Below are 54,185 nucleotides of genomic sequence, written 5' to 3'. Positions count from 1 at the left end.
ATTAAAATACAACCTTCCTTGCACTAGCGGGGATCTTGGTGCGATGCTTTCAGAAAGGTTTCTGATTTGCGCCGAATTAAGCGATGTTCCGTCTGCATTCAATGCGAATATCAACATTGATGCAACTTGTTTTGTAGATCCATCTGCGGCTAAATCAGGCACAGCAATTGCTGTTGATCCAAGCCCTAAAAGTTCTTTTGTTGCTTGTTCAAATTCACTTGATTGAACTAAACTAAACTGATTTTCTAAAAATTTGGCAATCACACCAGAAATACGATCGAAATAAGCTTCGGGTTGCTCTAAATCTGTACCACCCTGCGAAGGTTCATCAATCCAAACTGAATCGATCCCTGGAATAGTTTGAATGATTAACGCTTGCTGAATCGGTTGATTACCTAAAGTTCCAACATCGATCGAACTTGCATCAATTCTACACAATGGGTAATTTGTTGGATCGGTTGTATCGACGTTTTTAGGAATTATTAAATCGTTGTTTGTCTCGAAAATGGCAACATCGCCAACAGACAAACCAAATCGAGTTCCCCGCAGAATTATAAAATCTGAATCAAAAACATTCTCTAAAACAAACCTGACGCTAACTTGAGCTTTAGTCCCTTTCGATCTAGAAAAGCCTAGCGACTCCACCAATTGAGATGCCAAAAACGGTAGAGATTGCTCTTGATTTTTATAAACGTCTTGAAGTGTTAACGCTTGATATTCAGCAATCACTCTTAAAATACTTGATGAACTAAAATCAGTCAATCGACCTTTACTTAAAACAGAAACGTCATTTTGAAACTGCGCTAAGTATTCATCGGTTGTTAATTTTAAATCATCAGGAAGTTCAAACATATTTCTAAAGTAACTTTACTCGAATATCAAAATCTAAATTACCAGAGTTGTAGGTATTCATCACATCAACTACATACTCAAATCGTGGGTCTTCACACCATCGTTTTAGATCGCTCTTTAGTCCGATCGCTTCTAATTCCGCTAAAATATTATCTGGCATAAACGGGGAAAGAGTATTCCCGTATTCCGGGATCATTTCGCGTTCGTTTAGTTGAATCGAGACAAACAACCTCGCACGAGAAACAGCAACATCGTAGAGTGTTTGATCAAGTTTTAGATCGCCCGTTGCGGTTGATTCTAAAGGGAACATTAAGCTACTCATTAGGCAAATATCCTAAAGTTACTTTAGCGCGTTCGAACCGTACACTCATTGATAAATCAAATTCAGGAGTCACTGAAATCATTACAGCGTTAAACGCTGGTTTTTCTCCGATCTTGATTGCCAGTTCGGGAGGCGTGAGTTTGGCAGTCGGTTTGCATAAAGTTCGAAGTTTATCGATCGTTGTTTGTGTGTCTTTTCCGTTTAAGAAAACGATAAGTGATTGCACTGGGTAATCTGATTTTTGCCAGTATCTTAGATTTGTGACTCTTCCCGGAATATCAGCATTACTATATGTTGCGTTAATCGATCCAATCGTGACGTTTGGATCGATGTATTGAAGATTTATTCTTTCTTTTGTCGATAAGTTTAAAATGTATAGATCCATTCTTGAACGGATAACGGTACAAAAAAGCGAGTAATAGAAAAATTAGCACAAAGGTCATAGCACAACTTAGGTAGATTTTCTCAAAGTTTAGCAAAAACTTCAAGCGTTAGTAAAATGCACCAAGATAAATTTAAGGTCTTAATTTTGGCTCTACAAGACACACCACTAGCCAAACGATAAAAGACACACACAAGTAATTGAAATGAGTTGTAACGGTATTGTCGCTTGTCTGGTGTGTCTTTTGACAGCGAACGCGATCGGGCGTATGATTCGATCGTCATGCTTCATTACACAAAAAGCCCCTGTAAGTTCCGAACCTTACAGGGGTTTTCTTTGGTATGTTTAATTAATCGTCTTCATCACGTTCGATTTTTTCGTTTTGCTGCGGTTCAATTCCCGATCTTATCAACGGCTTCATCACAAGATTCCAGAAGGTTGCGAACACAATTAAACCAATAACTACACGTAACCACAACCGATCGTTAATAAATTTAATCATGTCATTTGCATCTCCCGATAACGTTGAATCGACTCTTTCAAAATATCAATCGTTCTAATCTGATGATCGATAAATTTTTCGTAGACTTTTGCCCGCTCTTTATAAAATCCGTTTTCAGGATTCTTCTCAGCTAGCATCAAAAACGTGTTTAACATGTTCTGAAACAGTAACAACCGATCGTAACATTCTTGCAATTTTTTATCTAAACGTGACATTTGACTACCTTTGATTGCTTGTTTGTTAGAGAGAACGTAATGCGATGTTGAGCGATTTTTCGTATTGATAGTTTCGATCGGTTCTCAACATCATTTCAACATAAAACGGATCGTGTGGGTTCTTTTCTGCAAGACTTCGAAACTTTTCAAAAAGTTCCTCAAACGCTTTTAATCTCGCGTCTGAATCGGTCAAACGTGTTGCTGTTGTGGGTGTCATGGTTCTAAAGTTACTTTAGAGAAACGGTGAATATCGAATTGTTGACATCGAGAGCATAACGTATCCGTCAGGGATACCGTAACCTGTCTGAATATGCGTTACAAGTCGTTTGATAAACTTGCCTGAGTATTGTTCGGTTTTTGGATCGTAATCTCGCAGGATGAGAATATCACCAACCGCAAAATCACGATCGTTCTTTCTGAACTCTGCCATCTTAACGCCATATTCAACGGCTTGAAACGCTTCGGGATGCGTCTTGAGTTCGTGTGTCTTTTGGGTTGCTGGTTTGTTCATGTTATTTGCTTGGGCAGTAATCGGACTTTGCAGCTTCGTAAATGGCGATGTTACCAGCTTCGAAGGTGCGATAGAACAAACGATCGTTAGAAAGATCGGCTGTCAAAGCAGCATCACGCAAATTGCCTTCCGATGCTGATTCGTAATCGGAATCGCAGAAAAGATCCATTTTTTCGATAATGCGCCGATCGGTTAGAATTGCACCCGTAGCAGAAAATAGAGCGTTTCGATCAGGCAACCAAGTAGGGTTCGTCTTGTCAAAGTTTGCAACCGCTTTTTCGATCGCCCGTCTTTCAACTGCGGTCAGTTTTGGTTGCTCTGTCTCTACCGCTTGTGTTGATTCAGAACGATTAGCCGCAACAAACGGATTGAGCATTAATATTGCAGCAATACCACCTAAAACAACCTTTTGACGACGTGAGAGAGATTTGATGTAGCTTTTGACTTCAGCGAATTTCATGATGTGTTTGCTTCCCTTTCGACTCCTTTAATATAACTATCTAGTTCAGAAGTGTCAAGTGAACAAATGTAAAGATTCTGTGGGTCTTTGTCTAAAGTAACTTTAGATCTCGCTTGCCAGTTGGAAATCTACGAGAGTTGAGAGACGATCGATTACCATATCAGCGATAGTAGCCTCGTCTTGGTTGGAATTTGCAACGATGTTGATTGCACCTTGAGCGATCGTGATTGATTTGTTTGTTCCGGGTGTGCCTGCGAATTTAGGGAGACTTACAAAGTTCATTAACTGCTGTATATCCTTAAATATGTATTCAGATGAGTTAGCAATTACTAGCCCCGAACCGCTTGGTTTATTGGCAACTTCTGACTTTATCGCTTGATGGAGTGGCATCAATCCATCGAACGCACTAGGGATATAGCCTGAAGACGCACCTAATCCTAAGAAGCGTTTAGTACCGTCGATTAAACCGCCAAAGAAATTACTACCACGTTCAATCTGTCTGTCTCCGTATTCGCTAACTCCTCCTTTAGGTCCAACACCTACGATAACTTCCCCAGGTTTGGCAAGCGTTTCATCAATTGCTTGAAGTACTTTCCCGATCGGAGAATTATAAACATCGTCTACCATATCGTTAAACGATTTGAAAAGATTATTGACCATTTCTAAAAAGTCATTAAAACTTTTCACGCCATCGCGTATGTCTCTCATAAAATCGTAATCAGGAAAAATGTCATCTAGCATTCTACCAGTTTGCGACAAAAATCCGTCAGGTCCAAAAATTAGATTGGCGCTTCGAGTAAGTTCAGTGAAGACCGATTGTTCACCATCTGTCTTTAAATCTAAATCTCTTGAGATTGAAAAAGTTCCTTCGGGTCCAAAAAGACTATTGAAGTAAACTTTTTGAACACCCTCAAAACTTGTTTTTAATTCGGCTTTTGTATCAGCAGAATAAAGAGTATTCGCTGATTCTTCAAAAAGCTTTAATGTCTCTGCACGAGTCGAATCGTTAATCTCTGTGATCCCTGCTGCTTTAAGCTTTTCAAGGAAAAATTTGTTAATTCCTAAATCGTTTAAGATGTCTCTTCCTTGAAGTTGCTTAACGCTTTGAGTTCCTGCTGTAATATCCGTTAAAACGTTTTGTAATTCGCCCGGATCTTTACCTCTAGCCGCTGATAATGCAGCAAGGCTAGTTCCGATATCAGCGGCACGTTTCACAGAAACCGATCGCGCTTCTCCGGTCTCAGCACCAACTTTTAAGTAATCATCTAAAACCGCCGAAGAAATTCGACCGGATTGATTAACATCAACCAAGCCCTCAGATTTAAGATTTAATTCTCTTTTCAATTCATCAGTTAACTTTCGTGCGTCTTTTCGTTCAACACCCGGCAAAACCGCTTGAATCGAAGTAGTTAACAACACATTATCTTGCTGTCGTTTTGACGCTTGATCTAACTGTCTCGAAAACTCTTCAGATGCTTTTCCCGCCAATGCAAAAGCCGCAATCAAGCCTACACCGATCGCGCCCGCTAACATTCCCGCGCTACTGGTTAAAGCGCCCATACCGCTAGACAACTCGCTACCAGCGTTCGAAAACATTCCCAATCCCTGAGAAAGTTTCCCGACCATTGGAACATTTTCACCTAAGATCCCATAAAGTCTATTCCATCCTGTAGCATTATTCTCTAACCGTTCAACTTCTTTGATCTCCATTCGTTCTCTAGATAGAGACGATCGATTCTTGGCAGAAGTGAGCGATTCCTGATATTTTAACGATTGTAATTGCTGGCGATTTTGAAGCGCTTTTAGTTGCTCCTCTCCCCTTGCAATCGCTAACGGAGACGCACCAGCATCCTTACGCGCTTGCAACGATTGTTCGGCTAAAGTGATTCTAGCAGCAAGTGAACGCGCCTTTTCAATTTGACTAATCTGAATATCGGCAATTCTCGCGTCAGCACGTCTTGACTGCTCTTTTAAGGCATCTGCTTTAAGGTTTTCGCTTAGTTCTGTGTAATTGTCTTGGCGGTTGTTTGTGGGTCTTCTGAATGGGATCGTGTTCGATCGGTTCTGAGACCCACCAAATGAAGTATTGCCAACATTAGCGCTAGACTTTGCAAAACCTTTTAACTGATTTTCGACATCGTTGATCTCAGTTTTTAACTGACGTATCTTCGATACTGCTGAAAACGTTTGAGCATCGAAGATTAAAGTTAAGCGCTCTTGTTTAGGCATTTTCTAAAGTTACTTTAGTAGTTCTTTTGCTGCGATTTCTAACATTGCGTTCATCGATGGACCTGACATCGTATCAAACGGAAGCAAAGGAAGTTCCAAATAGTCTTGCAATAACCCTGCATTCCCTGCGATCGTTTCAATGACACTAGTTCGATTGTGTGTAACTTTGTGGGTCTGTTTAGTTGCGCCTGTCAGTTCGCGTTTCTTTCTTCCTGGGAACTTTCGAGATTTCCACGATTGATATTGCTCCGACAAATTTCTTAACGGAGTTTGGTCGGGTGCAAGTTCATTATCAATATCATCGTTAAACCGTTCGATTCGATATTGCTGCCACTTTTGAGTAATCGGTTCAACGTTACTTACACGATCGCTTAATCGATCGATAAACCCACTTGATTGTAATCGCCCGTTTATCATGCTTTTGTGATATTAAAGTTTCTATTCGATCGATCCAAAGACGAACCGTTTAACACAAATGCTAGAAATTGTCTATTGCATTCGTTACATTCGATTACAACTGTGTCTCTAGAATTTTTTGCAGGTTCCTGATAATCTGCAACCCAACACTTTTTAGAACATCCTAAAAAGTAGTATTGATTATGTCTAGCTAATTTTGATTTCACTTTTTTCGCGCTTCTTCAATCGCTTTGCGTTCCAATTTCTTAACCTCTTGAAACGCTTGCCACGTTTCCATAAAATCACTTAACTGTAACCCTTGTAGGTCTGGGAACGGAAATGGCATCGTCAACCCGTTCATGATGCAGATCATCATTTTGATCTCCTTCTTCGATCGTGGGAGTTTCTTGTGATCGAAAAAATGTAGTCAGTGCCCGATCCACTGCTACGATGTATTTATGTTCGTCTTTTCGAGACAGTAAATCTTCTGCGGAAATACTACCCTCACCATTCCAACCGATTAAACAATCAGCTAATGCTTTACATTTAAAAACTGAAGGTAATTCACCTGGGTTTTTCGTCTTGACACTCGCAATATGATCGAGAAATTCTAAGATCGTAAATGGACGCAGAACGCACATAAAAGTATCATCCCAAATTTGATACTCTAATGTTTTCTCGGTTAGCGTCAATTGAGGAATATCTAAACGTTGCTTGTCAGCGACTTTCGAAACTTGAGAAATCAGCGCATGATTTTTGCGATTTGACAGAAGCGCTAAAGGATCTAACTTGCCTTCTCCGTTCCAATCTTCTAAGCAATAAGCAACCTCTGAAGCATAAATCATGCTTTCTGTGTCGCTTTCATCTCGCTCAATGTCTAACCATTCTAAAGGAGTTAAATTACGAATTTTAATAACTTCACCTGTCTTAAATCTAATAGTCTTAATCGCAGTCATAACATTATCCTAAAGTAACTTTAGACTATTCTATTATTATTATTTGATGCATTCAAGGATCAAAAAAATAGGGCATAAAATGCCCTATATCTTCTTCAGGTTCCCCACAAAATCATTTTCCGAATTCAACTTGAGTTCGTGAATTATTAGTAACTTCAATGTCAATTTCAATCATGTTCGCAGTGGTTTGATCAGAGTCGTTATCAAATCCAGGGAAAATCGGTTGTCTACTGATAGACGCTTGTGTAAACGTGTAATAAGTCGATTGAATAAACGCAGTACAAGCAACAGCACCCGCTTTAGCATCTGCGGTTTTAAGCCATGCCTGAATCTTCTTCTGAGCTGCTACTGTGTTAGGAGTTCGCAAGGTCAATGTGTCGTAAGTCGGTTTTCCCGAAAGACGCACAGGTTTTCCGGTATCGGCTGAAATAATTTCTTGTCCGAAAGTGTTACTTTGATCTAACTTCGTAGCAGAAGTGAAGTTAAGATCTAAACCTTTCAGTCTAGCTTTCCCTTCATTACTTGAAATGATCGTTGTATCGTTGTATTGAATCGTCATAGTGTGTCTTTTCTAAAGTAACTTTAGAGTTAAAAGATTAGCTTTTCTTTACGAAATTGAGTGAAATCTTTTCTCTCGTTTGCACAAGATACATTTCGATCGTCAGTGCTAAATTTCCATCAGGAGTACGGAGCGGTAGTACTGTATAAGGTTCGTCTTGTGTGTTGTCCCCTTTAATTGGAGGAGTCGAAAACGCACCTTCAAACGCTAATGTATCCATCAAAACACGAGTTGCCAGAATAACATCTGCATTTACAATTTGCTCTTGCAATCCTACAACGGGAACTGCGTTGCGATTAGCAATCGTTGAAATGTCAGAAGGTAGAAAGAGAAACTTTTCCAGAACTGAACTTGCTCTAAAGAAAATGTTATTCGCTGTGTAGCGCGTGTTTTGATAATACCAAGCAAGATCAGTAGAAAGTGTTCTAGCTCCACATAACAAATAAGAGCTGTTTGTGATTCCGTCACCATTAAGATAAATACAATTAATCCCGCTGTTAACGAGTTCTGTGTATTCATCAATTCCGATTTCCCACTTTGGAATAAAACCCGGATCAACACTTTTGAACGGGATCGGTTCTTGATAAGCAGCAGGTGAAAAATAACCACGCTTTGTCCGATTCAAATACATCAATCTTGCAGCAGCTACAGCACTTGCAGGAATTTGATTATTATTAGAATCACGTCCGTATCCAAAGTAGCAACTAGAATGTCCTTGCGGAGAACTTAAACTAGCTCTTTCAGCACTCGCTTTAGTTTTATCATTTGCCAACAATGAAAGGTTATGGTAATATTCCCAATTTAAAAGCGAATTAGAAACTAAGTTTTGAAAAGCTTGAAACACTGTAACAATATCAGCAGCTACAGTTAAAGTGCCTAGCTCAGGACATAAAATTACACCAGCAGGTAAACGAATATTTTTTGCTAACAGCAAGACACCTGCTAACAAATGATCTTTCAATGTCGGAGAAGCATTAGTAGAGAAACCATTTACAAAATAAATTGTAACCGCTGTAGACGCTTCGATGGTTCTAATAAAATTGTAAGATGGAGCGGATAAAGACCCACTACCCACGATCGTATTAAAATCATTAACCGTAGGGATCGGTTTAATTTCATTAGGTCCAATGGTTCCCGTCCCTTTTGTACCCACAATGTAAATCGTAGAAAGCTTCTGAGTAGTCGTAGTGTCAGAAGATTGAACAGTCGAATTAATAGTTACAAATGGATGCATAAGACAAACCTAAAGTTACTTTACTGTTTTGTGAAAATAGCAAAATCTTGTGTAGATTCAGCTTGTCTAAATGCAATTTGAACAAGCTTTAAAGGAACATCTGAAGCTGATTTTAATGGAGTTAAAGTTTTAATGTTGCTTAACACATTGGCATAACCTGAAGCTGAATAAATCCAAGATCCGTTTGCTTTGTTTCGAGTTGCGTTCCCCGAATCTTGAGGAACAAACGGAAAAATTTCGGCAAAAGGTTGATAACCTGCCAACACATCATCAAGAATTTGCTCTAACAAATCGAGTGCCTTTTGATGATTTTTGAGTGTCAACAACTCCACTCGAATCTCGAAAAAGTAACGTTTCCAATACAGAACATGTCCGGTTTGTGCGTCTGTTGTATATTGGATTCTTTCGGTTCGTTGATGACCTAAAATGATTTGATTTAATCGTGCTGTAGAGTTTTCAGTTGAAAATGCATCTGCCCATGTAATCACTTTCAAAACGTCGTTTAAACGTCGTTCGACCTCATAAGCAAGTTGATTTTCATACTCTACAATAATGCTCACAAAAATCTTTCCCGTTCTGAATAATTATCTCGATTTGGATTCAACGCCCCGAACCTCGGTACATAAGCCCTCATCCTTCCTGTATGCATAGTTCCTGAAAAACGGCTGTTTGTTTCTCCTGCAACTTCTGTATTTTTCGGAACAATCACTTTTCCATCAGAACCGATTAGTGCGTCTTTTCCCGATCCGATTCGTTCCAACCGTTCAATAACATCTTCGTAGTCTCGAATTACCGCTTCTGATTTTTCATAACTATGAAGAATTTTTCGAGTGATCGCAACAGACGCCCAAACTAAAAACGGAGGAGTGGGAGAAATAGGGGTTACAAATCGATTACCTAGAATCGTGTTTATTTCCCCATCCGCTTTATCAATTCCTTTTTTAAGTCGATCGCGCAGTGCCGATAATTCAAAATCATCAAGCGAAGCTAATTCAGCGGATTCCGTTTCAGTATATTGTTCTTCGAAATCTTCAGGCGTTGAATATGGCATTACTCAGTAGGCGGTTCTTCGATTGACGACTCTAGCGGCACTTTGTTAGGATCAGGTTCGATCGGTTCGTCTTCTGAGGGTTCCTCTAATTCGGGATCTGCATGATGTGCAATTCGCAAAACGTAAGGTTCAAGAGGAAACTTGATTGCTTTCTTTTCTGGTAAAGCTGTGACTTTGCCCCAATCGATGCTATCAAGAGCGATCGGAGCAATCAGCATTAACCAGTTTCGAATGTCGCTTAAAGGAACATTCTCAATCTTCGATGAAGTTCCAATTAATTCAGCAGTGTACATTGTGCGTCTTTCCTAAAGTTACTTTAGATTACTTCCAACGTCTTGCAGCAAGTTTGCGGCTATCAAATACGGTTGGAATTCCCGCGCCAACACCCGCTAAACGTTCGATTCGAGGCGCGTCGTCAATGTCTTTTGCACCAACATAGATCCCTTTTTCAAACATCTTCTCAGGAGTCGGAACAAACGATCGTTCAGCCATTCCGGGTTCGCCAAAGAAGTAGAAGTTATCCGAGAGAAAATACTTGTCAGTAACGACACCCGCTTCATTTTCTTCTGAATACATCGCATCAAGTAATTTAACTTCAGCCCCGCGCAATCTTTGAGAAATCAAATCAGTTACTTGTTCGTCTTCTACATAAACAGCGTTCAAACTAGCTGTATCTGTTGACGCGATCGAATATCCGTTTCGTTGCGATAGTGCCAAACGGGTCGAAGTCTGTGCCGCAATATCTCGAATGTTCGTCCAACGTAAATAAATACGCGATGGAAAAACACCGAAATTGTTATAGTACGCCATTGCGTGAGCGTCTAACTGTGCAAGGCTATTTGCAGCGGGATTATTTACTTGTGTTCCTGCTACAGGTGCGTCTGTGAATAGTAGTTGGTTCGGACCTGTTGCGATCGTATCAGGATATGCCAATTGAAAACGAACCCCTGTTAATGGATCAACAAAGTTACATGAACCTGTTGTCAAAACGTCCATTAACAGCACAGTCATTTTCTCAACAATCGCAGGGGCAAGGTCTTCAGCAAGTCCTAAAAACACCCCTTCAAATGCATCAACTAACTCAGCCGATTCAGCACGTCTAATCGCATCTTCAAGACGCTTGAATGCCTTGAAATCATTATTTTTGAAAACGTACTGTTTACCAAATCGTGCTTCAGTTAAAGCCTCTTCAGAAATCTGAATCCGCGCTCTACCTGTTGGCAACTCTTGTTCATCAGAGACCAACGATGCAATTGTCGGTTTGGACTTGCTGAATTTCATAATCAGCAGCATCACATCAACATAATCGACGATCGGAGCAAGATCGGCAAAAACTGAAGTGTCGCTTTCTAACAATCGAAAAAACGACAAATCAACAATTTTTTGAACTTTGTGAGTATTTCGAGAATACCAATCAATGATAGCAGCCATAGAAAAACAACCTTATAAAGTAACTTTAGAACTAAGCAAAGTTTACGCTATTTCGCATTAGCGTAATTTCAGGGAAAAGGTTTTGGATAAAGCTATCCCACATAGGGAGACGCATACCATAGACTGTGGCTGATGTATAAGCCGCTACATCGTTTGGATTATCCCCTAGATCGTTCAGACTCAGAATCATTCCAACGATCGCACTAGGATTATTGGCATCAGTTCCTAAAACGATGTCACGAACGCTAAGAGCGCTTGCAGATGCCGCGCTAAGCGTAATCGTATTAGCAGCAGTATCGAGCGATTGAACCGTTCCTAAGGCGGTTGTAGCTCCAAAGTTCGCAGGGGTTCCTTGTGGCGTTGCGGCAACTCTTGAAACAACTTCCCCGATCTTGTAAACACTTGCATCTCTAACGCTAATAACAGTAGCCCCTACCGCTGCTGCTGCAATCGCACGAGATCCCGGAAAAATACGACCATAACCGCTTGGCAAAACCGAAAGCAGATATCCAGGTTTGACTACTTTTGTGCCCGCAGGGTTCGCTTGCAAATAGCTGAGATCAAGCGTTAATCCTCTGGGGGAACGTAAACCGCGATCGGTTGCCAATACTTGGGGATAGTCAAAGTTATCAAAGCTTGTTTTGCCCTGATACATGTTGTTAGGCATTGTTCATTCCTTCTCTAAAGTTACTTTAATGACGTGCGTCTTATCGTTTGTACTTGCTACGCTTTGCCATGTATTCTTCGGCTTCTTTTTCTTGCTGCTGACGATCGCTTAGGTTTTCTTGAGACGTTTCAGAGACGGTCTTTTTAACCGTTACGTCTTTGTTTTCAAGCATCGTTCGATCGGCAGAATCAGAAACACGATCAACTGGCTTTTTCAAAGATGCGCGACGCAACGCCCGATCGACCGTTTTCAATTCAATTTGTACGTCTTCTTTCGACAGAGCAGACAAACGATCGATGTCTGCTTTCGGATCTTCAGAGAAGTCAAGTTCAAACTCTTCCTGAGAAAGTTTGTTATCGACCGCATAAAGCGATAGCGCGGTACATCGAAGTTTCCAATACTCACACTGAGCATTTGCTAAAGTAACTTTAGATTCCGCCTCAGTTGCTAGCTTTTCAGCAGTTGAAAGCTTGATTTTCAAATCGCGGTTTTCGTCAGCTAATTGAACGGTGCGATCGTTATTTTGATCAGTCATTTGTTCAGATTCCTGTAGTGTTGGTGTGTCTTCTTCTAGCCATTCATAGCCAGTTTCAGAAGACAGTTGAATTAAAGTCGTAGGGATATTAGACGCTTTTTCTTTATGTTTCTTTCCCGCTCCAATTATAGCGGGCGTACTTACGGACGAGACCGCTAGCAATTGCCATTTCTTTGCTAGTAAATGAGCGGGTTCTAAAAGCTTTTTCCGTCTGTAACCGTCTACGTCTTCAGTTTCTTCGTACTTGGCTTTTGATAGCACTTGAATCTCTGTAACGTTCGCTTCCATCGAAACGCCCGGAATCACTTTACGTTGAACGTCATTCCAATACTCTTCAGCATTTTTATTTCCGCCAATGACATGAAGTGTATGAAGTTCACCCGATTCAAGTTTGGCTTCTCTAACTTGTCCTAATGTTTTCGGACTATCAAACATTGATGTGTGACCATCCAAAAACATCACTTGCCCCGCAGACACACGAGACAAATCGACATCTCCTTCAGCGTGAGAAAATGTCAAAAAGTATTTTTCGCCTTTGAACCAATCGTAACGAACGATCTTCTGTTCTTTACAGGCGATAAATTCAATTTCTCTAGCTTCTAATTCGACTCTAGGCGGACTCATCTCTGAATCCAAACTAACAAAAATAGGTTCTACCGCAATGGCAGTCATAAGGTCTAAAGTAACTTTTCGTTATCCTAAATTTTACGACCTCTAGAACCTCTATTCAAGCCTCAATTAACTACACACAAAATATTAAGGGTTTATCGTTTGCTCCTCTACATTTTCGTTGTGAACTTCTTTCTTGCTTCCCATTCCTTGAACGGCAACACCACAAGCCCCACCAAAAAGACCTACAGCCGCAGTAACTACTTTATCCTTAAATTCTTCTGATGCTGGTGCGAACAAACACGCTATTACCAAAATTCCGCCGATCGTCGTTAAATACAACGGCATTACCGCTTGAAGTGTTTCAGTCTTCATTGTGGGTCTTCTCCTGTAATTTGTTTTTCATCCAATGGCTCAATCCCTAAATACGATCGAAGTCTGTTAACAACTGTTGGATCAGTTGCAACAAAAACACCTTTAGCAAAACCGTCTAAAGTTACTTTAGCTAACTCTAAAATATTTCGATCCCTGCGTTTAATTTCGAATGTCCCGTAGCTCGATTGAACTCCGAAATTGTACTCAATAAGCGGTCTAATTAGTTGCTCAATAATCTCATTCATTAAAAAATTCAGCGAACTTAAAATCAACTCTTCAAAAATCTCTAAATGCATATCACCAAGTGAAGAATCACCCAAACCTGAAAGTGAAGTTGTCCCTAAAAGTGTCGGAACAAAAAACGATTTCATTCGCATTTCTTCGCAGTATTTGATAATTTCTTTAAGTAAATCGTTATTAACTTTCAATTCGATTGCATAGATTTCATCGTCAGGATCGATCGCTGTTACGCCCGCAATTCCTAATGATTCCAATTGCTGTATTGCATCCCAACCTTTCGACACTAGAACAGGTTCGCCAACATCATCTAAAACAGGTTGCCCCGTTGAAGGATTAATTAAAAGTACTTCATCGTTTGTCTCTGTCTTCTTAACTAAAATGGGTGTGGCTTGTCTCTGCCCTGCGATTGCAAGCACTGTCATCATTAATTGATGCAATTCCCAGTAAGGATATGCCGCCTCACATCTTGCCGATCCGTGAATTGAATCAAAACTTAAATCAGTTCCCGCTACAATATGAATCCCGCTATCGTAATCAACTAGATAATCTTTTGGGGACGCATAAACTAACACCGAATCGATCGTTTTATCTCCCTGAAATTCGTAGGCAGTGGGATCAAGTGTGTAAATCTCAGTAATACGTTTACGATTAAATTGTGTGTCTTCTACGGCTACTTGAGACCAGCTATAACCGTACCATTGAGCAGAGTTCACCCGCTTCAAAACTTCGATCCAACTACCCTTAGAATTAATAATCTGCTCACGAATATCTTTTGTGATTCTTCCCCGTGAATGCGAATAGTCACCTAATGCATTGAACATATAAAGATTGATCAATTCAACACAAAAACGTGTTACAGGATCGCTCCTTAGCATGTCTTTGTAAGCACGAATCTTTTCCCGATGTGAATTCGTAGAAAGACGCACTGAGCTAATGTATCGCCCTACTAACTGCTGCGCTTTTGGTGCTAGAATCGTGTTTACAAATTTCATAAAATTCCTAAAGTTACTTTAGAATCGAGTTCGCTTACTGAAAAATGTCTGTTGTTTGAACTGCGCTTTTTGACCTGGTAAAGCTAGTTTTTGACCGACCACTGACGACTTACCGATCGGTTTGTGTGTCCCTTTATAAAGTGATTCTGCGGCATGTGCGAACATCATCGCGAAAAAGAAATCGTCATCATGATCGGCAGGTCTTTCTAATTTCCCTGTATCAGAATTTCGCTTTACTGAGGTGATATGTTTTTGAAACTTTCGGTGAAGCTCACACGCAATTCGATAATTATTTTCGACAAAGTTGGCAATCACTAAATCTTTGAATGTGTTGGAATTAATCGCATAAGCAGGGATTTCAATTGCCCCGTGCTTGACCGTAATTTCTTTATAACTTACGTCGATCGTTCGTTGATCCGCTAGTGCCAAAATACCATCATTCGCTTGCACAATTTCATAAGCGCTCAATCTGTCAGGTTCATTATCCATAAACCCTTTAGTGACTTCGAAGCGCTTAATCAAATCATTGATTTCATATTGAGCAACAGTGTCAGCATGAATGATATTTGCAGCATCGCCATCACATTCTAAAATGACAGCGTAGTGTGTGTCTCTGCCTTGGTCAATTCCTAAAAACCGTTGTGGTTTAGAAGTGCCACTAAACACCCAAGGATCAAGACTAATAACACGTTCGAAATCATAAGGAGACACACCAGAATTGTCACTAACTGATGCATAACCTAATTTATTTTGTTGATAAATACTAGGATTAACCGGATTTAACCCGTCTCGAATTAATTGCCAAACTCGCATAGGATCACTAGGAATACGTAATAAAGGACTTAAATAAATCGCTACAGGTTCGATCTGTACAATATCATCAGGAATACTATCGAGATATTCATCAACTGATTCTAAAGTAACTTTAGATCGTAAATCACAATTAATAATTTCATGATTAGTAACGGGATAACCGCAGTGAACGCAAGCGATAAACGCGCTTTCAGGTCTTCCCGGTTCTCTAGCATGATAATCAATGATTTCACCACGGGCGTTAAAGTACTTTGGTGCGTTTGTCTTTGAATCGACGATCGGCTTTAGTAACGCTCCTTTCGGTTCTAACCATGTAACCTGCTTACACTTTCTGCAATGCACTGCGGGACAAAACACATGTTTAGCCTCTAACATACTACGCTCAATTCCAACCCCTGCCCCAGGAGTTCCTAACTCTCGGATCGGTTTCGAAAGCAATCGAGACGCACCTAATCGAGGCGTAACATCAACGGTTGCCTTATGACTCGATTTTTCTTCTAAATATAACTTAGATGCTTGGAACGATGCTTGCTCTTTTCCCTCCGATGCTCCTCCTGATTTTTCAGTAGAGTCTGAATTAGCATAGGAAAAGTTAGCAATCGCATTCCCGATCATAAACCTAGAAACAGCATCGCGATCGATTTCTAAAGTTACTTTAGCCGCCTTTACCCAATGATGAACCATTCGTTGAAATTGGCTAGGCTGTTGGTTGTTCATGCTGGTACGCGATGCATAGAACCAACCGATATCAAGCTGACCTGTGATTAATGTATCGATCGCATCAAGATAATTTACAAGCGATTTAGAAACCTGAGACGCACCTGTTGTAATAACATATGCAATACGATTGTCAGCCGTTAGCCTAATCTGCTGTCTAAACCATTTCGTGTCATCTAGTGGGTCTCCTTTTTCCGTTCGCCCATATAACATAATACGATCGACAGCATCGATCGCGTGTTGGCGTTTAATCGACATTGAAACGAAGTCAGCACCGTTAGGCTTGAATTGCGTTAGCCAATGCATCCCGATTTCTGCTAGCAAGTTGGAAGATTCGCTGTTTGTGTTCATCCGGGATTACATTATCTTCAGCAATTAATCTAAATAAAGCATTCAAAACAATCTTTGCTTCAATCTCAGCGGCACGTTTAATTCTAACTTTGACTGGAGCGTTAAAACCTAGTAAATTAACTCTTAAAAGTTCGATCTTCAACGCCCGATCGATCGCGTTCAAATCGCCCGCTTGAATTTTAGGATGAATCACTTCCAACCAACTATCTAACCGTTGTAACTCAATTTCAAGCTGTTTTGCTAAATCAGGATCGTCTGGCGTAATCGCCGTTTTTGCGATGTACGAATCGTAATCCTTTCTAACTTGAGAAGCGCTATATGAATCAAGCATAAACTCACGGTTAATCACCGCTTGAATATGATTGAATCCGTAGCCAACTACTCTTAATTCGCCTACACGGTTTTCAATGCGTTCTCTAATATTTTTATAAAAAGCTTTATCGTGCATACTCTAAAGTAACTTTAGGTTTTTATCAGTTTAGCGTAATAAAAGCGACATTTTCAAGACACAAAAAAGACACCCGTGAAATACGAGTGCCTGCTAACTTACGCTTGGTTTACTTTTGACTGTCTTAAGCTTACTCTTGTTTGTCTTTTTGATTCAACCTTTCAGCTTTCTTTTTCTCTCGTGCTTTAACTGACAACTTCCAACAGTGGGCACACGTTAATGTTCTTTGATTCATCGCTAATCGACACCCTGAGCCGCAATACTGACATTTAGGATAGTTGTTACCTCGTCCGCTTAACATAGCTTTAATTGCTCCTCTAATTGTTCTACAACTGGTTTGCCTTCCGTTAAACACTTCAGCTCTTGATACAAACGTCTCAGTTTTTCAGTGTATGTTTGAATGCAGTATGGACCTGATTGAACATATTCGCCTTTTTGTCCTGTGTAAAAACTTACGGTTTGTCCTTTCTCTCCGAACCCTAAACCCGTTAACATTTTATCGGATTTCGGAATCTTGCGAGTAGTCATTAAATCAGCGATCGGATATTTCCCAAGTAACAGCATTGCCAACGTTTTCGAATAATATTCTTCAGCACTACCCGGATCGTTTGCATAAAGGCTGATAAACTTTTGCTGAAACTCCTTTTCTAACTTCGTTCGATCGCGCTTCACAAATCGACCTTTAGCTTTTACTTTCCACTTACCCGGAATTACATTTCCTTGTTTGTCTTTTGATTCAGGAGTCCAAAGATACTTAATGTAATTCTTACGAATTCCTTCGTAATCAGGAAAGCCTAAACCAAACTTATCAGAAATTTCCTTCAGACGATCGAAAGTAATCTTTTCATCTGCAAACTGAGCAACGTAATCTGCGATCTCCGGGTTTTCCTGGTACTCTTCCTTGACTAACAAATTCTTAAGAACAAAATTTCGACCGTGAACCGATCCAAACTTTGTCTTACGATCGTAGTCTTTTGGTACTGATGTAGGAGGAACAAAAAACAAGCGATTCAGCGAATCTAAATCGATCTTTGCTCCTTCGGGAATCGCTTTAATCAACTGCTCACCGATCGCAACCGCGCTTAACATTTCTAACGTAGCATCAGAAGGAAGTTTTCCTAAAGTTACTTTAGAAATCGGATACTTCAAATGAACATCAGTTAAGTTCGTTCGGATCATGACTGAATCTGTATCAGTCAAGATTAATTCTGCCCCCATATCTTGAATAAATTTGATGCTCCATCTAATTCGCGCCCTTGCAAATGCTGTAATCATTGCAGCAGCAATCACATCACCGAAGGGAATCTTAGCACCGCATCCTCCATATGCGCCGTTTTGCACTGCCTTCACAGTTGTGACAAATTCTTCTTCAGCTTTTGTAGCATTTTCTTTATACTTGAGCTGCATTCGATAATCTACAGCATGTTCAAGCATTGAAAGCATCAAAAACTTAAAGTCAAGAATCGAACAAATTCCGTATTGTTTCATACAAGACGGATACTGACCGCTCCAGTCAAATCCCACAACATCGCGATATAATCCCGCTTCTGCGATCGTAATCGCGCCCTGGAACCCTGCTCTAATCGGATCAGGCAACGATGCTACATAAGCGGCTGTGTATCCACGCTCTAACGACTTTTGCCACTTTGTACCAACACCCACAGTAGCAAGCGCTTGGATTGGAAAATCAGGGAAATAGGATTGTTCATTGATAATTTCAGGAACAAATCGATCGGCTAAAAGGTGTGTGTCTTCCAAGTCATAAAACAAATATACTTTTAACGTCTCCCAATCGCCCCTAGCGTAACAATCTTCGATTCCTTCGATACCAAGATCTAAACGCGATTCTTCTCTTAATCCAAGTTCAACAGGTAAATTCTTAAGAGATAAACTATCAGGAAGTTTTCGCATCACGCTATCCCATTTGATAGCACACATGAGCGTATCTAAATGATGAACCTTTTTCCCTGATGCTAGTTTCGTATGAACCGCTCGAAACTTTTCATTATATTTTCTACCAGCAATTGCAGCAGCAGCAAACCGGGATTCTTCGCGATCGTACCCAATCCACATCGGGCACTTGATCCCTAAAACTTTGCATCGCTCTACAATGAACGGGAAATCGAACCACATTGAATTATGACCGATCAACAAATCAGGCTGCTTACGCTCCATTATCTCAAAGAACTTACGGAGCATCCAAGCTTCTGACTCATCTTGGATCATTACATTTTGACCACGCTCATTGCGAATTCCGATCGCTTTGATTCGATTGTGTCTAGCTTGCTCTCGTATGTCTTTGATTGAATGATTAATCCTTAACGTCTCAACGTCAACGATTATAAATGTAAGATCGGGATACTTTTTATATTTGGCAGTCGGTTCCCATTTTGGAATTACCTTCGATGTTCGGCTAAAGATATTAAGCTTCGTTTCAGGAGGTGCAACGACAAATTTTTTACCATCTTCGGTTTCACGAATCCAAAAAAACTTCCTAGCAATATCACAATGAATCGATCCATCTGGAATCAAATCATAGTTAACTTTACTAGGATCAAAATCAGGATCTTTGACTAATTCAGCAGGATTAAGCATTTGCATTGTGAGTAATCCCTAAAGTAACTTTAGTGAGTCTTTTATGTCACTCCTGACATGTCCGATCGATCGCTTATGTGGGATCGATCGGACTTCTGAACAACTAAAGGTGATTACCACTCATTTAATACTTCATGACAATTCGCCCACGCGCCCATCTCCCAATTACCTTTGCCTGAAACTTCTAAACAAAATTGACCCACACTTTTTGAAACGTTTAAGTTTTTTTCATTACACAAAGTTATCATTTCTTGATAATCTTGCAAGTCATTAAGTTGATAAACTCGTGTAACATTCAATTCTTCAACAGAAATCAATTCAGCTTTGAGCGGTTCGTATTCTTCTGTGCCTTCTAATCTCGTTCTAGGAACAAAGTCTAAAATAGCTGTCTCTGCACTAATCGCCGTTCTTCGGTATTTATACAATACGCCTGACTCATCTTGGTACATTAACTTGTAAACTCCCATGTCCTATCTCCTTTTTGTTTGACTCCTAAACTATAACGCAACCGTTCAAACATGTCAACTATAAATTAGGAAAACGATCGATCGCCTTTTGGCATTGGCTCTCAGTCCGATATGCTAACTCACAATTCCCATTCGTTAAAAATGTTCCCCGCAATTTACATTTTAATTTCCAGTAATCGCCATCCAACACACAATAATATCGACTCGCGAAAACTTCCTTACCCGTCAAGCTTTTCGATCGTTTCATAAAAGTTAGCAATTCCTAAACGCTTTTGTCGTCTTTTCAGCTTTTCTTCTGTGTGTCTTCTGAACGCATTGATAAAGAACTTAAAGAAATCCTCATTGACAATAAAATAGTCGTCAGTCGTTACAACCTGCGAACGTTCCGGGAACATTACCGATCCCGCTGAATCAACAGAAGGCGAATAGTACGAATCTAAAGTTACTTTAACGCACTGAAGAAACATCCCACGATCGAACATTCCACGAAACATAAACCCGTCACCAACCTCTAAATCATCAAACGTCATAATCACCTCTTAAAAGAAAAGGGAATCCGAAGATTCCCTAAGATGTCACTAGAAAGCTAAAGTTACTTTAGAACGGAATTTGACTTAAATCAGCAGATTTTGCTGCTTGGTCGGGCGATTCGTCTGATACGACTTCCGCTTTCTTCCGCTTAGCAGGTTGAACGTCGGGCACTGCAGCTAGCGCAGGTTTAGCCGATCGTGATGGCAAAGTTGCTGGTGCGTCTTCTCCGACTAGTGGAAGTAAATTGCGGCTCATTAACGGTAACCGTGACGGAACCTTAGATGCAATATGCTTAGGAGTCCAGTCTAATCGAGCTTCACCGTCACTGACAGCCGCACATTGGAAGTGGCAATACAGAACATCAGACGCACTGACAGATCCTTGAGAGAACAACGAATAAGGATGTGTCGATTGTGAAAAACTGATCGATGAAACCTGAGAGATTTCGACCAACTTAGGATCGTCTTTCGTTGTGTCTTGCACAATCAAATCGGGATGCGAACAAGCCAGAATTGCAAAAGACACCGAACTAATCGTTTTGCCGCTGTATTCAGTCTCGCGCAGCTTACCGTTGCCAAGTTTGAACAGTACGCCCTCCTTTGGAAAAGACCCACTCTTAAACGTAGTAAAGAACATCTTCGTAGCGTTCGCATAAACACTACTAAAACTGTTCAAATACTGCCCGAATTCACCGTTATCGAATGCAGATTCTACAGCGTCTAAAGAGCTATCCTTGACCATCCGGAATGAGATGAAGAATGTGTCTCCACCCTTGATCTTGAGTTTGATCGATGCGCGTTCTCCGTTCTCAGTTTGAACACGATTAAATTCAAGTTTATTCCCTTGGATCATGTAGTCCGATCCGTCATGTTGAAGTGGGATGTAAGTCGCTGAATAATCTGTGCCAAACGTATCACCCACTTTCAGATGAGGCGAACCCTCAAACATCCCGATCGACGGGAACCCGACATACTTTAGCGCTCCGTCTTCAGACGAATATTGAATCTTGCCGCAGTTGTCAAACGTAACACCTAAGACCTTCGAAAGTGCGTCAAACGGTTGTGCAATATGAACGGGTAGCATCGCTTGAATCGCCATCGCTGAGAACGATTGATGATCGTCTTCTACGATCGGTAACTCCCAATCATACACCACATCGTTCGAAATGAAATTACGTCGAAGATCTTCCAAAAAATATAAAGCCATTTGCAATTCCTGTGAAAAACTTTGTTTGTTTCGTAACTGAATCTAATGTAACATCACGATTCAGAACTGTCAAGCGTCAATCTAAAGTATTTTGAGGGCTTATCGTGCGTCTTTCTAAAGTAACTTTAAGACTTGATCAGGTGAACCCAAAGTATACCGTCTTTCAATGCCGTTGCGGTAAAGCTAGCGTGAGACATCCAATACCGACCAAGCGCGGGATCTCCTCCGTAGTTTTTGTTATATCCGTCTCGATACCATTCTCCAAACGGATCAGCGTGATGCCACGCCACAGGTTTACCATCCTCTAATCTTATTCCGTCAACACAAACAATATGCCCAAAAGGTTCTACGTAAAGACCGTGGGTAATCACAGGAAACCCTGCAACCAAATGAGGAATCAATTTCCCGTAAAGCGCCTTACCAACTTGATCCCAACCTTCGATCATAATCAACTCATCAGATAAACCAAAACGATCGGCTAATAGCGCGATCGTTGCGGGGTCATGGCGCGATAATCCTTCATCATCGCAAGTTGCTAATAGTGCGTCTTCTAGTTGATCGTATCCGTAATTAGGCGTAACCTTCTTCTTAAAATACTGTAAGCACATCGCTAGTGAAGTCATATTACAACTTCCCCCAGGATAAAGTGCGTTATCTAATTGATGGCGCAGTGGGAACCCTTTAATCAAATGCTCAGAGTATTTTACTTCTTTTAACATATTTCTAAAGTAACTTTAGGACATCGATCGCAACTTCAAGCGGACGCACCTCAACGTACTTCTCCCCGTCCCACAGAAAAAACTCTCTATCTACACGTAAAAGCTTAGGGAAAGTTCCCATTTCAGGGACAAAAACGCGATATTTAATATTTTCAAAAACGTCGTATAAATCAGCTTTAAAACACTGCATAAAATTAAATTAAAAAACAGGAGAAACACAGGACTTATGTAGCAAAAAATTAGACCTTGACTTTATTCGTAATCACCGTTATTGCCATCATCAGGAAAATCATCATCACCTTCAAATTGATTTTTATGATGATTCTGAACTCTTGGATTAATAAACGTAGAAGACATCTGCTCTCTCCTTTGTAAGAATTCTAAAATACGATCGACTTGCACACACGAAAAGGTTCGGAACCCATTCGACTTATGCTTATTGTATGTCCCTCTAGTGATGCCTAGAACTTGTGTTAGCTGGTCATCAGAGACACCTAAACGCACCCGCAAAGGATTGATCCCAGATACAGCAATTTCAAGCTGTTGGCGCAGAATCAATCCAGTCGGGTGCTGTTGCACTTTTTCGATCGTTTCTTCTTCCAATTTCGGTAGGGTTGCTGATGACATTTTGATTACTCGTCATAATTACCTAACTCAATTTAACATGCCGCACCGTAAATAAATAGTATATTATTCAAAAACATACATAGGTTTTTTGAGGAAATACATCTATAAAATAGTTAAATCTGTCTTAATATATACCTCTTTAGAGAGATGTGTATTAAAAAAGACCCAAAGTTACTTTAGTTCGATTGATGTCACTAGTGTTCATTTGACACATTCGAACTATTGTGATACGTTAATACTGTCACATAAAAATCCCCGCAGATGTTACTAGCAACTGCGGGGATATACAAACAAGTAATCAAAGAAATCAAAATGTCACTAGAACCAAAAGCATTCGAAGAAACGATCGATGTAGATTCCAGTACCGATACTCTAACAAATTCTTCAGAGAATGTCAATAGCGAAGAAACTAAAGTTACTTTAGGTCTTTTAGTTCATTCGAGATTTATTAACAAACCTGCGAAAGAAAGTGCAGGGCATAAGCTCACAGAATGGAATGTAACATCGTCTCACGTTAAATCGATCGCACGGCAATTAAAGCAAGGTAAGGCGATCATTCCTGCGTATGTTGATGGTGAGTCTTTCGGAATCCTTAAGCGTGACTATCAAAAAGATGAAGACGGTAAAGATTGGACAGTTGGCAACGATCAGATTGTTGGTTCGGATTTAATCGCGATCGATTACGATCATGTGGCTATTGATGCGTTACCAGACAAACGTTTTTGTGACTGGAGTTTTTACGCTTACGCAACGCCTAGCGCAGTCCAAACCGATCAAGGTTGGGATCGTCACAGATGGCTCATCAAGCTTCCTGAAGTAATGGATCTCAATCGTTTGCGCGGATTCAGATTAGCGTTTCTAGAACGTTACGCTAGCGAATCCGATCAATCAGTTGCCAGCCCTCACCAAATGATTTACGGGTGCAACGATTCCACTAAATTTATTAAGGAAGATTTTTCGTGTGTCTTGCCTTGGGATATTTTTGCAGAATGTTTAGAAGCGTCTGCGGACTTCGACACAGAGTCCGAACGCAACACAAAAACAGGCAGAATTCGCAAGCGCGAAAAAGACTCACCGCTTACAAAATGCGATCATCATTTACTCGAAAAATTAGGAAGTCTCTCAGCAATTTTAGAGAAACTTTTCCCTGACGTTAATTTCAAGCGCAAACGATCAAGAGATGTTCATGAGCAATACGATTGTGTGTCTTTCCTGAATGATGAGGCAACCAATCCAACTGGCTTCACCGTTTTTCATTCTGCCCTAGACGATGAAGGAATCTACGCCAACCATCGCCAGTGGGGTTACTCGATCAGTCTTTACGAACTTTGGACACGCTATAAAATCAAACGTGAAACAAACGTCGATTCAGTCGATCCCTCTGACTTAGATGTGTCTTTCGAAATATCAGGATCGCGTTTTACTGAAATGTTCAAAGATATTTCTACAGCGTGTGAAGTGGAGGAATTCACGTTTGAAAAATCTAAAACAAAAACGTCTAAAGTTACTTTAGATGGTGAGAATTACGACCTTTCAAAGTTTATGAGATTTCATAGACAAAAAGGTGGAATGTGTTGCTATTACTGGGATTTTGATGTAAAGATTTGGAACTTTACACAAACGGCTAGTGATGCAATTGCAGGGTGTGTTGTGAGATGGTTAGAACTAACACACCAAGACATTAAAACTGTAACGAAAAAAACCGAAGAAACTGATCCAAACGATAAACGCAAGAAGTTAACTGAAACTACTGAACATCGATTATCAAGACCTGAAATAACAGAAAAAGCAAGAATTATTTTCAGCTCTGCCTCTGTCGATCCAAATCATTCAACTCATGAGGAAATATTAGAAGACACAAACATTATAGGTTTTGCCGATTGTAATTTCAATTTAGAAACGAAAGAACGATTCGAACCTTGCCCTGATCATTTTGTGTTTGAGCGTAAACCGTGGAAGTTTGATGATTACGATTGCGAGGGTGTCATCGAAGAATATCGATCGTATTTCCGCAATTGGAGCAAAAGCGAAGGATACGCAGAAATGTTAGAAATATTTCTGTTTGGGCAGATGCTTAAATTAGGCGTACAAATGCCTGGAATCCTCTTCTTAACAGGTAAAAAGCGCACAGGCAAGGGAACGTATTGCGAAGCGCTTAAAGCCTTCTCAAATCACCTTACAATTCCGTTCGATCGTCTCCAGAAAGAATCAGGGTTTGTCTTTGAACAAGTCACTGTCCAAACGACTACAATATTTTTTGACGAACTCGCATCAATGAGAAGTCAATTTTTCTCAGCTACATTCAAAAATTTAACAGGAGGTTCCCAAGATAAAATTACGATCGATAAAAAAGGAGAAAAGAAATACGATATCAATCGTAATTTTATGTTTCTGGCATCTTACGAAACACTCCCGGCAATGCCAACACGCACAGGTGATGGACTAGGCGATCGTATCATGTTCATGAATATCGATGTAGATAAACAAGAATTCGATCGCGATTTCAAAGCAATTGCGATAAAACTATTTGGCAGAAAAAGAGGGCAAACGGGGATCGATAATCTTAGACGTTTATTCAAATGGTGTGTCTTGTATTCGGACGTTGCAACACTTATTCAACGTTACGAAGAATTAAACGCTTCTGAACTCTTCACACAAAATAGAAATGAAGCCGTAATGGATGAAAACGTTGTTTGTGAATTTATTGAAACGATGTTTGTGCATCCTGATAATTCAGACAATCCAAATAAACCGATCGATAATTTCACTTCACATGATTTCTTCTATCAAGAGTGGCAATCGTTCATGAGAGCAAGGGGAGAGAAATACCATTTAGACAAAGCGTTAGGAGAAGCTAAAAAAGTAGTCCGCGAAATGCTTTCGCAACGTTACCCACATCTTTCAAAACCACTAGAAGAAGCGCATAAACTAAAGGTTTCCAAAGATGGTAAACCACTCCCTAAAAAAGAACACGGTAAAGCTAAAAAAGGAATTTGGGGAATGCAACTCAGAAGAATAGAAGACGTTGCGAAAGACGAAAACGAATTCTAAAGTAACTTTAATTTAACCAAAAGGATGCACTAGTTTATTCAGTGTGTCCTTTCTTTTTGGCGAACAAATAGCATTAAAATATTGGGGTTGACAGATGAAACGTTTTGTGCATTTGTTCAAACTAACAAACTTTTATCGTGTGTCTTGTTGGCAGAAGGGCTGTAACCGTTACTAAAAGGGTAACTTAGAGCCAAAAGTAACTAAAGGTAACTTTGAGGTAACCCTTGCTGTGTAAGGCTTTGAGTACTGTTAGTTACCTAGTTACCTAATATATATATATATATAAGAATATAAGAACTATATATATAATCCGTAGATAAGAACAGACTCTATAGCGTACTACAAAGACCCACTAAACTACGAGTAAAATATATGCAAAACAATATACCCGTTTCTGGGTAGGGGGAGTGAGCGAGGTAACGCTAAAAAAAGGTAACCGGGAAGGGGTAACCCCTTACTAGGCTTATGTTTCACTGCGTTACCCCTACCGTTACCCCAAGGTAACCCGTTTTTGAAACGTATGCTAGGTAAGGCTTTCAAAACTCCGGTTACCTCGATTTCAAACTTTTGGAAGACACGTTCGCATTCTACGAACATTCGTCTATGTTCTTAATTAAATGCAAATTATGTAATACAATAAAAATTGCTTGTAACATAGACAAAACTGCATAGTAGATTATCTGAAGACCGATCGGGTTTTGCCAGTCACAAAGACCCACCACAGACAAACATCGTCACAGATGCCTCTAGAATCGCTTGTAACGCGCCTTAAACTTTCGCAGGTAAACTAGGCTAGATATTTGCTGTAGGTCATTTTCAAAGCGTTCATAGCATTTTCAGCTAAATTCGTCAACGCGCTATAGCATGAGTTGTGTCAATTGTCAAACAATTCGTTTGAAGTAACTTTAGAATCTGCTGTTGACAAGACCCACTAATTGAGGCATTATATTAATAACCACAAAAAACAGATTCTTTCGAGTAGAATCACCAAATTAAATATTTTAAGTTTGCCAAAGATCAGTAGATCTGAGGCGAAAAACTCCTAAGAAGTGTTTTTTGTGGTTATTAAACGGTCTTCTTAGGAGTTTTTTCAATGTCTGTAATTACGCATGTTTGGAATAATCAAGAAATTTCGTTTGCTGGCGAAGGATTAACTTTAAGCGGGCGTGAAATACCACAAGGTTTTGTAAATGCTACAGCAATGTGTAAGGCTAATGGGCGCGAATGGTTCACTTTTGCAAGATCTGATAGGTTTACCAATTTTCTTAAAGTTTTCACTACGTCACCGCAATATTGCGGTGAGGTACCATTGATTTTAATCACCGACGGATTGAACGAAAATCGCGGGACGTGGGTGCATCGAAGAATTGCGATCAACCTTGCTCAATGGATCTCACCAGAATTTGATTTCTGGGTGTCAGGCAAGATCGAGGAACTTCTTGCCACAGGACAAACGACAATAACCGATGAAGATGTGCAATCAGAGGTTATTCCTATTGAGTTGCCAGTAACCGAAGAATTAGCGGCTATGCGCCTTCTGTTAGAGGCTAAGAAGCGTAAAGAGTGGAGAATGGTGAATCGTCTTGAGCAGTTGCTTAGTATGCCAATCACACAAGAGTACGTCAATGAAACCGCTGTGCGTTCAAATTGTTTCAATCAATTGTCACAAGCTGAATTAAACGGATGTTCAGCGGTTTTGAAAACTTTTGAGCTAACGTTTGATCCAGCCGATTATGTAATTACCGTAGACGTTCTTAAAATCTTCAGTTTTCACGGTTGTCAATCTCCAATTGTTAGCGCTAAATATTTTCATCGTGTTTTTCAAAGTTTTTTGAAATTGCAATCACTTGAAGATTACGATCGTTATATGAGTGTTAAACGACACCAAACAAACGCTAACGGTAAATCTAAGCAAGCGTATATTAGTAACAAACAAGAAAAAGTGCCTGTAATTTGGGGATTGCGATACAGATCCTAAAGTAACTTTACTCACCACAAAGACCCACCAAAATCGATCGCGTCTCTCAAGATTCGATCGGTTTTTCTATTGACACCTTTGAACAGTTACGCTAAATTAAAGAAGTCAACACGAGAGACCCACCAAACATCATGTATACGTTTTCTTTTTTCTCTGTTATCGATTTACATTATGCAGCTAACTTTCTAGGTTTGTCTGCTGCAAGTGATATGAACACGGCAGACTGTTTATTGTTTGTCGAAGGTGATATGTATCGCGATAGCCTTTCGCGAGAACTCGATCGAAAGCGGATTCAGTATGGTGTGTCTTTTTCCCAAGATGAGCAGCAAAGTTTGTTTAGCTCTTTAGAAGTAATTCCAAAGACTACGAATGCGGTTCACATTCTCCCTGAAAGTCTTGATGTCGTTTTTAAAGCGTTGATTGATACCTTTATTACTGAGCGATGTAAGCTAACCGGAAGTGTTGACAGTACCATCGATTACACACGATTAGTTGTTCATTTACGGAGTTATTTGGCATCTCTTTTTTCTGAAGTGCCTTACAACGGAAGTCAGTTAATGGAAATGTTTTTCGAACTTTACATTAACCGATTGAAAAAAGAGAATCGAGGATTAGCGATAGACATTTTAGTTGAATCTGCAAAAACAAGCGATTATTTTTATGGTGTTGAGTTGAAATAACGCTTAACATCTGCCTAAAGTAACTTTAGAAAAACCGATCGCGTCTCTCAAAATTCGATCGGTTTTTCTATTGACATCTTCGAACAATCGCGTTATATTAAAGAAGTCAATCAATTAAAGGTAAATGTAATGTATTCACAAATCATCATCAAGAATAACGGTCTTCTTTCTGGAAATTACACTAAAACTGAAGACTTCGTAGAGTTTGCGGCACAACAACACCCACCATTGTTAGAAACGTTTCTTAATGATGATAATATCCAAGAAATGACCGTTGTTTCTACAAGTGTAGGTTTTGTTACAACTTACACCAAAGTTTACGCTGAACGTTAAAGTTACTTTAGAAAAACCGATCGCGTCTGCCAAAAGTCGATCGGTTTTTCTATTGACAACTTTGAACGATCGCGTTATATTAGAGAAGTCAACACGAGAGACCCACCAAATGAAAAATCTACCAGTACTTCATCAAAAGTTGTACAAACTAATCATAGAGTTTGATTCACTTGTTACAGAAGACGATCGCTTACGTCGTTCGTTAGACGGTGATGCAATCAAAGTTTACGAAGCGATACAAGCGTGTTTGATAGCCATTCGAGAAAACGAAAAGAGACAATCAAAATGAAATTTGTAGTAAATTATTGCTCAAAATCTTACTATGAGGCAACGAACGAAGATCACAAGAACAGAAACTTTGATACGTTTTCTGAAGCGATCGCATTTGCATTTGCTCAAACTCATGAGGATTGGTTGCCTTCTATTCAACTTGTGAATGAGTCCAAAGTTGTTCTAACGTTAAAGTATTCGTGTCAGAATTGGATTGCTGCAATTTAAAGATTTAGCAAGTAAAGTAACTTTAGAAAAGCCGATCGCGTCTGCCAAAAGTCGATCGGTTTTTCTATTGACAGTTTTGAACACTCGCGTTATATTAAAGGAGTCAAGCAATCGGAGCTAAACCAGATGTCACTCACAACCGCTCAATCTCTCGCATTCGAAACACTCAAAGCAGAGTATGCAACTGGTGACGAGTTTTCTACTACGTTTGATCCTACAAGCGGTCATCAGGTTTCTAAAGCGACAATGCGGGCGTTAGAATTGAAAGGTTTGCTGAAGTTGATTCGAGTTGATACGATCCCCTATACCGTTCGTGGTCAGTACGGCAAGGGCATCAGACATACAAAATATTCTGTAGAAGCTGTTTATACATTTGCGTAGACTTAGCCTCTGGATTGAACGCAACATTTAATAAACTTTAGGAGATTTAATTATGCCAGAAATAAAGCCGTATCGCTGGGTTTGCATCGCTCAAATTTTTACAAGCGACGGAAGACTAACCTCACGAATGGTTGTGACGGAAGAAGAATTTTATATAAACGCGATCCAATTAGCCGTTTCGCTTCTCATGAAAGACTTTCCTTTAGGATCAAAAAGACCCACAAATCAGGTACAGTTTGCTGGAATAATTCAATCCAGCGACGGAGAAACGATCGCAAAATCTCATTCTGAAATGATACGATATTTAGCTAATGCTATTAATGTGAAGGAATATTAAGATTATGGCAGTAAGAAAACAAACGTGTTATGAAGCTTATCAGCGTGGATTACGATCGCTCTCTGACGATTGGGAGTCACAGGGAAGGTTACACCACTTAGATTGTGATTGCCCAAGCTGTAAAGCATCAAATCAGTGGTATTCGGTGAATGTTTGGCAAAAGATACGATCGTAGTTTCAGTTTGTCTTAGATTTGTCTTAGACCGGATAATCTTGCGAATCGTGGTATAATCTCACTGAGTCTCACGCAAAACATAGATTAAGCCCTGGGTGAATTGCCAAACACGCAATTCACCCATTTTTGTATTCGTTTACTAGCCAGCATTTCAGCGATCGATTTCAAATACTGGACTAATTCTGGACTGTCTCATCACAAGACACACTATAAGTCTCGTATAAGACACTTAAGACTCTCTCACCTTAAATAATCTACGGTTGACAAATACACACAAACTTGCTAAATTAAAAGATAACGGATTAAAATTTCAAGTCTAAAGTAACTTTAGGAATTAAGAAAAATGCAGACGATCGATCGGGCAAAAAGTTTTTACGAGTTGTTGGAAGGTGGATACAGCGTTAAAGATATTGCTGATTCACAATCGCTTTCGCGTCAAACGGTATATCAAATTTTAAGGCGTAAGTATACTTCTGAGCAAATCAACTCTGTGATTGCTGGCTACAAACATCGCCAAGAATTAGGGATTCTTTCGCAGGTTGATCCTGAAAAAACCCTTTCTCAGAATGCCCGTGATTTAGGGTTAGCTAAGAGTTCTTTATATGAGCTTTTAGGGCGGCATAATGCCTTGCTAGAAACAAAGACCAACAATCTAACATTAGTGCGAAAGAAGGAGGAATTAGAATCGAAGTCGTTTAATTGTTGGACAATTCTTGAAGTATTAGGTTATCGAGGATCGGACGGTTCGATCAGTCCTAATGCCCGATCGGGTGTATTGGTCGGGAATGCGCTTTGCGGGAAGTGTGGGGAAGTGAAACAGGTTTCGTTAGCGAATGTCGTCAGCGGTAAATCCCGGATGTGTCAAACCTGCGGATTTAAGCATCGAAAAAAGAAGTCTAAACGCTTGACAATCTCAAACGACTGAGATATCTTAAAGATAACAAACAAGTTATCTAAGGTTTTCGAGATGTCACATGTAACTTCTTTTCATTCGATCGCGTGTGGTGATGTATTTCGATTTGTTGGCTCTGACGTTCAGAACAAAAAGTTAATGGGATATAATTACATTGATTTGGAATCTCAGCGGCAGTATAAGTTAAATCGTGGTGAGTCTCCAAAAGTCGAAGTCATTTCGATTGTCAACACTCCGATCCCGGAAGACGCACCTTTAAGTATTGCCAAACGATCGAAAACAATTGACGGACGATCGATCGATTAATTCCTTTTAAGTTTGACTTGACATTTGCCTCCAATTGCACTAGCGGTTGGGGGTTTTCTTTTGAAATTCTAAAGTAACTTTAGTTCGTAAGGTCGAACAAAATTAACTGTAATTTGTATTGACATTCTTGAACAGTGTTGATATATTAGAAATGTGAACGAAAGAGGTTCACCGCTTCCCCGGCGTAAAGGGCGGATACCGGATCACCCGTTGCCGGAATATAAAACAAGGGTTTTCGGTTACGTCGTTCGTTGTTCGTTGTTCACTTTATCCATTTTGTACTAGTTTTTAAGGAGTTTTAATCATGGCTTCATTCAAGTTTTTCCTTGCTGAGTTGGCTTTTGTTGCTGCTGAAGATTTCATCCAGGAATCTGCGGAAGAGTGGGGCGATATCTGGGAAAGATTCGATGCCATTTCGGAGCGGGTTGACGCTTATTAAGTGGGTCTTTCGGGGATCGTTACTTGATCCCCGACGATTTATAAAGTAACTTTAGTTCTTAAGGTCGAACGTAATTCTCAAAATTAATACTTGACACTCCTGAACGTTCTTGTTATATTAAAGGAGTCAAGCAATCTTATTCACTCACTCAGGAGTTCACTGTCATGTCCCACTTAACCGCTTCTCAAATCGCTCTCGCTCCTCAGTTCGCTGGAATTCTCAACGAATCGGTTGAATGGACGATCGAGAACGTGGTCGATAACGGCTTCTCCGGTTTCTTAGCAGAGACCGACGAATACGATTTTACTCTAGAGGAACTAGAGGCAATTGTAACTAAGGCTGACGCTGATTCAGCCGATACTCAGGCTTTCATCGATTCGATCGTTCTCTAGACGTGCTAGCGGGTTGGCTGTAGGATCGGTTCGATTCCGATCCCCGCTTTTCTCCTTAATGGAGACAAACAAACAAGTAATTTCAGGAGTTTTCATCATGGTTTACGCTTCTTTTTTCTTCGCTCTAACCGCTAAAGTTCGTTATTTTGCGCCTCGCGTCGCTGGTTTTTGGTTGTGGTTTGTTGTGGTTTTTGGATTGGTTGCGATCGGTTTAGGATTACGGGCGTTTGAATCCGGCAAGGTATTCCGGGATCAGTTTGAATCTGGCTACAATTCCTTAAACGGGGAATTCTGCCCACTGACTTGTGGGATCGCTTGCGAGATCGAATGTGTTTCGATCCCGGAACAGACCCACGAATTAGAAACGAACGAAGAAATCTACGGGGAACAAACCAACTTCGAACCGATTGAAGGAGATCTTTATCTTGTGGAATTCTGCGATTTGGGCGAATGGTGGATCGGTTCTAACAAGCGTCCTTACAAATCTCTGCGGCACTTAAAAGCCGCATACGCGAACGCTACCAAGATGCATAGACAGGAACTAGCAGTAGTTTAGAAACCACTGGTCAAAGTCAATGACTAAAGTTACTTTAGTCATTGACACTCTAGAACAAATTGGATATATTAAAGAAGTCAAGCAAACACTCACAGGTAACGATTATGGCAAGCTTCAAAACTTTAACAACCCGTCGATCCTCTAATGCTGTTGACGTTAATGACACGATTGTACTTTCAAACAATCGTGAAAAGCGCGAAAATAAAGAGCAATTAAAAGCGCAAATTCTAAAAGCTGGCGAAGTGATCCAAGAATTGCGGGGATATTATGATCCCGAATCTGGGAAGATTGCCATCATTAGCGGTCGGGGGCGTAGAGAGTGCGTTTTAGAATTGATTGCGGAAGGACACACAATTAATCCTAAACTACCGATCAAGTGCTACGCTACACCTATTACGCCTGAAGACTACGCTAAATTATTAGTGTTAGAAGTTACTGACAATGACGGTGAACCGATGAAGCCGTTTGAAATTGGTAAAATTGCCAAAGAATTAATTGACAAACACGGTTACACTCAAGATCAAGCTGCATTAGAATTAGGTCGTACTGCTGCAAGAATCGGTCAGTTAATTTCGATTTATTCTCAACCCGAATCTATACAGAAGTCCGTTGAAAACGATGAAATTTCTATTACACTTGCTGCTGAAATTGTCCAAAAACACGGGGATCATGCTGCTGAAATGATTGAAACTGCGATCGTAGAGGCTAAACAATCCGGCAAAAAGAAAGCTACTGAGAAGCACGTTAAAGCGGTGAAAGAGCGTTCTGAATCGGCTAAAACGATCGCAACCGATACCGCTCCGAAGCCTCCATCCAAAGCTAAGATCCTTGAAGATCTTTGTAAGCAGTTGCTAGAATCAGTTGACTATTCTACAGAAGACGAATCAGAAAAAACGATCGCCGTTTCGATCGAACTGCTTAACGAAATCTCAGCACTTCTGAACTAAAGTTACTTTAGAATTCATCGCTTGACAAGACGCACTAATCATGCGTCTTTTCTTTTGAATTAAAGTTACTTTAGTGCTTGACATAACTGAACGCCCACGCTATATTATAGAAGTCACAAGAAATTTAAGGTAAGTCAGATGAGCGGATTTTCTAATATTTCTTTTTCGCCCGTTGAATACGTCCCTTGTGTTGAGGCGTTGAATCGATTTAAGTATTTGTCAGAGTTTCCACGTAAGGTATACATTCGTGAGTCTGTTGTCTTGTCTCAAACGGAACTACAAGAGTATGAAATGGCTCTCACCGTTCCCGAAGATGCGAATAATTTTTACATTCGAATCTTTGATCCTTTGAAAATCTATCGTTTTGAGGGACAGGAATATTTATTAAATGGCAATTCGCGAATTTATACAATTGCCGATTTGAAGGCAAAAGATCGCGATGATTTAATCTACGCTCCGATCCCGGTTGTCTATGTCGAATCGGATCAACCGCTGACAGATGAGCAGATCATTAGAATTCAATCTGATTCAAATGACACAACTCGCAAGCATCGAGCGATCGACAAAATTCGAATGATTCAAACTTTCATTCAGCGATCGATCGATGCTGGCATTCCTGAGAAAGACGCACGAAAAACAGCATCAAAATATTACGGTGTGTCTTCTCAAATGTTATCTGTTGCTAAATCGTTTGCCAAGATTGATGATTCGGTAGTTTTAGAACTACTTGACAATGAGCAAATTACTACTGATGCAATGACGCTGGTGTTGCAAGCGGCAAAAGAACACAATTTGACATTGTTTTATATCCTTTCGCAGATTGCAAGCGGGACACCGATCGAAGATATGTATTTTAAATCTTCGATGGTCAAAAGATGGCGCGAACGTTACGAAGCTGGATTGCAATCTAGACTAGCTGAAGTTCGAAAAGAGTCAGAGCCGAAAAACGATGGTGTGATTCGCTTGACCGAAAAGATTGAATCCTCACCAGAGACAAACGAGCCGACAGCAATCGATCCTGTGAAGGTTGCTGCTGCTAGCGCTTCTGTCCAGTCTGATCTTACATCGATCGAATTCTCACCCGAACGAGTGAGAGTACTTGGATCGATTCTAGCGACGCTTGGAACTGCGATCGATGCTGAAGAATCGAAAAGCTTGTTTACTGAGTTACACGCGCTTGTGACTCGCTATAGCGCTTCTAAATCGATCCCCGATGAAATGGTCATCAAACTTTCTGAAACGCTCTCACGAATGCAGTAAATCAATCAATCATATTTTTTCAAGAGATTCTAAAGTAACTTTAGAATCTTTTTTATTTTGATGCTTGACACCTTTGAACAATCAGGTTATATTAAAGAAGTCAAGAGCAAACACAGGAGTTTTTCAAATGTATTCACAATTTTTTTATCCTATTTCACACGAAGACGCACTTAAATTAGAATTTGGTAGTTTGTGGTATACGCTTTTAGAATTAGACGGTGTTTTATATAAAGGTGGTGCTTCATCAACAAATATTAACTATGATTTTCCGATTGAACATGGATGTGTTGTATTATTTCATTCTGATGAATTCAAAATTCCTTCATTTATGCCTAAAAAATCAGAAAAATATAATACGTACATTACCACTTCTGATTTCCTAACAAAACAAAAGTTTATTATTAAACGTCACACTTGACACTTTTGAACAATCAGGTTATATTAAAGAAGTCAAGAGCAAACACAGGAGACACACATGAACGATTGGAATCGCCAAACGGGAATCGCTATCGAATCGGGTGCAAGTGTTCAATCGATTTTAGATGCCGCTAATCTAAATTGGGAAGTTGAGGTTAGTCCTGAGCGTTACGGACATTTTGGGGAGTATACTTCTCCTGATTCGTTTGTGGCATTCCGTTCTGACAATGGCATGAAACTATCGAATTACGGCGCAAGTCGAAAGCCGTTACAGAATCGGGAAGTGATCGGGATGTTTTCTGATTTTCTTAACAAAGCGGGGTTAGAAATTGATACAGTTGGAACATTCGCGAACGGTCGGGAACTTTGGGCATCTGTCGATCTTCCGACTCAATACGATATTGATGTTCGCAAAGTTGGTGATATCACGAAGGCAAAATTGATGCTGATTGAAAGCCACGCTTTGAATAAAGGTTTGCAAATTATGGTTTACTACGATCGTTTGGCTTGTACAAACGGTATGACTCAAAAGCTTTCAACGCAGGCGGGTGTTATTGCTCACACTGGCAAGATTTCCTCTCAAACGGTTTCAGCGGTTCTAGAAAACGCTTTGAAATCTGTGAAGCTGAAAGGTTCGCTTTATGAGCAGTTCGCTCAAAAAACAATGTCAGTTGAGGAAGCAACATTGCAATTGATTTCAGCGTTTGGTGATGTCGATAAACCTTTAGACGATCAACCGTCTGAAGTGGTTAAAACTGCGCTTCGATTGTTCCAAGGTGATGCAAAAGGAGGCGATACTCTAGCGGCATACAACACCGCTTATGGTTTGCTTCAATCTGTCACTGAGTACTTTAATCACCACACTCGTTCTCAAACTCTTGAGAATCGTTTTGCGTCAGTTGTGAGCGGTGATTATGCTAAGTCTATGGCAAAGTTTGAAAAACAGTTAGTTCGCGCTTATCTGTAGTCTGTCTGGTGTGTCTTTCTCCGATCAAGAAAGACACACCTAAAGTAACTTTAGGAAAAACTAATGAATGATTTGATTGAAGATGTAGAACAATTGACAGACTTTCTATATTTGCGAACGCGATTTGTAGAGTATAACCATTACACAACGCTCTATGAAAAGTCTATTGCTTTACAGAATAGCTTGTATGCAATTCGGTTCGAGCTGAAGTGCAGAGAAAAGAACCGCAAAATGTAGAAGGAGAATCGGAAATGGATTTCAAAGTTTTAATTGAACGAATTCATGAGCAAAACGGGTATTGTGGGTTAACACACGATCAATACGCATTCATCCCTGCTTACATGTTTCCAGACGGATTGCAAAATGATTTTTATGACTGCCTTGAACAGTTTGAATTTCCGTTGTATTGGCGAGTAAATCATCACAATGACGGAGATTTAGAACTTCAGTTTTTGAACGGTTCTACAGGTCACGAATCTTATTGCATAAAGAGTTTGATTGAATTTGGCTTGATGTCCGATCGAAATGATTTTGTTTATCTCTGCGCTGGAAGTGCGAAGTACAAATGTTTGGCAGTCCGTACAATTGTTTTGCAAGCGCTAGTTACTGATTTGGTTAAGACGTTGCAACTTAGGAGTTGACATCTTTGAACGATTGGGTTACATTAAAGAAGTTAAGAACAAAGGAGACACACCAAATGAATGATGGTGAATTGACAGTATTAAAAGACGGAACTTATCAAATCGAAACGCGCCAAGGTAAAGTAGTGCTAGGTTCTGTAGATGCGGTTAGAATTGCGTGTGAACTTCTTAAAACCGCTCATGCAAAAGCACAAATTGGCGGCAAAAATTACGACAAACTTAAAGTAATTATTGATGAAGAGTTTTAGATTGTAAAGTAACTTTAGAGATAAATCAAATGAGAATTACTGAAATGGGTGATGGGTTGAATCTAACCCCTATTAAAGTGCGAACGTTTGATATAAAACAGCACTTGACTTTCGAATATATGTCTCTTGATTTGTTGGCTACAAAACTTATTTTGTCAGGAGTTCGGAGATATGAAATGTTAAAAAGTTCCGGTTATCAAGCTGATGTTTACATTCAATATATTTATCTGGAGTGATAAATCATGTTCTGGTTTTTATCTCGAAGTCAAAAGAAAGCAGACAGAAACGGGAATCCACGATCGATAAAGCGATCAATCATTGCACTAATTCTTCTCACGATATCGGTTTGGCGGTTGGATGAGTGTCGAAAGGACTTTCAAAAGAATCAAACAACATATCTCAGGCAATCGATCGTTAGATTGATGTTAAATTGAATACAAAAGAAAAGCCCTACTGATTCACGTTTCAGTAGGGCTTTTTTGATAGGGAGTTTCACAAAATGAAATCAGACGTTAAGCGATGGAGACAAACAAATTAAGCGTCTTCGAGACCTAGATCGATCGAGCTTCCGCCATCAACGCCCGTACCTTCGGGAGACGGTTCAACGACGATCGGCACTTCAGGATCGGGAAGCGTAGGAGGCAATTCAACAGGCGTAGGAAGCGGCTCAGGTTGAGGAGTCGGTTCGGTTGGGACTGGAGTCGGTTCAACAGGACTTTCGAGCGTTGGAACCATTCCCGCTACAGCGTCTTTGACTTTGCCACCCATTGCATTGACACTTTCGATGATTGCATCGAAATCTGCGGAAGGATTGCCTTTAGCCGCTTCGATTGCAGCAGCAATTTCAGCAGATTCACTAGAAACAGTTTCCATGATTGCCAGTCCTGACGACTCAAGAGCAGACATCACATCGCTAAGCTTAGCCATTAATTTAACCTCAGTTTGTTGTAATTGAATTTGAAGTTGCTCGATCGTGGCAACTAAATCATTTAATCCCTGATCACTGTCTGATCCCGCTAGTTGGGCAAAGACCCACTCAGCGAACATCTCTTTAAGCAATTCAGTGTTTGGATTCATGATTTAAAGGGGTTACAGAACGATCGATCGGCTCATCGTCTAAGCCCGTAGCATACTAATTCACTCTTTCTTTATATTAAGTTGTTCTAAACAATCATTCAATCCGCAATTTATATACACAAGAAAAACCACAGGAAGACTCACTCAGATCTTCCTGTGGTTAGAGTATTTTGGTTAGCTGCAATTAATCTAACACAATTTTTTCTCTAAGTCTATTTGACAATTTCGAACGTTATTTGTTATAACAGAGAAACAAACAAGTAATTTTAGGACAATTAAATGCAACTTGACTTGAAGCATCGGACATTTGAAACTAAGCGGGCATTCGATTCTCTAAAGTGGGTCTTAGAACACTGTAAGCTTCAGTCTGATAATCATCTCCACTTTTGCGGCAAAATTCCCCCTTATATGATGAGCAATCTTGCTCTATTGCTGACTCTGGGATACAAAGCAGATTCAGTTGATCCGGTTCTTAAGATGGAGTGGGAGACAGAAGAAAAGACCCACTTTGTTACAATTAGATTTACCATTCCTAATTGTGTTTCTGAGTTTCGGCAATATATCTATTGCGATTGGTATATCAAGCCGAAAGAAGAATCGCTAGCAGCATAAGAAAAAGCCCCTGAGAATCAATCGACTCTCAGGGGCTTTTTCTAAAGTAACTTTAGAGTTATCGTCTTACCAGTCCTCCATCTTTTGGATTATCACCTGTTAATTCATTGATTAATTGTTTGAGCTGTTTAATTGTGGCTTCTGCGGTTTGATGTGCCAAACGATCGTCTTTAGATCTTCGTTCAAGTTCCTTAACGGTTCGATAAAGATCTGCTCTGTCATACGTTGCTTGATCAAGATCTCGTTTCATTTGGCAGAAATCTTTGATGAACTTATCAACAGCGATTTTACGCTTTTCTTCTGCTGCTAAAAGAAAATCACAAAGTGCGTCTTCATTTTTCATTGCTTCCACAAACAAATTGTGCATTTCAACAAATCGTTTATGCAATTTGTTGCCATCTTCCCAGAGTTGTTTGTTGTCTCTGCAAACTGCTGCATATTTCTTTTGCAATTCTTGATGTTCTTTCAGTACGTCTTTGATAGACTGGCTATCGTTCAACGTTAGTCCCGATTTAACATCAAGCGCTTTTAATAGTTTGTTGATAAACAAACCGCTTCGATTGAGATTAAGATGCGCTTGATCGATCGTTGATTCTAGCACCGAAGTATCAGCACCAGCAATTACTTTCACCGTTTCAACTACTTTAGTCTCAACTTGAGTCCCGATTGAACCAAACTTAGACGCTAATAGATTGAACGCTTCGGTGATGAAGATCGATCGAACTTGTTGATCGATCGCTTCTAACATCGTTGCCAGTTCAATCGATTTGTTTGTGACTTCGGTTTTAGTTTGAGCTAGTGCTGAGTTGAGTTGTTCAGTAGTTGGAACGACTGAAGTTAAAGAGACTTCACCTCTTCTCAACTTTGGGAGAACATCCTCAAAAACCCATTTCTGAAACTTTTTTGCAGCTATAGATTTCGAACGAAATATTAAAGCGTATAATCCCGGTTCTGTAACGAAATAAGCCGATCGCCCTTCTGAGATGGTAAATTCTCTAGCGTAATCTATTGCATGAAGTTTAATTGCTTCTGTGGGGTTAGAGAATTCCAAGATTCTACAAACATGAGTTCCACGAAACCATGCTGTTTCGGTTTCATCGAAAATAATCTCCACTTCATTGTCGCCAAAATCAAAAACTTTTAAGCCTGACATATTTCTATCCTAGAAAAATCTACTATGTCTATCATAGGATTTTCTAGTATGAGATACAATGAGTATTTATTACTATTTCAAAACTTCGATTGATTTTCTCAACTCCAGTCCAGAGACCCACAGAACAGCTTGAAACGTTTACGACATCTTAGACGACGCAATCGATCGAGACGACGCTTAGACAGCGCAAAAATCCGCCGATCGTTCGATCTATATTTGGCGGAATGCCTGGTTTTTAGGGTTTTTTGGCAAAAACTGCTATCCTAAATACCGTTTGAAACTAAGGTTTTCAAGCTACTGTAAAATAAGCGAATGCGACAATTTATTTTATTGTCTGTTTGTAGCATTCTGCAAATTTGTTAACGATTTAAGGCTATGAGACAAAATACATAGTTATAGACTTTCGCTAGCATATAAAAATAGTGCTATATTAATAAAGTACAAACATATAGACTCTAAATTTATGAACGTTCCAAAAGACATTAATCCGCATAACTTCAAGTTTCAGCCCCGAAAAACTCGTAAGCTTTTCGAGGAATATTTGGGGCGATCGGTTACTGATCCGACTTATCACAAGTGGGTGAATGACATCGATCGGTTATTCCCCGGCAAAAAACGGCACACGATCGAACATGTAAAGTTACTTTGTGCTGCTGCTGCAATCCGAAAAGATGAACTTAGTAAAGGAATGGTGCTTCAAGCATGTCGATTAAATAAAACAACGATTTTGGGATGCGCCAAACAAATTACAAATTCTCAGTTGTTCAGTTTGGCGTTACAGATTTTGAATCGCAGAAATGAAACTGAAGGTTTGTATTTAGGGAAAGATTTTCCGTTTTATTTTGAGACGATGGATGAAGTCAAGACACACGTAAATTCTTTTTATCGTTGGTCTCAGTTGCACCCGGAACTACCAGCATTCGATCGAAAACGTGAATATACTCAAGATGAATTTAATCAGTGGAGGGAATTTATCTTAAATAAACCGGGACGAAATTTGTTCAAAAAGGTTGAAAGCAAGTGAGACTCAATGTTACACAAATGGTTAACGTATACTATTTTTGTATCCTCCGTTGATGTTACAAAAATAGTATAGTAATTTTAGTTGCCACATTGTCGAAGATGATCTAGAATGAATTCATTGAACAGGAGACACACAAATGAAAATTGCTGATTTACGGAATGCTCTCAAGACGATCAAAGTTACCCACACGCAAGCGGATGTAGTGAACGCTTTGTACGCATTAGGACTTGATTTGGATGCCGTGACGATCGAGCATGTTACATCGATCGCTGATAAGATTAATGAGATGAAGTCTAAAGTAACTTTAGCGACTACTGACCAAAAACCTACAGGACTTGTTACATCTTATGATGCTGGTTCGATCGCCCGTCCAAACGTTGAAGATATCACGCCTCAAATGTCTTCTGAGTATGCAGAATTTTTAGAGTTTCGACGGATGAAGCAAGCGCAAGCGATGATCGATCAAGGAGTTGCTTATGAAGAAGCAATGACCGACACGATTCACGAACAAGCGCACACTCCTGAGAATCAAGCAAAGATCCTCAATTCAAAGATTCGCAGAATGCAAGTGATGAATTTGATCCACGGCAACGAAGCTTATCTTGAGTATCGCAGTCGAATTATGTACTAATGAAGACCCACAAAAAGGAGTTTCAAAAATGGCAGAAATTAACCCGGTTGTTATTGAAGAGTTACAACGAATGATTATTCTTCAAAACAAAGAACGACTAGATGTTTTAATGCGCCCTTCGTTTATGCCACATGCCCATATCTGCAACGTTCTTTCTCATTTGCTTTATCAGCAGTTACAGCAAAAAGCGTTATTTTACGGGCATGTGTTTTGCGATAATCTCGAAAGAAGCGAAATTATTCAACGGCAGATCACAAAGGAGAAAGCAGAGATCCCAGAATTGCTTAAGATGTTGATGCAACAGCGATCGAGATTATTAAAAGCTGGTGTGTGTTGACAATCTGAAAGACCCACGTTATATTAGGTTTGTTACGTAAAATCGAATAATATCCTGAGACACCTTCTAGTGGAGGTGTGCGATTAAAATTGAATAGCGTAACGCAGAGAACCCCTGGCTAAACTAGATAGCATCAGGGGTTTTTTGTATTTAAGGGTTGTTAAAGTAACTTTAATCTTCAGAAGATTCGTATTCACCTGAAAGAATTTTTTCTCTCATTTGTTCGATCGTGATTCCAAACTTGTCAGCCATATACTGCAATCGTTCGTTAATTCTGGCTTCTCTTTCTTGAAGTTTGGCACACAAAAGGGACTGTGCCTGAACGGGGATCGAACGATCGTTTATTGCAGCATCAAGGGTTAGTAAATCGTTGTAGTAAACTCCGATCGAAGGGATCGAGAGTCGTCTATCTTTTTTAGGCATAGTTCCAAATTTGGGACAAAGTTAATACAAAATTGTGGCACATTCTAGCCACTCCTGATATAATAATAACTAGTAAAGTCACTTTAATTCAAGACACAGTATTTAGAGGGAGGTAGCAGGGTGGATGAAACGATCGGATATATTCAGCGTGAGATGCGGAATCGAGGTTATGAGGTTCCGGGTGATGAAATTGGCAACTGGTTAAAGCACTTTGGTGTTTATGCGGTTGATGATGTTGATTCAGACTTTTTGCTAATCGTTGAAAGTTTATCGCAGGGTTGGAAGGTTGCTTCTAGTGGGTCTTCTGCGTCTCAGAAAGACGCACAGATTAATGGTGAATCGGATGTAATGACTGTTGAGAAACTAGATGAAGTTTCTAAGGCGGTCATTGCAGAAGATTCTGAGTTATCGCAAACGATCGAAGGATTGGTTAACAGTATCTCTGCTTTTCAGGTTGATGCGCTGATTAAAGATATTGATCAGATTGCGGCTAGTGCCCCACGAAAGTTTAATCCGGTTGCCATGCCAAACACTTCGATTGGTTTTCAATTACCGGAGCAACATAATCCTGTAGTTTGGGGTTTTGTTTGTGTTATTAGTTTCTTTGTATTATCTGCCATCTCAAACGGAATTCAACGCCATGACTACGAAACACACATTAAGCAACTACAAAACTCTCAAGTCGTCCCAACACCAAACCCACCTCAATTCGACACCATCGAATCACGCTAGTTTAGAGGTTGGCGGTTCTAAAGTAACTTTAGATCCAAATCAACTCACTCCAGACGAACGCTTTTTGCTTTATCAGCAGATGATTGACAATCAACGCCTGATGATGAGTCAGCAAAAGGTAGAGTATACCATTCGAATGGACCCTAATCTGTTTCATGGTTTGGTTTGTCTTTCGATGTTAGCGGGTGCGTTCTTTTTGTTAGTTCAGTCGGTACAAAATCCCCGGATTGAGTATCGTTCGCAGGTTCACCAGACACACATTAGACAGTACTAAGGAGTCTACATCATGCCTTTAATTTCAAGATCGGTAGCACAAGCGGGCGAAAATCTTCGGAATTTAACACTACGATCGGACGCTCAACACGATGTGAAACGATCAGGAGGTGTTACAACCGCTCAAGGCTTACGAGATATGAAAGGTCATATTTCGGAGCGAAGTGCAACGAATCTTTCGGCAACGAAAAAGCAAGCAACGGACGAAATGAAAAAAGCTCGAAAGCTTGAAGCGCAAGCGGATAAGCTGAATGAGTATGTCAGAGGTCAGCAATTGGTTATTCGGCAACAGCAACGAATTGCAGCTATTAACGTTCGTCATAGTGGATTTTTGATGCAAGCTGACGTTCAACAGATGCAACTTTCAGCGCAGCATTCGATGAACGTCGATAGATATGGATTGCAAACGGAGGTTATTCAGGGAGGATCGAACGCTTATCACAACGAAATGCAAGATAATTCCCGTAACTTTCTTGCAATTCTCACAAAATAAGTTGACAGATTTGAATGATATTGATATATTGGAATTGTTCGAAAGGGCGATTCCAATTTTTCGTAAAGTAACTTTAGAGAAGACACACATGAAGCTTTCAACGTTCAAGAATTTCCATTACGGTAATCTGTTTATTTCGTCAGCATTAGCAGCAGGATTTTTTAGTAAGATCCCTGATCTGACGTTGCTATGCTGGTTTGTCTTTTTGCTTGGGATTATCGGGATTATTGGAGCGGTGATTATGGATATCGCTAGGATTAAAGCAGAAGACCCACAAAGCGACGCACCAAAATTATCGATGATGTTAGGAGCGTTAGGGGTTTTTCTTTGGATTGTGATCTTTGTAGTTGGTTTGTTTTCGTTCAATATCTAAAGTAACTTTAGTGGGAGATTTAAGCTAATGGTATTTCAATCCGATAGAGCAAAAGAGATCAGACGGCAACATTCGAATAATCTTACGGTGTTAGCTAGTACGTGTGTGCTGAGTGCAGTGATGACCTTTACGATGCTATCAGGACGATCGCAGTCGAATTCATTTAAGGGGATGAGTATTTTATTCAGTATGTTTGTGTCGGGCGCAGGTTTAGTTGTGGCAGAAAAATCAAAAAAGGTTGAAGCGTTTAATACTTCTGAAGATATTTTAGAATCAACCGCGCAGTCTTATGTATTGGGAACAGAAGCGACGATCCAAAAGATGTTAGCAGAGACAAACGCAAAAGAGCAACAGGCTTGGATTGTGGAATCTTTGCCAGAGTATAAGCAAGCAAGATACGTTCAAGAGTATCAACTTCAGGGGTTAGTGATGCCGTTGCAAGATCGATCGTTGCCACAGGTTGCACAGGCTGGACAGATTCAGTCAACTATTGAGGTTCGTCCCCAGTTGCCTACATTTAACGCTAAGACCGCTCAGATGGTGGATACTAGCTGGATGGGTCATGCATTCTTTTTTGATTCTGGTGTTGTTACGGGAAACAAAGGATCAGGTAAATCTCAGTTACTTGCATTAATTGCAGCGAATATTTTGGCAATCGCCCCCGATGTTGACTTAAAGATTCACAATCTTCATTATGATCCCACTGAATTTAAGTGGTTCCCGAATATGCCTGATGATGTAGAACGATCGTTCTTTATCAAAAATGCTGACGAAATGTATCAGGATATTCTAAACGTAGAAGCGGAAATGAACCGTAGAGTAGATGAAGAAGATTTTAACGGTAGACCAGTGTTCCGAATTTGTGACGAGTTCCAAGCAATGGGGGCAAGACTTGGTAAGGATCGTTTAGAAACCTACGTAAAGGCGATTATTCAAATTAAAAACCAAGGGAGGAAAGCGGCAAGAAAAATTGATGGTAAAAATACTGGAATGAATGTGATTGTAGGAACTCACTCGATTAAGAAAGGACAAACCGGAATCGATGATAGTTTCTTTGATGGTATGGCAATCTTTTTAGGAAACGCTTCTACGCAAGCAAGTGCAGTTTATCCGGGTGATTTTGATATGAAAGACCTTAACAAGCAGATGGAAGCGGTTAAAGGAATTTTAATCGCAAATGGGTTGATGAACCCACAAGACCCACTTCAAGATCGGGCTAGACCTGCGATCATTAGAACAACTAATCTTTCGGTAGCAGTGCGTGTTTTACCTAGACCGGATCTTTCAGGAATTAATTATCAAGTGGTTGACAATTCTAGCAATCCTAAAGTAACTTTAGAGAAAGGTTCTGAAAAAGCGGTGAAAACTCAGGGTGACTGGTTAAAGGCGTTTGTTGATCACGCAAGACAAAACCGAAAGATGCCAACCGATAAAGAAGTTTTTGATTTCTTTCTCGCTAAAACGGGTAAGCATGTCCCTCCTGAGTTCATCGCAGATGTTAAAAAATTAATCGGGGAAGAATTAAGCTAATGGTTTGGGAAAATTCACACGATCCTAGATATCCTGCGAACTGGCAAGCGATATCAATCAGCGCTAAGCGTATGTGTCCGAAATGTTGCTACTGCCTTGAAGCGGATTCTAAAGAGACGCACCATGTTCGATATCGTGATAGACAAGGGTTGTTGTTGGATCGTGTGATCCCAGGTCAAGACATTTTCCCAGTTTGCGAAAGTTGCCATCGAAAATGTCACTCTAAGACAGTGTGGGAAGTGAATAAAGCTGACAACTCTAAAAACAAAAATCGTGCTAATTTAATCGCACGATTAAAAATAGGTTGGATGCTCTGTAAAATACCGCTGTTGACAAAATCCTAAAGTTACTTTAGGATTAAATAGTTACCGATTAGGAATTCATCATGAGTTATTCACAGTATGATTATATCGAGCGTCAGCGTAGAGCGAGCGATGCTTTACGAATGGCGAAAATGCATCAATTGCAAAACCAGTTAATGGACGATACCAACGCTGAGATTGACGCTAGGGAGATGGCAGAAATTTATCGTACAAACCCACAACGTTTTACGGAGATTATGAAACTTCGGGCAGAAATCGAGCAAGCGGGTATGGATGCGTATAGTGCTGAAATGAATGATGATGCGATCGATGCTGAAGTAGTTGAAACAAAACCGATCCAAAAGCGGTTACCGTTTGGTGGATTATTCGGTTAAACTATGTGTGTGTTTGTTTCTGGTCTAAGAGGATGCCCCTAGATTTCTAGGGGTTTTTTTGTGGGACATCAAAAAACACCAAAGTAACTTTAGATTTACGGTTGTAATTTCGAAAAGAGTTTGTTATATTGAATTTGTTGAAAGAAACGAATCCCACAAAGACCCACAAAAATTATCATGGCATTAGCACAATTAGATTTCAAAGCGGTACAATCTGAGGAAATGTTCTCAGGTGTTGAATATATTTCTGCACAAGATGCGGTAGAAACATTTCAAAGTTTACCGAAAAGTCTTTACATTCGTGGTGAAATCGATCAAGATTCAGTAGAAACTTATCTTACCGATTTAACGTTTCCGTTAACTGGCAATCGTGTTTCGATCCGGGTTGTAGATCCGATCGTTGTTTTCAAGTTAACAGACGCGCAGATTGTTGCATGGGGTTTAGGCGAAGATGTCAAACCTGATGTAATTTATATCCTGAATGGAAACAATCGCGTTAACGCTTTGAAGTCTGCTTTATCTTCGGAACAAAAAGGGGCTGAGTTTGCGCCTGTTCCTTACACGGTTTTGAACAACGAATTACTAAGTTTGGATCTTATTTATTTGCTCCAAACGAAGTACAACGATACGACAAAGCAGCATTCAAATGTTCAGAAGACGATCGCTGTAGCGAACATGTTGACTCGTTTCCACGAAGCGGGGATTTCTCCTGGTGATGCTCGAAAGCGAGTGATGAAGCTTTTGCCGTGGGAGATTTCCGACAGCGTTATTTCTCAGGCGAAGAAGTTTACGTTTATTGGTTTGTCTCCTGAGCAAATCGAAGAACGTGAGTTTATCTTTAAGTTTTACAATCTTGGTGTATTTAGTACCGATTCGGTGTTAACGCTGATCCAAACGGCAGAAGCTAACGATTGTTCTATTCCTTACGTTGTGGATAGCTTGCTGAAAGCGATCGGAGTCACACAAGAGAACGGCGATATCAAACCGATCGGTAAGCGACAGATCCAAAACTGGCGTAAGGACTTTGAAGCGAAGCTGAAAGCGGGTAAAATCGCGGAAGGTGATGACGCAACGGCAACGGATGAAACGGCTAAGAAGCCTAAGAAAGAACCAAAGACCTACACTCCTGAAGTGGTTCATTCGGCAGAAAGTAACATCCAATCAGCGATCGACACCTCTTCTGTGATTGTGGTTCGTCCTGAAGAATCGCCCGATGTTGGCACTCATTATCTACGATCGATCAAACAAATGGTTAAGATTTTGTTTGACGTGTCTGGAGTGGTTGATATCGAAAAAGCTCAAACGGTCTTCCAGGAATTGTCTAAAGTTACTTTAGAACTTTTGAACGATCAGGCTTTAATGAGTCGTTTGTCTCCTGAGTTGAAGGTGAAAGTGGGTGAGACTTCTAAGAAACTTGAAACTGAATTGTTTAAGATCTTGGAAGAGAAAGACAAACCGGGTGAATCTTCGGAAGAGTCTGCGGACGCTGAGACAGAAGACGAATTTATTGATGATGTCGATCAATCGATTGACGCGATCGATGAAGAAGAGGAAGAAGACGAAGACCTTGAAGACGAAGACCTTGAAGAGTATGAGGAGGAGGAAGTAGAAGCGTAAGGGATAGGAAGGAGAATAGTCGGTAAGTGCGTCTCTTTCTCAGTGGAGGAGGCGCTTTCTTAGTAGATAGGGAGTTCAAATCATGTTATGTTTTGTTCAAGACAAATACGTTAAGGAGTGGCTAATTCTAGCCAAATGGGACGGTAAGAAGTGGGTTGTATTGCCGGGTAGGATTCCGTATGAAATAGAAGACAGTCGCTTTCATAGCGCTCTTAAGCACACTTACAATGGATTTCGCTTTTATCCTGAGAGCGCAAGGCAAAAGCTAGAAAAAGCCAAACCGATTTATATATCGGATGAGACGATCGATAAAATCGAAGCGATGCTAGAGAAGTCTGCGCCTCTTGTGCCAAAAAGACTTGATACACGAGAGTTCTTTATGAGTCAAGTCTTACCCGAAGAAAGACTCACAAAGAAACAGCTAGAGGAGAAGCGGATCGCTGATTTGAAAGCGAAGCGCGATCGATTGCTTGCAGAACTAAGAGCGAGTAAAGTTACTTCAGATTGTTAACGCATAGGGAGATGAAGCAATGTCATTGAATGAAAATCAGATTAAGCTTAGGGTTGTATTAAACGAACACGGGATCGAACTTGACGATAATAAACTGATTGAGTTGTATAATGCTATCCAAAAGAAAAATGTGATCAGTGTGACTCCTGACAATTTTTCGGTTGCCATCCAGTCGATTCGGACACGAAGGAGCGCAGTAAAGTTATCTCAAAATGGGATCGCTAAGTTGCTAAACAAGTCTGAAACGACGATCGGAAGCTACGAAAAGAGCGGTTACCTGGATGCAACGGCAAGGGATATTCTAGAAATTTTAAGAGAGATGGAAAGACGAACCCTGTAAATTGATTGAAAGTTTCTGACAAAAGGCGTACAATTAATGTGCGTCTTTTTTCGATCTTGACAATCTAATAATTGTTGTGTAAGAATAAAATTGAGGTGATTTGATGAAAACCGTTTATCGTGCTAAAGTAAATCGGGACAAAAACCACAAAACGATCGTGGATGCGCTAGAATCTTCAGGGTACACCGTAATTGATTTGGCAATGGTCGGAGGCGGATGCCCTGATATTTTAGTTGGGATTCGATGTGATTCAGGACGACGCTTGAATATTCTAATCGAGATTAAACAGAACGTATCATCGAAAGTGCAACCGGATCAAGAGACTTTCCAAGCTGATTGGAACGGACAGCAAACTACAATCTACTCACCACAGGATGCAATCATCTTATGCAATCACTACAAAAAGAAGTGCTAAAGACCACCATCGAAGTATTCATCGAATGCGTTAAGCACGATCGTGCTAGTGTTCAGAAAAACTTTAACGATGTTACGATCGATATTAGTTATGACGGGCGAACTATTAAAGTAACTTTAGGAAGCGCGGGATACACAGTTAGAGAGATGGCGATTACAGCATCAAAACAAGAGTATGAGTTGTGTCGTTCTGAGCTAAAAATCTAGCTTTAAAAAAGTGGGTCTTTCCATCCAAGAAAGACCCACTTTTTTGTAATTCGGTTGGCATACCCCAAAATTCTTGCTATACTTGAGAAACAGTAATCAAGGTTTTGAAAATGGTTTCAGTTTTAGCGGATCGGGAATTTCAGTATTCGGCTTACGACGTTTCTAAGAGCGTTAAGATTCACGAATCAACGCTGAATACTTGGGTTAGAATGAACATGCTTGTAGAGGGATATCATTATAAAACTGTTCCTAGTCGATATGGAAAATTAAGACGCTTTAATTTGAAAGCAGTTAGTGATTATGTTGGCAGTCGAAAAGGTTCAAAACTGAATGATAGTATTTCGTTGAATGAGTTTGTGAGGCTTCCTGAGAAAGTCCTTAAGGATCTTCGATCGGATACAGGGCAAGTTACTGAATTGATGCGTGAAACGATGAAGAATATCGGAGTTGAACTTAATATGAACTGGGAACAAACCCGCATTTGGTTGGATAAACACTATCCGGGTTGGCGTGGTTACGAAGTGACATACAAAGATGGATCGAAAGGCTAAAGTTCTAAAGTAACTTTAGGTGCGTCTTTCTCAGGAGAGACGCACCTTTTTAATGGGAATCTAAAATGAAATCAGCACGTAAAGCATTCGACTTTTATCCAACAGAAACTTGGGCAAGCGAACTTTTAATTAATCGAATCGATATTCAAGGAAACCTTTTCGAATGTTGTTCGGGACAGCATCACATCACGAAAGTATTGCGGACTCTTCCGGGATCGACCATCAAGACAAACGACATCAACCCTGATTGTGAAGCTGATTACAATCTCGATTTAAGTTTGGCTGAGAATTGGAAGAAGTTCGATCGGTTTGACTGGGTTATTACCAACCCACCTTTTAAGGTTGCGTCTCCGATCGTTCAGTCATCTTACAAAAATGCTAAAGTTGGTGTGGCGATGTTGTTAAGATTATCTTTTTTAGAAGCTTGTGAAAACCGAAAAGAGTTTTTGATGAAACATCCGCCAACTAATCTGATTGTGTTGCCTCGAATGTCATTTACAGCCGATCGAAAGACTGACAGCGTAACCTGCGCTTGGATGATTTGGGATAAGCGCCAATTTTGGGATAGCGACGCGATTCAAATTTGCAGCAGAGATTAAAGGATGATTAAGATTTCTTTCGAGCGCTCTTAGACGGGCGCTTTTTTGCTGTCGTAGATTTTGCCCACTTCTTCAATGAACGTTGCTTTTTGGTTGGCGAAGATTTGTAGCTTCCGCCTTTTGCTTTGTATGCTTTTGCTAGCATCTGCGCTTTTGTTGCCGTCCATTGACCAGCTTTTCCGCCTTTGCTGGATGCTTTGATTTTCTTAAGAAGTTTAGCGCGTAGTTCCGGTTTGGTATAGTTTGACATAAAGTTACTTTACTTTTTAATGATTCGAACGCGATCGATTAGTCTATTTGAAACTGCCACAACTGCGCCTGTGTGTGTCTCGTAGATGAATGTGATTCGCCAAGTAATTTTAACGACTTTCCCGGCGATCGTTTTGCCATCTGCGTAGATGATTTCAATCTCTGAATCAGCGTAGTATAATCTCTCAAAAATTATTAGTAATCCTGAGAGGAAATCACTGATTAAAAGGTTGCCTCCAATTCCTAGAACTAATGCTACGATCGCACCAGCACCTAGAAATGCGCCAACATTAACGCCCCACACCGAAAACATCGTCACGATCCCTAAAGTGTAGATTGCGTATTTTCCTGTGTTGGTTAGGATTGGATAGAGAGTTTTTGCAAACTGTATGTCTTTTGGAGAAATTTCTTGATTGATATGGGATAATCGCCACGCTTCCCAGGCATTGAGAAAGGCAATCAAAAAAACACACGAAATCAGCACTAAATAACTCTTAAGCCCTACCAAAAGTAACCCGTGAACGTTTTCCCAATGAAGCCAACTAGGAAGCGCTACAAGAGCGTAAAACGCTAAGCCTCTACCCAGATTACGGATGTCGCTAGCAATTTCGACAAACCACGCTAACACTAAATTATTCGGTTGTAATTTCTCGAAACGATTCCCGATCTTTTTTGTCAGCACACGGATAAAGACAAACGCGCCAACACCCGCAAATATTTGGAGTACTAAAGTAACTTTATCAAAGCTTAAGAAATCCTGAAGTTGGAACATTATCGTTACGGGCACGTCATAATAGATCGTGAGTAATGGTAACGGTAGATGAAGCCTTTTTTAGTTGCAATTTCTCTGATTGTTTTTGCTACTGGCGTTAAAGTTCACGCTGAATTAGTGGCAATTCAAGTGAAGCCTGTCGTTACTAACGTGAGTCCCTAGTGTTTTGCTCTTGCGTGGTTCTTTGACCTTGGCGTTGCGCTTCTTTTTTGACGACGGCATCTTTAATTGGATCGTAAACGTTAAGTAGATTACGGGTACGATCCAATTCTTTTCTAAGATACTCCATATAAGCCTGTGGAGGCTTACCAAGATATTGTTTGTAATTGAAGTTGCGATTACTGATGCTTGCCTTACGGATCGAGTAATCAAGTGCAAATGAATTCAAGTTTGAAAAAACCATTGCGTCTAGTGTGTCCTCCCATTGATAGACGTGATTCGTCAAATCAGGAACAGCCGTTCCAGATGCGAAAAAATAAGCCGATCGTAATCGCCCAATACAAAAATTGATGGTGGTTTGGCTAGCTGGATTTTTCGGATCGAAGTCTTTTGCATTGCTGCAAGATGCTTGCATTGTTTTGTCAATTTCGATTAATTCAGCTTTGATTCTGATGTTATCTTGCTGAATTTTTCGTAGGTCTTCCAATGCTGAATAAGCATTACCATATTCACGAAATGCATTTTTTATGGTATAGATTACTCCGAAACAAAGTAGGAAAATAAAGACAAACTGGATGATTCTATGAGTCGTTTTTGAAATGCGCCCGCTTAAAATTTGTCGCATAATTAAACATCTCTATCGATACTGATCCCGTCTTTCTGAGCAATTCGCTTTAAGATTAAAGTGTTTGTAAAAATAGCATCTTCAATCTTTCTAACTCGTTCAGTAATCCCACCTTTGACAACTACCACATACATACAAACGCCGAATCCGATCGATGCTGATAAAAGATTATCAGCAACCACTTTCATGATAATCGTCCAGGGGTTGATGTCCCTGGGGATTTCAACCTGTGCCAATACCGGGAATGTGAACACAAAGAAGACACACTTGATTAACATTAGTCCTATTAAAATGTTTAGAGCGTTTCGAGCTTTCATTTTCTAAAGTTACTTTAGTGTGATAGGTTGACGAAGTAACATTTTCAATTTATCGTAAACAGGTTTTTCTTTGAAATCATAAGACAGTAATCCGAAGTTTAATTCAGGATTTCTTAAATCAATTTTTTCATCTACTAACTCATAGATGAAAACTTTTTGCAATCCGACTTTTACGTATTCCTTGATTAGCAGTTCTAACACTCGTGGCGTTTCGTAAACGCTTCGATGTCGTCCGTCTCCTGGGAAGTTGCCGATCGCGTTATGAAATCCGGTTTCAGTACAAACGATAAGATTATTTTCGGAAATCTTTGCCGCTTGCTCCATCCATTTCCATTTCCATGTTTGATCACAAATTGGATCGCCCATATCAGGATAAGCATGGATATTTCCATATTCGCAAGGAAGTTCCCCTAATTCTTCCGATCGAAATTGCATCGCCAGTGAAGGCGCGTAGAAAGGAATATGCTGCGTTAATGGGTGTGTCTTCCATGCTTTGTAACATTGTTCATGAAACGCTTTAACACCATCGGGGAACGGACAAATAGCAAGCGGATTCGCGTCTAATTCGTTACTACCTTCGATCGCTTCGATGTAATGCAGATGCGGTAGAAGTGTATTGACTAAATTTTCGGGTGTATATCCATCACGCGGATCAATCACTAACGTTACTTTGATCCCAAGGTTGACAACTTGCTTCAATGCATTGAAAAAGTATTCGTTTTTACCCCCATCTCTAATGCGTTTAATTCCAAGTTCGCGCAGATGATAAAGGACGTTTGGCAAGTCTCCATAAGCAGTATCGGTGTATCTTAGGTGCGTACAAAGACCCACATAATCAGCGTAGGTTTTGATCGGGATTTGCGGGGTTTTCTTTGATTTTTTGGATTTTAGCATTTTCTAAAGGCGGTTTAGTCAATGAATTAAGTACTGAAGTTTTTCAAAGTTCGTTGATCGGTGA

At 40.1% G+C, this 54,185-nt stretch carries 72 protein-coding genes (1 of these 72 running past the window's edge); 34 read left to right on the top strand and 38 right to left on the bottom strand.

What is annotated here, in order from left to right; genetic code table 11:
- The 30 genes from ACRC32_RS21920 to ACRC32_RS21775 all read right to left on the bottom strand — a co-directional run.
- Positions 1 to 852, bottom strand: the 5' portion of a protein-coding gene (locus ACRC32_RS21920; protein ID WP_438555959.1) for a baseplate J/gp47 family protein. Its footprint begins 348 nt before the window's first position; only the first 852 of its 1,200 coding nucleotides appear in the window; the start codon lies at positions 850 to 852; its stop codon lies off the left edge, out of view.
- A gap of 4 nt (positions 853 to 856) precedes the next feature.
- Positions 857 to 1,174, bottom strand: coding sequence for a hypothetical protein (locus ACRC32_RS21915; protein ID WP_438555958.1), 318 nt, complete (start codon positions 1,172 to 1,174; stop codon positions 857 to 859).
- A complete protein-coding gene (locus ACRC32_RS21910) occupies positions 1,167 to 1,559 on the bottom strand; it encodes a hypothetical protein (protein ID WP_438555957.1) in 393 nt (130 codons plus the stop codon). The genes ACRC32_RS21915 and ACRC32_RS21910 overlap by 8 nt, the downstream gene beginning before the upstream one ends.
- Before the next feature lie 346 nt (positions 1,560 to 1,905).
- Entirely contained in the window at positions 1,906 to 2,058 is a 153-nt protein-coding gene (locus ACRC32_RS21905; RefSeq protein ID WP_438555956.1) for a hypothetical protein, read from the bottom strand.
- On the bottom strand, positions 2,055 to 2,273 hold the full coding sequence (locus ACRC32_RS21900) for a hypothetical protein (protein WP_438555955.1): 219 nt from the start codon (positions 2,271 to 2,273) through the stop codon (positions 2,055 to 2,057). Before ACRC32_RS21900 ends, ACRC32_RS21905 begins: the two co-directional genes overlap by 4 nt.
- A gap of 25 nt (positions 2,274 to 2,298) precedes the next feature.
- A complete protein-coding gene (locus ACRC32_RS21895; protein ID WP_438555954.1) occupies positions 2,299 to 2,490 on the bottom strand; it encodes a hypothetical protein in 192 nt (63 codons plus the stop codon).
- A gap of 15 nt (positions 2,491 to 2,505) precedes the next feature.
- A complete protein-coding gene (locus ACRC32_RS21890; RefSeq protein WP_438555953.1) occupies positions 2,506 to 2,784 on the bottom strand; it encodes an ASCH/PUA domain-containing protein in 279 nt (92 codons plus the stop codon).
- Position 2,785: 1 nt separating this feature from the next.
- Positions 2,786 to 3,244: a hypothetical protein gene (locus ACRC32_RS21885; protein ID WP_438555952.1), complete on the bottom strand. Its 459-nt coding sequence runs from the start codon at positions 3,242 to 3,244 to the stop codon at positions 2,786 to 2,788.
- A 102-nt stretch (positions 3,245 to 3,346) separates the two neighbouring features.
- Positions 3,347 to 5,473 (bottom strand): hypothetical protein, encoded by a 2,127-nt coding sequence (locus tag ACRC32_RS21880; RefSeq protein WP_438555951.1) that lies wholly within the window; start codon positions 5,471 to 5,473, stop codon positions 3,347 to 3,349.
- A 9-nt stretch (positions 5,474 to 5,482) separates the two neighbouring features.
- Positions 5,483 to 5,890 (bottom strand): hypothetical protein, encoded by a 408-nt coding sequence (locus ACRC32_RS21875; protein ID WP_438555950.1) that lies wholly within the window; start codon positions 5,888 to 5,890, stop codon positions 5,483 to 5,485.
- 281 nt (positions 5,891 to 6,171) lie between these two features.
- Positions 6,172 to 6,825, bottom strand: coding sequence for a hypothetical protein (locus ACRC32_RS21870; protein ID WP_438555949.1), 654 nt, complete (start codon positions 6,823 to 6,825; stop codon positions 6,172 to 6,174).
- 112 nt (positions 6,826 to 6,937) lie between these two features.
- Positions 6,938 to 7,384, bottom strand: a complete 447-nt coding sequence (locus ACRC32_RS21865; RefSeq protein WP_438555948.1) for a hypothetical protein — start codon at positions 7,382 to 7,384, stop codon at positions 6,938 to 6,940.
- Positions 7,385 to 7,421: 37 nt separating this feature from the next.
- Positions 7,422 to 8,618, bottom strand: a complete 1,197-nt coding sequence (locus ACRC32_RS21860; protein ID WP_438555947.1) for a hypothetical protein — start codon at positions 8,616 to 8,618, stop codon at positions 7,422 to 7,424.
- Between the two features lie 20 nt (positions 8,619 to 8,638).
- The gene (locus ACRC32_RS21855; protein WP_438555946.1) at positions 8,639 to 9,178 is read right to left on the bottom strand and encodes a hypothetical protein; all 540 of its coding nucleotides are present in this window, start codon (positions 9,176 to 9,178) and stop codon (positions 8,639 to 8,641) included.
- The gene (locus ACRC32_RS21850) at positions 9,175 to 9,669 is read right to left on the bottom strand and encodes a phage protein Gp36 family protein (RefSeq protein WP_438555945.1); all 495 of its coding nucleotides are present in this window, start codon (positions 9,667 to 9,669) and stop codon (positions 9,175 to 9,177) included. The genes ACRC32_RS21855 and ACRC32_RS21850 overlap by 4 nt, the downstream gene beginning before the upstream one ends.
- Positions 9,669 to 9,962: a hypothetical protein gene (locus ACRC32_RS21845; RefSeq protein ID WP_438555944.1), complete on the bottom strand. Its 294-nt coding sequence runs from the start codon at positions 9,960 to 9,962 to the stop codon at positions 9,669 to 9,671. Before ACRC32_RS21845 ends, ACRC32_RS21850 begins: the two co-directional genes overlap by 1 nt.
- A 28-nt stretch (positions 9,963 to 9,990) precedes the next feature.
- On the bottom strand, positions 9,991 to 11,100 hold the full coding sequence (locus ACRC32_RS21840) for a hypothetical protein (protein ID WP_438555943.1): 1,110 nt from the start codon (positions 11,098 to 11,100) through the stop codon (positions 9,991 to 9,993).
- 31 nt (positions 11,101 to 11,131) lie between these two features.
- Positions 11,132 to 11,767: a hypothetical protein gene (locus ACRC32_RS21835; RefSeq protein WP_438555942.1), complete on the bottom strand. Its 636-nt coding sequence runs from the start codon at positions 11,765 to 11,767 to the stop codon at positions 11,132 to 11,134.
- A gap of 40 nt (positions 11,768 to 11,807) precedes the next feature.
- Entirely contained in the window at positions 11,808 to 12,974 is a 1,167-nt protein-coding gene (locus tag ACRC32_RS21830) for a hypothetical protein (RefSeq protein ID WP_438555941.1), read from the bottom strand.
- Between the two features lie 84 nt (positions 12,975 to 13,058).
- Positions 13,059 to 13,286, bottom strand: coding sequence for a hypothetical protein (locus tag ACRC32_RS21825; RefSeq protein ID WP_438555940.1), 228 nt, complete (start codon positions 13,284 to 13,286; stop codon positions 13,059 to 13,061).
- Positions 13,283 to 14,518 carry a phage portal protein family protein gene (locus tag ACRC32_RS21820; RefSeq protein WP_438555939.1) on the bottom strand — a complete coding sequence of 412 codons (1,236 nt, stop codon included), beginning with the start codon at positions 14,516 to 14,518 and terminating at the stop codon, positions 13,283 to 13,285. The genes ACRC32_RS21825 and ACRC32_RS21820 overlap by 4 nt, the downstream gene beginning before the upstream one ends.
- An 18-nt stretch (positions 14,519 to 14,536) precedes the next feature.
- Complete coding sequence (locus tag ACRC32_RS21815; RefSeq protein WP_438555938.1) at positions 14,537 to 16,306, bottom strand: hypothetical protein; 1,770 nt, start codon at positions 16,304 to 16,306, stop codon at positions 14,537 to 14,539.
- A gap of 19 nt (positions 16,307 to 16,325) precedes the next feature.
- The gene (locus ACRC32_RS21810) at positions 16,326 to 16,847 is read right to left on the bottom strand and encodes a hypothetical protein (RefSeq protein ID WP_438555937.1); all 522 of its coding nucleotides are present in this window, start codon (positions 16,845 to 16,847) and stop codon (positions 16,326 to 16,328) included.
- A 294-nt stretch (positions 16,848 to 17,141) separates the two neighbouring features.
- Positions 17,142 to 19,448, bottom strand: a complete 2,307-nt coding sequence (locus tag ACRC32_RS21805; protein ID WP_438555936.1) for a 3'-5' exonuclease — start codon at positions 19,446 to 19,448, stop codon at positions 17,142 to 17,144.
- 107 nt (positions 19,449 to 19,555) lie between these two features.
- A complete protein-coding gene (locus ACRC32_RS21800) occupies positions 19,556 to 19,909 on the bottom strand; it encodes a hypothetical protein (protein WP_438555935.1) in 354 nt (117 codons plus the stop codon).
- Positions 19,910 to 20,127: 218 nt separating this feature from the next.
- A complete protein-coding gene (locus tag ACRC32_RS21795) occupies positions 20,128 to 20,439 on the bottom strand; it encodes a hypothetical protein (RefSeq protein WP_438555934.1) in 312 nt (103 codons plus the stop codon).
- A 67-nt stretch (positions 20,440 to 20,506) separates the two neighbouring features.
- Positions 20,507 to 21,646: a hypothetical protein gene (locus ACRC32_RS21790; protein ID WP_438555933.1), complete on the bottom strand. Its 1,140-nt coding sequence runs from the start codon at positions 21,644 to 21,646 to the stop codon at positions 20,507 to 20,509.
- Positions 21,647 to 21,771: 125 nt separating this feature from the next.
- Complete coding sequence (locus ACRC32_RS21785) at positions 21,772 to 22,365, bottom strand: C39 family peptidase (RefSeq protein WP_438555932.1); 594 nt, start codon at positions 22,363 to 22,365, stop codon at positions 21,772 to 21,774.
- 4 nt (positions 22,366 to 22,369) lie between these two features.
- A complete protein-coding gene (locus tag ACRC32_RS21780) occupies positions 22,370 to 22,555 on the bottom strand; it encodes a hypothetical protein (RefSeq protein WP_438555931.1) in 186 nt (61 codons plus the stop codon).
- A 62-nt stretch (positions 22,556 to 22,617) separates the two neighbouring features.
- Positions 22,618 to 22,992, bottom strand: coding sequence for a hypothetical protein (locus tag ACRC32_RS21775; RefSeq protein ID WP_438555930.1), 375 nt, complete (start codon positions 22,990 to 22,992; stop codon positions 22,618 to 22,620).
- A gap of 261 nt (positions 22,993 to 23,253) precedes the next feature.
- On the opposite strand from ACRC32_RS21775, the gene ACRC32_RS21770 reads away from it, so the two are divergent.
- The 19 genes from ACRC32_RS21770 (at position 23,254) to ACRC32_RS21680 (ending at position 37,511) form a co-directional block, all read left to right on the top strand.
- Positions 23,254 to 26,043, top strand: coding sequence for a DUF5906 domain-containing protein (locus tag ACRC32_RS21770; RefSeq protein ID WP_438555929.1), 2,790 nt, complete (start codon positions 23,254 to 23,256; stop codon positions 26,041 to 26,043).
- A 1,093-nt stretch (positions 26,044 to 27,136) separates the two neighbouring features.
- Positions 27,137 to 28,021, top strand: coding sequence for a KilA-N domain-containing protein (locus ACRC32_RS21765; protein WP_438555928.1), 885 nt, complete (start codon positions 27,137 to 27,139; stop codon positions 28,019 to 28,021).
- Positions 28,022 to 28,152: 131 nt separating this feature from the next.
- Complete coding sequence (locus tag ACRC32_RS21760) at positions 28,153 to 28,701, top strand: hypothetical protein (RefSeq protein ID WP_438555927.1); 549 nt, start codon at positions 28,153 to 28,155, stop codon at positions 28,699 to 28,701.
- 129 nt (positions 28,702 to 28,830) lie between these two features.
- On the top strand, positions 28,831 to 29,034 hold the full coding sequence (locus ACRC32_RS21755; RefSeq protein ID WP_438555926.1) for a hypothetical protein: 204 nt from the start codon (positions 28,831 to 28,833) through the stop codon (positions 29,032 to 29,034).
- A 624-nt stretch (positions 29,035 to 29,658) separates the two neighbouring features.
- Complete coding sequence (locus ACRC32_RS21750) at positions 29,659 to 29,913, top strand: hypothetical protein (protein ID WP_438555925.1); 255 nt, start codon at positions 29,659 to 29,661, stop codon at positions 29,911 to 29,913.
- A gap of 52 nt (positions 29,914 to 29,965) precedes the next feature.
- A complete protein-coding gene (locus tag ACRC32_RS21745; RefSeq protein ID WP_438555924.1) occupies positions 29,966 to 30,250 on the top strand; it encodes a hypothetical protein in 285 nt (94 codons plus the stop codon).
- Between the two features lie 518 nt (positions 30,251 to 30,768).
- Positions 30,769 to 31,350: a helix-turn-helix domain-containing protein gene (locus ACRC32_RS21740; protein WP_438555923.1), complete on the top strand. Its 582-nt coding sequence runs from the start codon at positions 30,769 to 30,771 to the stop codon at positions 31,348 to 31,350.
- Between the two features lie 42 nt (positions 31,351 to 31,392).
- Entirely contained in the window at positions 31,393 to 31,644 is a 252-nt protein-coding gene (locus tag ACRC32_RS21735; RefSeq protein WP_438555922.1) for a hypothetical protein, read from the top strand.
- Between the two features lie 304 nt (positions 31,645 to 31,948).
- Positions 31,949 to 32,083, top strand: coding sequence for a hypothetical protein (locus ACRC32_RS21730; protein ID WP_438555921.1), 135 nt, complete (start codon positions 31,949 to 31,951; stop codon positions 32,081 to 32,083).
- A 164-nt stretch (positions 32,084 to 32,247) separates the two neighbouring features.
- Positions 32,248 to 32,475 carry a hypothetical protein gene (locus ACRC32_RS21725; protein ID WP_438555920.1) on the top strand — a complete coding sequence of 76 codons (228 nt, stop codon included), beginning with the start codon at positions 32,248 to 32,250 and terminating at the stop codon, positions 32,473 to 32,475.
- Positions 32,476 to 32,572: 97 nt separating this feature from the next.
- On the top strand, positions 32,573 to 33,031 hold the full coding sequence (locus ACRC32_RS21720; RefSeq protein ID WP_438555919.1) for a hypothetical protein: 459 nt from the start codon (positions 32,573 to 32,575) through the stop codon (positions 33,029 to 33,031).
- A 19-nt stretch (positions 33,032 to 33,050) separates the two neighbouring features.
- The gene (locus tag ACRC32_RS21715) at positions 33,051 to 33,176 is read left to right on the top strand and encodes a hypothetical protein (RefSeq protein WP_438555918.1); all 126 of its coding nucleotides are present in this window, start codon (positions 33,051 to 33,053) and stop codon (positions 33,174 to 33,176) included.
- On the top strand, positions 33,136 to 33,978 hold the full coding sequence (locus tag ACRC32_RS21710) for a ParB/RepB/Spo0J family partition protein (protein WP_438555917.1): 843 nt from the start codon (positions 33,136 to 33,138) through the stop codon (positions 33,976 to 33,978). Before ACRC32_RS21715 ends, ACRC32_RS21710 begins: the two co-directional genes overlap by 41 nt.
- Before the next feature lie 138 nt (positions 33,979 to 34,116).
- Entirely contained in the window at positions 34,117 to 35,238 is a 1,122-nt protein-coding gene (locus tag ACRC32_RS21705; protein ID WP_438555916.1) for a hypothetical protein, read from the top strand.
- Positions 35,239 to 35,365: 127 nt separating this feature from the next.
- Positions 35,366 to 35,656: a hypothetical protein gene (locus tag ACRC32_RS21700; RefSeq protein ID WP_438555915.1), complete on the top strand. Its 291-nt coding sequence runs from the start codon at positions 35,366 to 35,368 to the stop codon at positions 35,654 to 35,656.
- 57 nt (positions 35,657 to 35,713) lie between these two features.
- A complete protein-coding gene (locus tag ACRC32_RS21695; protein WP_438555914.1) occupies positions 35,714 to 36,622 on the top strand; it encodes a DUF932 domain-containing protein in 909 nt (302 codons plus the stop codon).
- Between the two features lie 63 nt (positions 36,623 to 36,685).
- Positions 36,686 to 36,859: a hypothetical protein gene (locus ACRC32_RS21690; RefSeq protein ID WP_438555913.1), complete on the top strand. Its 174-nt coding sequence runs from the start codon at positions 36,686 to 36,688 to the stop codon at positions 36,857 to 36,859.
- A gap of 14 nt (positions 36,860 to 36,873) precedes the next feature.
- Complete coding sequence (locus ACRC32_RS21685) at positions 36,874 to 37,263, top strand: hypothetical protein (RefSeq protein WP_438555912.1); 390 nt, start codon at positions 36,874 to 36,876, stop codon at positions 37,261 to 37,263.
- 56 nt (positions 37,264 to 37,319) lie between these two features.
- Positions 37,320 to 37,511, top strand: coding sequence for a hypothetical protein (locus ACRC32_RS21680; RefSeq protein WP_438555911.1), 192 nt, complete (start codon positions 37,320 to 37,322; stop codon positions 37,509 to 37,511).
- A 534-nt stretch (positions 37,512 to 38,045) separates the two neighbouring features.
- On the opposite strand, the gene ACRC32_RS21675 is transcribed toward ACRC32_RS21680, so the two are convergent.
- Complete coding sequence (locus tag ACRC32_RS21675; RefSeq protein ID WP_438555910.1) at positions 38,046 to 38,588, bottom strand: hypothetical protein; 543 nt, start codon at positions 38,586 to 38,588, stop codon at positions 38,046 to 38,048.
- 279 nt (positions 38,589 to 38,867) lie between these two features.
- Here ACRC32_RS21675 and ACRC32_RS21670 point away from each other — a divergent pair, with 279 nt between their 5' ends.
- The gene (locus ACRC32_RS21670) at positions 38,868 to 39,200 is read left to right on the top strand and encodes a hypothetical protein (protein WP_438555909.1); all 333 of its coding nucleotides are present in this window, start codon (positions 38,868 to 38,870) and stop codon (positions 39,198 to 39,200) included.
- A gap of 58 nt (positions 39,201 to 39,258) precedes the next feature.
- Here the strand turns inward: ACRC32_RS21670 and ACRC32_RS21665 are convergent, their stop codons facing one another.
- A complete protein-coding gene (locus ACRC32_RS21665; protein WP_438555908.1) occupies positions 39,259 to 40,353 on the bottom strand; it encodes a BRO-N domain-containing protein in 1,095 nt (364 codons plus the stop codon).
- Positions 40,354 to 40,816: 463 nt separating this feature from the next.
- On the opposite strand from ACRC32_RS21665, the gene ACRC32_RS21660 reads away from it, so the two are divergent.
- From ACRC32_RS21660 to ACRC32_RS21650, 3 genes are all read left to right on the top strand, one after another.
- Positions 40,817 to 41,377, top strand: coding sequence for a hypothetical protein (locus ACRC32_RS21660; protein WP_438555907.1), 561 nt, complete (start codon positions 40,817 to 40,819; stop codon positions 41,375 to 41,377).
- A gap of 136 nt (positions 41,378 to 41,513) precedes the next feature.
- Complete coding sequence (locus ACRC32_RS21655) at positions 41,514 to 42,008, top strand: hypothetical protein (RefSeq protein WP_438555906.1); 495 nt, start codon at positions 41,514 to 41,516, stop codon at positions 42,006 to 42,008.
- 28 nt (positions 42,009 to 42,036) lie between these two features.
- On the top strand, positions 42,037 to 42,345 hold the full coding sequence (locus tag ACRC32_RS21650) for a hypothetical protein (protein ID WP_438555905.1): 309 nt from the start codon (positions 42,037 to 42,039) through the stop codon (positions 42,343 to 42,345).
- A gap of 171 nt (positions 42,346 to 42,516) precedes the next feature.
- Here ACRC32_RS21650 and ACRC32_RS21645 read toward each other — a convergent pair whose 3' ends face one another.
- On the bottom strand, positions 42,517 to 42,768 hold the full coding sequence (locus tag ACRC32_RS21645; RefSeq protein ID WP_438555904.1) for a hypothetical protein: 252 nt from the start codon (positions 42,766 to 42,768) through the stop codon (positions 42,517 to 42,519).
- Between the two features lie 120 nt (positions 42,769 to 42,888).
- On the opposite strand from ACRC32_RS21645, the gene ACRC32_RS21640 reads away from it, so the two are divergent.
- The 11 genes from ACRC32_RS21640 to ACRC32_RS21590 all read left to right on the top strand — a co-directional run bounded on the left by ACRC32_RS21640 (position 42,889) and on the right by ACRC32_RS21590 (position 51,105).
- Entirely contained in the window at positions 42,889 to 43,500 is a 612-nt protein-coding gene (locus tag ACRC32_RS21640) for a hypothetical protein (protein ID WP_438555903.1), read from the top strand.
- Between the two features lie 286 nt (positions 43,501 to 43,786).
- Positions 43,787 to 44,266, top strand: a complete 480-nt coding sequence (locus ACRC32_RS21635; RefSeq protein WP_438555902.1) for a hypothetical protein — start codon at positions 43,787 to 43,789, stop codon at positions 44,264 to 44,266.
- A gap of 88 nt (positions 44,267 to 44,354) precedes the next feature.
- Complete coding sequence (locus ACRC32_RS21630) at positions 44,355 to 44,639, top strand: hypothetical protein (RefSeq protein ID WP_438555901.1); 285 nt, start codon at positions 44,355 to 44,357, stop codon at positions 44,637 to 44,639.
- Between the two features lie 27 nt (positions 44,640 to 44,666).
- A complete protein-coding gene (locus ACRC32_RS21625) occupies positions 44,667 to 46,169 on the top strand; it encodes a hypothetical protein (RefSeq protein WP_438555900.1) in 1,503 nt (500 codons plus the stop codon).
- Between the two features lie 385 nt (positions 46,170 to 46,554).
- Complete coding sequence (locus ACRC32_RS21620) at positions 46,555 to 46,866, top strand: hypothetical protein (RefSeq protein ID WP_438555899.1); 312 nt, start codon at positions 46,555 to 46,557, stop codon at positions 46,864 to 46,866.
- A 177-nt stretch (positions 46,867 to 47,043) separates the two neighbouring features.
- On the top strand, positions 47,044 to 48,483 hold the full coding sequence (locus ACRC32_RS21615) for a hypothetical protein (protein WP_438555898.1): 1,440 nt from the start codon (positions 47,044 to 47,046) through the stop codon (positions 48,481 to 48,483).
- An 82-nt stretch (positions 48,484 to 48,565) separates the two neighbouring features.
- Positions 48,566 to 48,994 carry a hypothetical protein gene (locus ACRC32_RS21610; RefSeq protein WP_438555897.1) on the top strand — a complete coding sequence of 143 codons (429 nt, stop codon included), beginning with the start codon at positions 48,566 to 48,568 and terminating at the stop codon, positions 48,992 to 48,994.
- A 19-nt stretch (positions 48,995 to 49,013) separates the two neighbouring features.
- The gene (locus ACRC32_RS21605) at positions 49,014 to 49,334 is read left to right on the top strand and encodes a hypothetical protein (protein ID WP_438555896.1); all 321 of its coding nucleotides are present in this window, start codon (positions 49,014 to 49,016) and stop codon (positions 49,332 to 49,334) included.
- Between the two features lie 387 nt (positions 49,335 to 49,721).
- On the top strand, positions 49,722 to 49,955 hold the full coding sequence (locus ACRC32_RS21600) for a hypothetical protein (RefSeq protein WP_438555895.1): 234 nt from the start codon (positions 49,722 to 49,724) through the stop codon (positions 49,953 to 49,955).
- A gap of 110 nt (positions 49,956 to 50,065) precedes the next feature.
- Positions 50,066 to 50,506, top strand: a complete 441-nt coding sequence (locus ACRC32_RS21595; RefSeq protein WP_438555894.1) for a hypothetical protein — start codon at positions 50,066 to 50,068, stop codon at positions 50,504 to 50,506.
- 65 nt (positions 50,507 to 50,571) lie between these two features.
- Positions 50,572 to 51,105, top strand: coding sequence for a hypothetical protein (locus ACRC32_RS21590; protein ID WP_438555893.1), 534 nt, complete (start codon positions 50,572 to 50,574; stop codon positions 51,103 to 51,105).
- A 7-nt stretch (positions 51,106 to 51,112) separates the two neighbouring features.
- Here the strand turns inward: ACRC32_RS21590 and ACRC32_RS21585 are convergent, their stop codons facing one another.
- The 5 genes from ACRC32_RS21585 to ACRC32_RS21565 form a co-directional block, all read right to left on the bottom strand.
- Positions 51,113 to 51,355 carry a hypothetical protein gene (locus ACRC32_RS21585; RefSeq protein WP_438555892.1) on the bottom strand — a complete coding sequence of 81 codons (243 nt, stop codon included), beginning with the start codon at positions 51,353 to 51,355 and terminating at the stop codon, positions 51,113 to 51,115.
- Positions 51,356 to 51,364: 9 nt separating this feature from the next.
- Positions 51,365 to 52,126: a mechanosensitive ion channel domain-containing protein gene (locus ACRC32_RS21580; RefSeq protein WP_438555891.1), complete on the bottom strand. Its 762-nt coding sequence runs from the start codon at positions 52,124 to 52,126 to the stop codon at positions 51,365 to 51,367.
- Between the two features lie 145 nt (positions 52,127 to 52,271).
- Positions 52,272 to 52,910 (bottom strand): hypothetical protein, encoded by a 639-nt coding sequence (locus ACRC32_RS21575; RefSeq protein ID WP_438555890.1) that lies wholly within the window; start codon positions 52,908 to 52,910, stop codon positions 52,272 to 52,274.
- 2 nt (positions 52,911 to 52,912) lie between these two features.
- Entirely contained in the window at positions 52,913 to 53,146 is a 234-nt protein-coding gene (locus ACRC32_RS21570; protein ID WP_438555889.1) for a hypothetical protein, read from the bottom strand.
- Between the two features lie 90 nt (positions 53,147 to 53,236).
- A complete protein-coding gene (locus tag ACRC32_RS21565; RefSeq protein ID WP_438555888.1) occupies positions 53,237 to 54,121 on the bottom strand; it encodes a hypothetical protein in 885 nt (294 codons plus the stop codon).
- Positions 54,122 to 54,185 lie beyond the last annotated feature (64 nt).

Source organism: Chroococcidiopsis sp., assembly GCF_051657925.1.
Lineage (GTDB): Bacteria > Cyanobacteriota > Cyanobacteriia > Cyanobacteriales > Chroococcidiopsidaceae > Chroococcidiopsis.
Note: the sequence above shows the minus strand (reverse complement) of the source record. Positions and strands in the feature narration are given on the sequence as shown.

What these genes read in the sequence shown, in the direction of transcription:
- ACRC32_RS21825 (WP_438555940.1), bottom strand. Translation starts at nt 13,286, where the DNA reads ATGAAGACTGAAACACTTCAAGCGGTAATGCCGTTGTATTTAACGACG.
- ACRC32_RS21775 (WP_438555930.1), bottom strand. Translation starts at nt 22,992, where the DNA reads ATGTCATCAGCAACCCTACCGAAATTGGAAGAAGAAACGATCGAAAAA.
- ACRC32_RS21595 (WP_438555894.1), top strand. Translation starts at nt 50,066, where the DNA reads ATGGTTTCAGTTTTAGCGGATCGGGAATTTCAGTATTCGGCTTACGAC.
- ACRC32_RS21650 (WP_438555905.1), top strand. Translation starts at nt 42,037, where the DNA reads ATGGCAGAAATTAACCCGGTTGTTATTGAAGAGTTACAACGAATGATT.
- ACRC32_RS21860 (WP_438555947.1), bottom strand. Translation starts at nt 8,618, where the DNA reads ATGCATCCATTTGTAACTATTAATTCGACTGTTCAATCTTCTGACACT.
- ACRC32_RS21605 (WP_438555896.1), top strand. Translation starts at nt 49,014, where the DNA reads ATGTCATTGAATGAAAATCAGATTAAGCTTAGGGTTGTATTAAACGAA.
- ACRC32_RS21610 (WP_438555897.1), top strand. Translation starts at nt 48,566, where the DNA reads ATGTTATGTTTTGTTCAAGACAAATACGTTAAGGAGTGGCTAATTCTA.
- ACRC32_RS21865 (WP_438555948.1), bottom strand. Translation starts at nt 7,384, where the DNA reads ATGACGATTCAATACAACGATACAACGATCATTTCAAGTAATGAAGGG.
- ACRC32_RS21715 (WP_438555918.1), top strand. Translation starts at nt 33,051, where the DNA reads ATGACTAAAGTTACTTTAGTCATTGACACTCTAGAACAAATTGGATAT.
- ACRC32_RS21585 (WP_438555892.1), bottom strand. Translation starts at nt 51,355, where the DNA reads ATGTCAAACTATACCAAACCGGAACTACGCGCTAAACTTCTTAAGAAA.
- ACRC32_RS21755 (WP_438555926.1), top strand. Translation starts at nt 28,831, where the DNA reads ATGTATTCACAAATCATCATCAAGAATAACGGTCTTCTTTCTGGAAAT.
- ACRC32_RS21890 (WP_438555953.1), bottom strand. Translation starts at nt 2,784, where the DNA reads ATGAACAAACCAGCAACCCAAAAGACACACGAACTCAAGACGCATCCC.
- ACRC32_RS21895 (WP_438555954.1), bottom strand. Translation starts at nt 2,490, where the DNA reads ATGACACCCACAACAGCAACACGTTTGACCGATTCAGACGCGAGATTA.
- ACRC32_RS21735 (WP_438555922.1), top strand. Translation starts at nt 31,393, where the DNA reads ATGTCACATGTAACTTCTTTTCATTCGATCGCGTGTGGTGATGTATTT.
- ACRC32_RS21685 (WP_438555912.1), top strand. Translation starts at nt 36,874, where the DNA reads ATGGATTTCAAAGTTTTAATTGAACGAATTCATGAGCAAAACGGGTAT.
- ACRC32_RS21790 (WP_438555933.1), bottom strand. Translation starts at nt 21,646, where the DNA reads ATGGCTTTATATTTTTTGGAAGATCTTCGACGTAATTTCATTTCGAAC.
- ACRC32_RS21905 (WP_438555956.1), bottom strand. Translation starts at nt 2,058, where the DNA reads ATGATTAAATTTATTAACGATCGGTTGTGGTTACGTGTAGTTATTGGT.
- ACRC32_RS21915 (WP_438555958.1), bottom strand. Translation starts at nt 1,174, where the DNA reads ATGAGTAGCTTAATGTTCCCTTTAGAATCAACCGCAACGGGCGATCTA.
- ACRC32_RS21695 (WP_438555914.1), top strand. Translation starts at nt 35,714, where the DNA reads ATGAACGATTGGAATCGCCAAACGGGAATCGCTATCGAATCGGGTGCA.
- ACRC32_RS21845 (WP_438555944.1), bottom strand. Translation starts at nt 9,962, where the DNA reads ATGTACACTGCTGAATTAATTGGAACTTCATCGAAGATTGAGAATGTT.
- ACRC32_RS21680 (WP_438555911.1), top strand. Translation starts at nt 37,320, where the DNA reads ATGAATGATGGTGAATTGACAGTATTAAAAGACGGAACTTATCAAATC.
- ACRC32_RS21705 (WP_438555916.1), top strand. Translation starts at nt 34,117, where the DNA reads ATGAGCGGATTTTCTAATATTTCTTTTTCGCCCGTTGAATACGTCCCT.
- ACRC32_RS21620 (WP_438555899.1), top strand. Translation starts at nt 46,555, where the DNA reads ATGAGTTATTCACAGTATGATTATATCGAGCGTCAGCGTAGAGCGAGC.
- ACRC32_RS21805 (WP_438555936.1), bottom strand. Translation starts at nt 19,448, where the DNA reads ATGCAAATGCTTAATCCTGCTGAATTAGTCAAAGATCCTGATTTTGAT.
- ACRC32_RS21720 (WP_438555919.1), top strand. Translation starts at nt 32,573, where the DNA reads ATGGTTTACGCTTCTTTTTTCTTCGCTCTAACCGCTAAAGTTCGTTAT.
- ACRC32_RS21800 (WP_438555935.1), bottom strand. Translation starts at nt 19,909, where the DNA reads ATGGGAGTTTACAAGTTAATGTACCAAGATGAGTCAGGCGTATTGTAT.
- ACRC32_RS21770 (WP_438555929.1), top strand. Translation starts at nt 23,254, where the DNA reads ATGTTACTAGCAACTGCGGGGATATACAAACAAGTAATCAAAGAAATC.
- ACRC32_RS21630 (WP_438555901.1), top strand. Translation starts at nt 44,355, where the DNA reads ATGAAGCTTTCAACGTTCAAGAATTTCCATTACGGTAATCTGTTTATT.
- ACRC32_RS21665 (WP_438555908.1), bottom strand. Translation starts at nt 40,353, where the DNA reads ATGTCAGGCTTAAAAGTTTTTGATTTTGGCGACAATGAAGTGGAGATT.
- ACRC32_RS21875 (WP_438555950.1), bottom strand. Translation starts at nt 5,890, where the DNA reads ATGATAAACGGGCGATTACAATCAAGTGGGTTTATCGATCGATTAAGC.
- ACRC32_RS21820 (WP_438555939.1), bottom strand. Translation starts at nt 14,518, where the DNA reads ATGAAATTTGTAAACACGATTCTAGCACCAAAAGCGCAGCAGTTAGTA.
- ACRC32_RS21645 (WP_438555904.1), bottom strand. Translation starts at nt 42,768, where the DNA reads ATGCCTAAAAAAGATAGACGACTCTCGATCCCTTCGATCGGAGTTTAC.
- ACRC32_RS21850 (WP_438555945.1), bottom strand. Translation starts at nt 9,669, where the DNA reads ATGCCATATTCAACGCCTGAAGATTTCGAAGAACAATATACTGAAACG.
- ACRC32_RS21740 (WP_438555923.1), top strand. Translation starts at nt 30,769, where the DNA reads ATGCAGACGATCGATCGGGCAAAAAGTTTTTACGAGTTGTTGGAAGGT.
- ACRC32_RS21780 (WP_438555931.1), bottom strand. Translation starts at nt 22,555, where the DNA reads ATGCAGTGTTTTAAAGCTGATTTATACGACGTTTTTGAAAATATTAAA.
- ACRC32_RS21840 (WP_438555943.1), bottom strand. Translation starts at nt 11,100, where the DNA reads ATGGCTGCTATCATTGATTGGTATTCTCGAAATACTCACAAAGTTCAA.
- ACRC32_RS21710 (WP_438555917.1), top strand. Translation starts at nt 33,136, where the DNA reads ATGGCAAGCTTCAAAACTTTAACAACCCGTCGATCCTCTAATGCTGTT.
- ACRC32_RS21600 (WP_438555895.1), top strand. Translation starts at nt 49,722, where the DNA reads ATGCAATCACTACAAAAAGAAGTGCTAAAGACCACCATCGAAGTATTC.
- ACRC32_RS21870 (WP_438555949.1), bottom strand. Translation starts at nt 6,825, where the DNA reads ATGACTGCGATTAAGACTATTAGATTTAAGACAGGTGAAGTTATTAAA.
- ACRC32_RS21750 (WP_438555925.1), top strand. Translation starts at nt 29,659, where the DNA reads ATGTCACTCACAACCGCTCAATCTCTCGCATTCGAAACACTCAAAGCA.
- ACRC32_RS21785 (WP_438555932.1), bottom strand. Translation starts at nt 22,365, where the DNA reads ATGTTAAAAGAAGTAAAATACTCTGAGCATTTGATTAAAGGGTTCCCA.
- ACRC32_RS21660 (WP_438555907.1), top strand. Translation starts at nt 40,817, where the DNA reads ATGAACGTTCCAAAAGACATTAATCCGCATAACTTCAAGTTTCAGCCC.
- ACRC32_RS21725 (WP_438555920.1), top strand. Translation starts at nt 32,248, where the DNA reads ATGTCCCACTTAACCGCTTCTCAAATCGCTCTCGCTCCTCAGTTCGCT.
- ACRC32_RS21730 (WP_438555921.1), top strand. Translation starts at nt 31,949, where the DNA reads ATGGCTTCATTCAAGTTTTTCCTTGCTGAGTTGGCTTTTGTTGCTGCT.
- ACRC32_RS21615 (WP_438555898.1), top strand. Translation starts at nt 47,044, where the DNA reads ATGGCATTAGCACAATTAGATTTCAAAGCGGTACAATCTGAGGAAATG.
- ACRC32_RS21765 (WP_438555928.1), top strand. Translation starts at nt 27,137, where the DNA reads ATGTCTGTAATTACGCATGTTTGGAATAATCAAGAAATTTCGTTTGCT.
- ACRC32_RS21900 (WP_438555955.1), bottom strand. Translation starts at nt 2,273, where the DNA reads ATGTCACGTTTAGATAAAAAATTGCAAGAATGTTACGATCGGTTGTTA.
- ACRC32_RS21565 (WP_438555888.1), bottom strand. Translation starts at nt 54,121, where the DNA reads ATGCTAAAATCCAAAAAATCAAAGAAAACCCCGCAAATCCCGATCAAA.
- ACRC32_RS21580 (WP_438555891.1), bottom strand. Translation starts at nt 52,126, where the DNA reads ATGTTCCAACTTCAGGATTTCTTAAGCTTTGATAAAGTTACTTTAGTA.
- ACRC32_RS21910 (WP_438555957.1), bottom strand. Translation starts at nt 1,559, where the DNA reads ATGGATCTATACATTTTAAACTTATCGACAAAAGAAAGAATAAATCTT.
- ACRC32_RS21625 (WP_438555900.1), top strand. Translation starts at nt 44,667, where the DNA reads ATGGTATTTCAATCCGATAGAGCAAAAGAGATCAGACGGCAACATTCG.
- ACRC32_RS21590 (WP_438555893.1), top strand. Translation starts at nt 50,572, where the DNA reads ATGAAATCAGCACGTAAAGCATTCGACTTTTATCCAACAGAAACTTGG.
- ACRC32_RS21835 (WP_438555942.1), bottom strand. Translation starts at nt 11,767, where the DNA reads ATGCCTAACAACATGTATCAGGGCAAAACAAGCTTTGATAACTTTGAC.
- ACRC32_RS21880 (WP_438555951.1), bottom strand. Translation starts at nt 5,473, where the DNA reads ATGCCTAAACAAGAGCGCTTAACTTTAATCTTCGATGCTCAAACGTTT.
- ACRC32_RS21575 (WP_438555890.1), bottom strand. Translation starts at nt 52,910, where the DNA reads ATGCGACAAATTTTAAGCGGGCGCATTTCAAAAACGACTCATAGAATC.
- ACRC32_RS21670 (WP_438555909.1), top strand. Translation starts at nt 38,868, where the DNA reads ATGCAACTTGACTTGAAGCATCGGACATTTGAAACTAAGCGGGCATTC.
- ACRC32_RS21675 (WP_438555910.1), bottom strand. Translation starts at nt 38,588, where the DNA reads ATGAATCCAAACACTGAATTGCTTAAAGAGATGTTCGCTGAGTGGGTC.
- ACRC32_RS21830 (WP_438555941.1), bottom strand. Translation starts at nt 12,974, where the DNA reads ATGACTGCCATTGCGGTAGAACCTATTTTTGTTAGTTTGGATTCAGAG.
- ACRC32_RS21745 (WP_438555924.1), top strand. Translation starts at nt 29,966, where the DNA reads ATGCCAGAAATAAAGCCGTATCGCTGGGTTTGCATCGCTCAAATTTTT.
- ACRC32_RS21690 (WP_438555913.1), top strand. Translation starts at nt 36,686, where the DNA reads ATGAATGATTTGATTGAAGATGTAGAACAATTGACAGACTTTCTATAT.
- ACRC32_RS21810 (WP_438555937.1), bottom strand. Translation starts at nt 16,847, where the DNA reads ATGCACGATAAAGCTTTTTATAAAAATATTAGAGAACGCATTGAAAAC.
- ACRC32_RS21815 (WP_438555938.1), bottom strand. Translation starts at nt 16,306, where the DNA reads ATGTCGATTAAACGCCAACACGCGATCGATGCTGTCGATCGTATTATG.
- ACRC32_RS21700 (WP_438555915.1), top strand. Translation starts at nt 35,366, where the DNA reads ATGTATTCACAATTTTTTTATCCTATTTCACACGAAGACGCACTTAAA.
- ACRC32_RS21655 (WP_438555906.1), top strand. Translation starts at nt 41,514, where the DNA reads ATGAAAATTGCTGATTTACGGAATGCTCTCAAGACGATCAAAGTTACC.
- ACRC32_RS21795 (WP_438555934.1), bottom strand. Translation starts at nt 20,439, where the DNA reads ATGACGTTTGATGATTTAGAGGTTGGTGACGGGTTTATGTTTCGTGGA.
- ACRC32_RS21760 (WP_438555927.1), top strand. Translation starts at nt 28,153, where the DNA reads ATGTATACGTTTTCTTTTTTCTCTGTTATCGATTTACATTATGCAGCT.
- ACRC32_RS21635 (WP_438555902.1), top strand. Translation starts at nt 43,787, where the DNA reads ATGCCTTTAATTTCAAGATCGGTAGCACAAGCGGGCGAAAATCTTCGG.
- ACRC32_RS21885 (WP_438555952.1), bottom strand. Translation starts at nt 3,244, where the DNA reads ATGAAATTCGCTGAAGTCAAAAGCTACATCAAATCTCTCTCACGTCGT.